The sequence below is a fragment of the Streptomyces sp. NPDC104367 genome (assembly GCF_055583825.1).
This window is the reverse complement of sequence record NZ_JBVJND010000002.1, coordinates 389,108-445,817: the sequence shown is the minus strand read 5'-3', so window position 1 is coordinate 445,817 and position 56,710 is coordinate 389,108. Positions and strand designations below refer to the sequence as shown.

Sequence of the window (56,710 nt, the reverse complement as noted above, 5' to 3'; positions counted from 1 at the left end):
GCCTCTAGGCGGAACCGGAAAATCCGCACATGCTGCGCACATGACAGTAAAACTGATGCAGCGTCAGCTGACGAGACGTCAAATCTTGGGCATGGTCGCCCTCCAGACCGCCGCCGCGGCCGGTCTCACCCGCATCGGGCTCCAGTCGGCGCAGGCCGCCGAGGAGGCCGCCGCCGTCGACAACGCCCCCGCCATCGTGGTCGGTTCGGGGTACGGCGGGGCCGTCGCCGCGCTGCGGCTCGGCCAGGCCGGGGTACGGACCCTGATGATCGAGATGGGCCAGCTGTGGAACACGGCCGGCTCCGACGGCAAGATCTTCTGTTCCACCGCCGCCCCGGACAAGAGATCCATGTGGTTCAAGTCCCGCACGGAGGCCCCGCTCGCCAGCTTCCTCTGGCTGGACGTCGTCAACAAGGACATCACCCCCTACGCGGGCGTGCTCGACCGGGTGCACTACGACAACATGTCCGTGTACGTCGGGCGCGGCGTCGGGGGCGGGTCGCTGGTCAACGGGGGGATGGCGGTCACGCCCCTCCAGTCCTACTTCGCCGAGCAGTTCCCGACCGTGGACGCGACCGCGATGTACGGCACCTACTTCCCGCGCGCCCGCACCATGCTGGGCGTCAACACCATCGACGCCACCTGGTTCGAGTCGACCGAGTGGTACCAGTTCACCCGGACCTCCAGGAAGGCCGCCGGCAACACCGGGCTCAAGACCACCTTCGTGCCCAACGTCTACGACTTCGGGTACATGCAGCAGGAGGCGGCCGGCACCGCCACCAGGTCCGCGCTCGCCCAGGAGGTCATCTACGGCAACAACTACGGCAAGAAGAGCCTCGACAAGACCTACCTCGCGGCCGCCCTCGGCACCGGCAACGTCACCATCCACACCCTGGAGAAGGTCAGGACGATCACCAGGGCGAGCGACGGGTCGTACGTGCTGAGCGTGGACCGGATCGACACCAGCGGGGCCGTCGTCGAGACCAAGACCTACAGCTGCACCTACCTGTTCCTCGGCGGCGGCAGCCTCGGGACCACCGAACTGCTGGTCCGGGCGCGGGACACCGGGGCGCTGCCCGCCCTCAACTCCAGTGTGGGCGCCGGGTGGAGCACCAACGGCAACACCATGCTCGGACGCGCCAACCACATCTGGGACACCACCGGCGCCAACCAGTCGACCATGCCGGTCATGGGCATCGACGACTGGGCCAACACCGACAACCCGGTCTTCGCGGAGATCGCCCCGCTGCCCATCGGGTTCGAGACCTGGGTGAGCCTGTACCTGGCGATCACCAAGAACCCCCAACGGGCGTCCTTCACCTACGACTCCGCGAGCGGCGGGGTGAAGCTGGGCTGGACCGCGGCCCAGAGCGCGGTCTCGGTCGCCATGGCCAAGAAGCTCTTCGACCGGATCAACGCGGCCAACGCGACGATCTACCGCTACGACCTGTTCGGGTCCGCCAGCAAGGTGTTCGCCGACGACTTCTGCTACCACCCGCTGGGCGGCTGCGTACTGGGCCAGGCCACCGACGACTACGGCCGGGTGAAGGGGTACCCGAACCTGTACGTCACCGACGGCTCACTGGTGCCCGGCAACATCGGCGTGAACCCGTTCGTGACCATCACCGCGCTCGCCGAGCGCACGATGGAACGGGTCCTCGCCGAGGACATATGAGCCAAGTGCCCCGCTACTTCGCGTAGATGGCCTCGATCTCGTCCGAGTAGTCCTTCGCCACCACGTTGCGCTTGAGCTTCAGGGACGGCGTCAGGTGGCCCGACTCCTCCGTGAACTGGGAGGACAGAATGCGGAACTTCCGCACCGATTCCGCCTTCGACACCGCGGCGTTGCCGTCGTCGACGGCGGCCTGGATCGCCGCGTGCAGATCCGGGTCGTCGCGCAGCGACGCCGCGGTGGCACCCGCCGGCTTGCCGTGGTCGGCCGCCCAGCGGCCCAGGAACTCCTCGTCGACGGTGACCAGCGCGCCCACGAACGGCCGCCCGTCGCCCACCACCATGCACTCCGCGACCAGCGCGTGCGAGCGGATGCGGTCCTCCATCACGGCCGGGGCGACGTTCTTGCCGCCGGCGGTGACGATGATCTCCTTCTTGCGGCCGGTGATCCTGAGGTAGCCGTCCTCGTCCAGGGTGCCGATGTCCCCGGTGTGGAACCAGCCGTCGGCCAGCGCCTCGGCGGTCGCGGGCTCGTTGTTCCAGTAGCCCTTGAACAGGTGCTCGCCGTGCAGCAGCACCTCGCCGTCGTCCGCGATCCGGATCACCGAACCGGGCAGCGGCTGCCCGACCGTGCCGATCTTCTGCCGGTCCCAGGGGTTGAACGCGGTCGCCGCGCAGGACTCGGTCAGGCCGTAGCCCTCCAGGACCGTGAAGCCGATGCCCCGGAAGAAGTGGCCGAGGCGCTCGCCGAGGGGGGCGCCGCCGGAGATCGCGTACTCGCCCTTGCCGCCGAGCACCGCGCGCAGCTTGCTGTAGACGAGCTTGTCGAAGGTCCGGTGTTTGATCCTCATGCCGAGCGACGGGCCCGACGGCGTGTCCAGCGCCTTGCTGTACGCGATCGCGGTGTCCGCGGCCCTGTCGAAGATCCTGCCCTTGCCGTCCGCCTGCGCCTTGGCGCGCGCCGAGTTGTAGACCTTCTCGAAGACGCGCGGCACGCCGAGCACCAGCGTCGGCCGGAACGCGGCCAGTTCGTCGGTGAGGTTCTTGATGTCCGGGACGCAGCCCAGCCTGATCGGCGCCATCATCGGGGCGATCTGGACCAGCCGGCCGAAGACGTGCGCGAGCGGCAGGAAGAGCAGGACGGAGCACTCGCCGGTGCGGAACAGCGGGCGCAGCCGCTCCACGATGTTGCCGCACTCGGCGAAGAAGCTGCGGTGGGTGAGCACACAGCCCTTGGGGCGCCCGGTGGTGCCGCTCGTGTAGACGATGGTCGCCGGGTCGTCCGCCTTCGCCTGCGCGCTGCGCTCGTCGACGGTCGCGTCGGTGACGCCCTGGCCGAGCCTGCCCAGCTCCTCCAGTGCGCCGGCCTCGATCTGCCAGACGTGCTTGAGGGCGGGCAGCGCCTCGCGCACCGATTCGACGGCCGCCGTGTGGCCGTCGAGTTCGACGATGCAGGCGGTCGCGCCGGAGTCGCCGAGGATCCACTGCACCTGCTCCGGCGAGCTGGTCTCGTACACCGGCACGGTGACCGCGCCGGCGCTCCAGATCGCGAAGTCGAGGAGCGTCCACTCGTAGCGGGTGCGGGACATCAGGCCGACCCGGTCGCCCGGCTGGATGCCGGAGGCGATGAGGCCCTTGGCGGCCGTGTGCACCTCGGTCAGGAAGGCGGTGGCGGTCACGTCCGTCCACACCCCGTCGACCTTGCGGGCCATGATGGCTACGTCGGGATGCTGCGCGGCGTTTCTGCGGACGATGTCGGTCAGATTGCCGTCCGCGGGGACCTCGTACAAAGCCGGAAGGCTGAACTCGCGCAAGACTGCTGCTCCTCATAGGGCGCCGGCGCCACGACGTTGTGCGATGCGACGGTGCGGTCCAAGGCTCGGGCAGGTACTCAGGGCCTCGCCACGGTCCGGTGGGATCCGTTGGTTGAAATCCTGAGCACGACTGGACTGCCCGGACGTTACCCGCCGGTATGGCTTCTTCGACAGGGGGTCCCGGCGAGATGTTCGCTGCGTCACACAGGTTGGTGTTCCTCGGCGTACGGTAGTCCACCCCTTTAGTGACTGACCAGTAACCGCGGGTGCTGCCACCGCCTGTTCACGTATGCCGCACACGCCTACCCTTGATCACCATGGCAGCGACATCCACCGGCAACCGAAGGACCCGCGTCCACGTCGTCAGCGACGTGCACGGCAACGCCCGTGACCTGGCCAGGGCCGGTGACGGCGCCGACGCCCTGATCTGCCTCGGCGACCTCGTCCTCTTCCTCGACTACGCCGACCACTCCCGCGGCATCTTCCCCGACCTCTTCGGCGTCGAGAACGCCGACCGCCTCGTGGAGCTGCGCACCGCCCGCCGCTTCGAGGAGGCGCGGGAGCTGGGCGCCCGGCTGTGGGGCGGCATCGGCATGGACCGGGCGACCGCCATAGAGAAGGCCGTGCGCAGGCAGTACGCCGAGATGTTCGCGGCGTTCCCGGCACCGACGTACGCGACCTACGGCAATGTCGACATGCCCACGCTGTGGCCGGAGTACGCCGGGCCGGGCACGACGGTCCTCGACGGCGAGCGCGTCGAGATCGGGGGCCGGGTCTTCGGCTTCGTCGGCGGCGGACTGCGGACCCCGATGCGCACCCCCTACGAGATCTCCGACGAGGAGTACGCCGCCAAGATCGAGGCGGTCGGCGAGGTCGACGTGCTGTGCACCCACATCCCGCCGGAGGTGCCGGAGCTGGTCTACGACACGGTCGCGCGCCGTTTCGAGCGCGGCAGCCGGGCGCTGCTCGACGCCATCCGGCGCACCAGGCCGCGATACTCGCTCTTCGGACATGTCCACCAGCCGCTGGTGAAGCGGATGCGGATCGGAGCCACCGAGTGCGTGAACGTCGGGCACTTCGCCGGCACCGGGCGGCCCTGGGCGCTGGAATGGTGACGGCCCCCGGACGGCGGTGAAGTCGGCTGGTCGGACGCGCGGTAGCCTTCACGCTGCACACGCGTGCGCACGCTCGCGCACGGCGGTCCCCTTTCATGGTCTCACCGGCCCGCATCTGGAGGAGCCACCGCGATGGCGGAATACACCAGCTCGAGCATCACGATCGAGGCGGCCCCGGCCGACGTCATGGCGGTCATCGCCGACTTCGCCAAGTACCCGGACTGGACCGGTGAGGTGAAGGAGGCGGAAGTGCTGAAGGCCGACGCCAAGGGGCGGGCCGAGCAGGTCCGTCTCGTCATGGACGCGGGCGCGATCAAGGACGACCAGACGCTGGGCTACACGTGGACCGGCGACAACGAGGTCTCCTGGACCCTGGTGAAGTCGCAGATGCTGCGCTCGCTGGACGGTTCCTACCTGCTGAAGCCGGCGGGGGCGGGCGCGACCGAGGTCACGTACTCGCTGACGGTGGACGTCAAGATCCCGATGCTCGGGATGATCAAGCGCAAGGCCGAGAAGGTCATCATCGACCGGGCCCTGGCGGGCCTGAAGAAGAGGGTCGAGTCGGGCGCGTAGCCATCGCGCCCCCCAAGGCGGCACGGGTGGGCGCGGGCGGCACCCGACAGGCGCCGGCGAGCGAACCCACCCCCGCGCCCGCTGCACCTCCGGTGCCTTTCGGGCGACGGCGCGTCCGTTACGGTTCACCCTCATGCGCACCATCCTGATCACCGGCCCCGGCGGCAGCGGCCGTACGACCGTCGCCGCGGCCACCGCCCTGCGCGCCGCGGGCGAGGGCACCCCCACCCTCGTGCTCAGCGCCGACCGCACGGACACCCTCGGCGCGGCCCTCGGCACGGCGACAGGACCGGAGCCGGCGCACCTCACCCCCACCCTCACCGCCTGGCGCCCCGATGCGGCCGCCCGGTTCCGCGAGGACCTCACCGCCTTCCAGGGCCGTGCCGCGAACGTCCTCGACCTCCTCGGCGCCTCCCGCCTGGACGCCGAGGAGCTGACCCCCCTGCCCGGCGCCGAGGAGCTCTCCTTCCTCCGCGCCCTGCGCGACGCCGCCCTCTCCGAGCGCTACGAACTGCTCGTCGTGGACCTCCCGCCCGCCTCCCGGGCCCTCGCCCTCCTCGCCCTCCCCGAGGAGCTCCGCCGCTACCTGCGCCGCCTGCTCCCGCCCGAGCGGCAGGCGGCCCGCGCCCTGCGCCCGGTCCTCGGCCGCCTCGCCGGCGTCCCCATGCCCGCCGACTGGCTCTACGAGACGGCCGCCCGCTGGGACGTCGAGCTGGCCGCCGTCGAGGCCGTCCTCGGCGACCGCCACACCGCCGTGCACCTGGTCGCCGAACCCGGCCCGGCCGGCGCCGACGCCGTCCGCACCGCCCGCCTCGGCCTCGCCCTGCGCGGCCTGCGCACCGGCACCCTGGTCGCCAACCGCGTCCTGCCCGAGACCACGCCCCTGCACGGCCTCGTCGCCCAGCAGCGCAAGGCCCTCGCGGAGTGGGAGGAGGCGTACGACGTCACGCCCGTGGCCCACCTCGGGCACGACCCGCGCGGCACCGACGACCTCGCCGCGCTCACCGTGCCCGGCGTCAACACCGCGACCGACCCGGTCGAGTGGCCCGTCGCCGACCGCATCGAGGAGGACGGCGTCCTGGTCTGGCACATCCCGCTGCCCGGCGCGATACGGGACGGCCTCGACCTCGTCCGGCGCGGCGACGAGGTCGTGATCACCGTCGGCGGCTTCCGCCGGATCGTCGCCCTGCCGTCGGCCCTGCGCCGCTGCACCGTCGCCGGGGCCGCCCTGCGCGACGGCGAGCTGCGGCTGCGGTTCGCCCCGGACCCGGATCTGTGGCCGCGCTGACCGTGAATCCGGTACGCCCGTTCGGGTAACGTCGTAGAGACGAACCGTAGTCAGGAGTCCGTCATGAGCGAAGAGCGCCCCCCGGCCGACGCCGCCGAGGAAACGGACGAGGTACGGGCGACCGACGACGACGCCTGGGCCACGGCCTGCGCCGAGGATCTCGCCAAGGAGAAGGACCGCCGCCGCACCCGGTACGGCCCGCCCCCGGGGTCGGCCGCCGAGGAACTGCGCAAACTCGTCGACGCCGTCGCCGACAAGCTCTCCGGCATCCAGAGCCCGCTCCTCGGGGCGGTCGCCGGGCCCGCCGCCCAGCAGGTGGTGCGCCAGGTCGTCCAGCAGGCGAAGAGCGCCGTCGAACCCGTCATGGAGCGCAATCCGGATGTCTTCGACCACCTCGCGGCCGCCGGCGGCGAGCTGCTGGCCGCCTACCGCTCCGCGGTCCGCGCCCAGGAGGCCCGCTGGACCTCCGGCGGCCACGACAAAGGCCGCGACAAGGGCGAGGACAGCGGCCCGGGAGAGCGCATCGACTTGGACTGACAGCCCCCTCGGGTACGGTTGGCCGTAGCGGGGCTCGACCGAAACTGAGGGATTCATGGGACTCACCATCGGCGTCGACATCGGCGGCACGAAGATCGCGGCCGGCGTGGTCGATGAGGAAGGCAACATCCTCTCGACCCACAAGGTGCCGACCCCGGGTACGCCCGAGGGCATCGTGGACGCCATTGCCTCCGCCGTGGAGGGTGCGCGCGCCGGGCACGAGATCGTCGGCGTGGGCATCGGTGCCGCCGGCTACGTGAACCGGCAGCGCTCCACGGTGTACTTCGCGCCGAACATCGACTGGCGCAACGAGCCGCTGAAGGAGAAGGTCGAGGCCCGCGTCGGCCTCCCCGTGGTCGTGGAGAACGACGCGAACGCGGCCGCCTGGGGCGAGTACAAGTTCGGCGCGGGCAAGGGCCACCGCAACGTCATCTGCATCACGCTCGGCACCGGCCTCGGCGGCGGCATCATCATCGGCAACAAGCTGCGCCGCGGGCACTTCGGCGTCGCGGCCGAGTTCGGCCACATCCGGGTGGTCCCGGACGGGCTGCTGTGCGGCTGCGGATCGCAGGGCTGCTGGGAGCAGTACGCCTCCGGCCGCGCCCTCGTCCGCTACGCCAAGCAGCGCGCCAACGCCACCCCGGAGAACGCCGAGATCCTGCTCGGCCTGGGCGACGGCTCCTCCGAGGGCATCGAGGGCAAGCACATCTCCATGGCCGCCCGGCAGGGCGACCCGGTCGCCGTCGACTCCTACCGCGAGCTCGCCCGCTGGGCCGGCGCGGGCCTCGCCGACCTCGCCTCGCTCTTCGACCCCTCCGCATTCATCGTCGGCGGCGGCCTCTCGGACGAGGGCGAACTGGTCCTCGACCCGATCCGCAAGTCCTACAAGCGCTGGCTGGTGGGCGGCAACTGGCGCCCGGTGGCCGAGGTCATCGCCGCCCGGCTGGGCAACGACGCGGGCCTGGTGGGCGCGGCCGACCTGGCGAGGGAGCCCGACCCGATCATGTGACGCCCGGGACCGGGTCCGCGGGGCGGTAGCCGATACGCGGCCACCGCCGCGCGGCCCCTCCTCCCGGCGCGTAGATTGATCACATGGCGTCGCTCCCCAACTCCCACACAGAGCCCGACGGTTCGGCCGTCGTCCGCGTCCTCGCCTACAACATCCGCTCCATGCGGGACGACACCGCGGCGCTCGCCCGCGTCATCCGGGCCTGCGCCCCCGACCTGGTCCTCGTCCAGGAGGCCCCGCGCTTCTTCCGCTGGCGCAAGAAGCTCGCCCGGCTGGCCTCCGCGGCCGACCTGGTGATCCTCACCGGGGGCGCCACCGCGGCCGGCCCGGCCATCCTCTGCGACCTGCGCGCCACCGTGGAACGCACCGAGGACGTCCTGCTCCCGCTCACCCCCGGTCTGCACCGCCGCGGCTTCGCGACCGCCGTCGTCCGCTTCGGCGCGGCCCGGCTCGGCGTCGTCAGCTTCCACCTCAGCCTCCAGCGGGACGAGCGCCTCGAACAGGGCGGCATGCTCCTCGACCGCCTCGCCGGACTGGGCGTGGACCACGCCGTCACCGGCGGCGACCTCAACGACCGCCCCGACGGCAGCACCTTCCGTCTGCTCGCCGACGGCCTCCAGGACTGCCGGGTCACCGCCCCCTGGGGCGGCGAGTTCACCTCCTGGTCCGGCGCCCCCTACCAGCGCATCGACGCGGTCTTCGCGACGAAGGGCATCGAGGTCCTCGGCTGCGGCGTGCCCGAGGACCTGCCGGGCGTCACGGACGAGGACCTGCGGACGGCCACGGACCACCTTCCGGTCCTGGCCGCCCTCAGGGTTCCGGCGTCCTGAACAGCTTCTCGAACGGCGTCCTGGACGGCCTTCTCAGACCACGGCGCCGCGGCCCGGGTCGCCGTCCTCGTCGTCGTCCGTCTTCATGCGGGTCACCAGGGTGACGAAGCCACCGAGGAACCCGCCTATCCCCAGCGTCGCCAGCCACCAGGTCATGTCCCAGCCGAGCAGCACCGCGAGCAGCAGCAGCACCGGCCCGCCCACCACGCCGAGCCAGGCGAACCTGGCGGTCGTGTCGGCGGCCGGCAGCGGCGGCGGCTCGGGCGGCACGAAGTGCCCCTCGTCGTCATCGTCGAAGTCGTCCTCGGACGCCTCCGGCGCGCTGTAGTCCCGCGGTCCCACCCCGGGCGCGAAGGCGACCGAGCTGCCCAGCGGCTTGGCGGGAGGCGTCTCCTGGGCCGGCTGCGGACCGCCCGCGGCCTCGGCCCCGGTCTCCTCGGTGTCCCCGGCCCCGTCCTCGGCTCCGTCCCCGTCCTCGTCCCCGTCTCCGTCCTCTTTCATCGCCGGCAGCGCGAGATCCTTCACCGGCTTGAAGGGCTTCGCCCCCGGCGGGTCCGGCGGCTCCTCGCCGTAACCCGCGACGATCGCCGCCCAGGCGGCCGCCTCGTCGAAGGGCACCCCCTCGTCCGGCTCGCGGTCCTCGCGGTCGGAGTCGTGCTCAGCCAACTGCGGCCGTCCCTTCCTTGCCGACACTGGGTGCGAGCCGGCCGATGAAGGCGAGGCTCTCCTCGAAGATCCGGTCCGCATCGTGATCCAACGTCGCGACGTGGTAGCTCTGTTCCAGCACGACCTCCGTTACGTCCGTGGAGGACACCCGGCTCAGGATCCGCGCGGAATCCACCGCCGGAACCACATGGTCCCGGGTACTGCGCAGCAGCAGCAACGGCTGGGTGACCTGCGGAAGCTCACCGTCCACCCGGCGGAAGAAGTTCCGCAGCGAGTGCGCGCTGTGCAGCGGCACCCGGTCGTACCCCACCTCCGCCGCGCCCGGCTTGGCGATGTCACTGGCGATGCCCGGCGTCGTCCGGACCAGGTGCCGGGCCACCGGAAGGGCGTACGCGGACAACCCGTGCACCTTGTTCGCGGGGTTGACGACCACCACGCCGTCCACCCCCGTCCCGTTCTTCGCGGCCAGCCGGAGCGCCAGCGTGCCGCCCATCGACAGGCCCGCGACGAAGACCCGCGAGCAGCGCTCGCGCAGCAGCCGCAGCTCGCGGTCCACCTCCGCGAACCAGTCCTGCCAGCCGGTGACCTGCATGTCCTCCCAGCGGGTGCCGTGCCCGGGCAGCAGCGGCAGGGACACGGACAGGCCGTGCGCCGCGTGGTGTTCCGCCCAGGGGCGCAGCGACTGGGGCGAACCGGTGAAACCGTGGCAGAGGAGGACGCCGACCTCCCCGCCGTCATGGCGGTACGGCTCGGCTCCGGGGAGAACCGGCACCTTCGGTCTCCAATCCATCAGTGGGGGCGGGAACTGGGAGGGGTACGAACGACGACTTCGGAAACGAGGACTTCGCAAACGAGGACCTCGGGAACGGTGACTTCGGAAACGACGACTTCGGATGTGCTTCACCGTACGCGACCGCACTGACACCGACCAGGGTCGTCGGGCCCATTCACCGCGGCGCGGGTTAAGGTCTGATCCACGGAAACAGGAGGCACTCGGTTGTTGTACGGCGCGATGAAGGTCGCCATCGGGGGACCGCTCAAGGTCACCTTCAGACCCTGGGTGGAGGGCCTGGAGAACGTCCCGGCCGAGGGCCCGGCGATCCTGGCGAGTAACCACCTGTCCTTCTCGGACTCGTTCTTCCTGCCCGCGGTGCTGGACCGCAAGGTCACGTTCATCGCCAAGGCCGAGTACTTCACCACCCCGGGGGTCAAGGGACGCCTGACGGCCGCCTTCTTCAAAGGCGTCGGCCAGCTCCCCGTGGACCGCTCCGGCGCGCGCGGCGCCGGCGAGGCGGCGGTGCGCAGCGGCATCGAGGTGCTGGAGCGCGGCGAGCTGTTCGGCATCTACCCGGAGGGCACCCGCTCGCCCGACGGCCGTCTCTACCGGGGCAAGCCCGGCGGCCTCGCGCGCGTGGCGCTCGCGACCGGCGCCCCGGTCCTCCCGGTCGCCATGATCGACACGGAGAAGATCCAGCCGCCGGGGCAGGTGATGCCCAAGCTGATGCGCCCGGGCATCCGGATCGGCAAGCCGCTGGACTTCAGCCGCTACCAGGGCATGGAGCACGACCGGTTCGTGCTGCGCGCGGTGACCGACGAGGTCATGTACGAGATCATGAAGCTCTCCGGCCAGGAGTACGTCGACGTCTACGCGACCGCGGCCAAGCGGCAGATCGCGGAGGCCACCAGGGCGGAGAAGGACGCGGTGAGGGCGGAGAAGGAAGCGGCCAGAGCCGAGAAGAAGGCCGCCGACTCCTGACCCGGCGGTGACGGGGGCGGGGGGACGGACGAGGGGGGACCGGGGGAGATGACCAAGAGGGAACGCGTCGTACGGATGTCGGTCGAGCAGCCCCTGTGGCGTGCGCTCACCGGCTACCGCGTGCTGACCCTGCTGTACGCGATCGGCCTGTTCGCCTCCGCCTACGACGACTACGACCGGCCCGGCGCCGCCATCGCCTACTACGCCGTCCTGACCGTCTGGACGCTGGCGACCCTGCCCCGGGTGCAGAACGCGGCGGTCTGCACCAAGCGCTTCCTCGCCGTCGACCTCGCCCTCGCGGTCACCGGCATCGTGCTGACCCCGCTGGTGGTCACCCAGCAGCACATCGACCGCGGCGGCCCGACCCTGCCGTCGATCTGGACCGCCGGCTCGGTCCTCGCCTTCGCCATCAAGGGCGGCTGGCGCTGGGCCGCGTTCGCCTCCACGCCGGTCGCCGCGGCCAACCTGATCGAGCGCGGCCAGCCGGCCCGCGACACCGTCCACAACGTGATCCTGGTCTGGGTCGCCTCCATCGCCATCGGGTACGTCGTCGAGGTCGCCCGCGCCTCCGAGCGCACCCTCGCCCGCGCCCTGGAGATCGAGGCCGCGACCCGGGAACGGGAGCGGCTGGCCCGGGACATCCACGACGGCGTGCTCCAGGTGCTGGCCATGGTGCAGCGGCGCGCGGCGGTCCTCGGCGGCGAGGCGGCCGAGCTGGGACAGCTGGCGGGCGAGCAGGAGGTGGCCCTGCGCACCCTCGTCTCCGGCGGCCTGGTGCCGCCCTCCCGGGCCTCCGAGGACGCGGCCGAGGGCGCGGTGGTACGCCTGGTCGAGGAGCCGGACGACTCCGGCCCGGTCGATCTGCGCGCACTGCTGGCGCCGTACGCGGCGGCCCGGGTCAGCCTGGCCGAGCCCGGCGCGCCCGTCCCGCTGCCGGCGGGCACCGCGCGCGAGCTGGCCGCCGCCGTCGGCGCCGCCCTGGACAACGTGCGCCGGCACGCGGGCGAGGAGGCACGGGCCTGGATCCTGGTCGAGGACGAACCCGGCGAGATCGTGGTGACCGTACGGGACGACGGTCCCGGCATCCCCCGGGGGCGGCTCGCCCAGGCCGAGGGGGAGGGGCGGCTCGGGGTCGCCCAGTCGATCCGGGGGCGGCTGCGCGACCTCGGCGGCAGCGCCGAACTGGTCTCGGTCCCCGGCCAGGGCACCGAGGTCGAGCTGAAGGTACCGAAGGTCTCCCCGGGGAAGGCGGAGCGGCGATGAGCATCAAGGTCATGGTGGTCGACGACCACCCCATGTGGCGCGACGCGGTCGCCCGGGACCTGGCCGAGTCCGGGTTCGAGGTGGTCGCCACCGCCGGGGACGGCGACCAGGCGGTGCGCCGCGCCAAGGCGGCCGCGCCCGACGTCCTGGTCCTGGACCTCAACCTGCCCGCCAGGCCCGGCGCCCAGGTCTGCAAGGAACTCGTCGGCCACAACCCGGCGTTGCGGGTCCTGGTCCTCTCGGCGAGCGGGGAGCACGCCGACGTCCTGGAGGCGGTGAAGTCGGGCGCCACCGGCTACCTGCTGAAGTCCGCCTCGACCGAGGAACTCCTCGACGCGGTCCGCCGTACCGCCGTCGGCGACCCGGTGTTCACGCCCGGCCTCGCCGGACTCGTCCTCGGCGAGTACCGCAGGCTCGCCTCCGAACCGGCGCCGGCCTCCGGCGCCGGGCGGCCCGACGCGCCCCGGCTCACCGACCGCGAGACCGAGGTGCTGCGCCTGGTCGCCAAGGGGCTGAGCTACAAGCAGATCGCCGAACGCCTGGTCATCTCCCACCGCACGGTCCAGAACCACGTCCAGAACACCCTCGGCAAGCTCCAGCTGCACAACCGGGTGGAGCTGGTCCGGTATGCGATAGAGGCCGGCCTCGACGACGACTGATCAGATTTGATCTGATCCGATCGTCTGTGCCGGGTAAACCAACTGCCCGGCAATTCACCGGAATTGCCGTTCCCGCCCATCCCTGTGTGACCTGGATCACCACTAGCGTGAGCCGCACCAGGCAACCGCGGCGAAGGGACATTTCCATGCGGGTCGGAGTACTGACCGGAGGCGGCGACTGCCCCGGGCTCAACGCCGTCATCCGGGGCGTCGTCCGCAAGGGCGTGCAGGAGTACGGCTACGACTTCGTCGGCTTCCGGGACGGCTGGCGCGGACCCCTCGAAGGCGACACCGTCCGCCTCGACATCCCCGCCGTGCGCGGCATCCTGCCCCGCGGCGGCACCGTCCTCGGCTCCTCGCGCACCAATCCGCTCAAGCAGGAGAACGGCATCCGGCGGATCAAGGACAACCTCGCCAAGCTGGAGGTCGAGGCGCTCATCGCGATCGGCGGCGAGGACACCCTCGGGGTCGCCGCGCGCCTCACCGACGAGTACGGCGTGCCCGTCGTCGGCGTGCCGAAGACCATCGACAACGACCTGTCCGCCACCGACTACACCTTCGGCTTCGACACCGCGGTGGGCATCGCGACCGAGGCGATCGACCGCCTGCACACCACCGCGGAGTCGCACATGCGGGTCCTGGTCTGCGAGGTGATGGGCCGGCACGCCGGCTGGATCGCCCTGCACTCCGGTCTCGCCGGCGGTGCCAACGTCATCCTCATCCCGGAACAGCGCTTCGACGTGGACCAGGTCTGCGCCTGGATCACCTCCCGCTTCAAGGCCTCCTACGCCCCGATCGTGGTCGTCGCCGAGGGCGCCATGCCGAAGGACGGCGAGGCGGTCCTCAAGGACGGGTCGCTGGACTCCTTCGGGCACGTGCGGCTCTCCGGCGTCGGCGAGTGGCTGGCCAAGGAGATCGAGAAGCGGACCGGCAAGGAGGCCCGGACCACCGTCCTCGGGCACATCCAGCGCGGCGGCACCCCGAGCGCCTTCGACCGCTGGCTGGCCACCCGCTTCGGCCTGCACGCCGTCGACGCCGTCCACGACGGCGACTTCGGCAAGATGGTCGCGCTGCGCGGCACCGACATCGTCCGGGTGCCGATCGCGGAGGCCACGGCCAGGCTGAAGACGGTCGACCTCAAGCTGTACGAGGAGGCCGGGGTGTTCTTCGGCTGACGGCACGGCCGCCGTTCCCCCGCTCCGGCCCGCGCCGCCACGCCCACCGCGACGGCGCGGACCGGAACCCCGGCGGACCGGAACCCCGGCGGACCGGAACCCCGGCCGACCGGAACCCCGGCCGACCCGAACCCCGGCCAACCGAACCGCGCCTAGCGGACCGGTCGTCGCTCCGGGGCCGCGCTCGTGCCGCGCAGCCGGCCGATCAGCTCGCGCACCACCGCCGCCCCGTTCAGGGTGAGCACCGACTCCGGGTGGAACTGCACCCCGGCGAATCCCGGTCCCCGCAGCGCGTGCACCTCCCCGTTCGCCGCCCGGCTCACCTCCACCCCGTGCGCCGCCAGCTCCCGCGCCGCCTCCTCGTCGCAGCGCGCCACGAAGCTGTTGTAGAACCCGACGGTCTCCTCCCGTCCGAACAGGTCCACGGTCGTCTGCGCCCCCTGGTACGGCACCTCCTTGCGGACGATCCCCAGCCCCAGCTCCGCCGCGATCAGCTCGTGCCCGAGGCAGACCCCCAGCACCCCGTGCCGGTGCTCCCGGATCACCGTCGCCGTCAGGTCCCGCAGGAACCGCATCTTCGGATCGTCCAGGTCGGACGGGTCACCGGGCCCCGGGCCCAGCACCACGGGCCCCTCGTGCGCGAGCACCGCCGCCCGCAGCCCCGGCGCGTCGTACCGGCGCACGGTCACGTCGAGCCCGCCGGCCCGCAGCACATGCGCGAGCATCGCCGTGAAGGTGTCCTCGCCGTCCACCACCAGCGCGTGCCCGGTCAGCTCGTCCGTCCGCTCCTGCATCCGCAGCCAGAACGGCGCCAGCGAGGCCCGGCGCCCGTCCAGCGCCGCCCGCACCCGCGGGTCGTCGGCCAGCCGGGGCCGCGCCGCGTCCGACCGCGGCCGGGACGGCCCCACGCCCAGGGCCGCCAGTACCCCCGCCGCCTTCGCGTGGGTCTCCGCGACCTCGCTCGCCGGGTCCGAGCCGCGCACCAGCGTGGCGCCGACCGGGACCCGCAGGCGGCCCCGCGCGTCGATGTCGGCGGTGCGGATGAGGATGGGGGAGTCGAGGGTCTGGGCGCCCCCGGAGTCCCGCCCGAGCAACGCCAGCGCACCGGCGTAGTAGCCGCGCCCGCCGACCTCGTGGCGCTCGATCACCCGGCAGGCGTTCTGCACCGGCGAGCCCGTGACGGTCGCCGCGAACATCGTCTCCCGCAGGACCTCGCGCGCGTCCAGCGAGGACTTCCCGCGCAGCTCGTACTCGGTGTGCGCGAGGTGGGCCATCTCCTTGAGCCGCGGTCCGACGACCACCCCGCCCATGTCGCCGACCGTGCACATCATCTTGAGCTCCTCGTCGACGACCATCGACAGCTCCTCGATCTCCTTGCCGTCGGCGAGGAAGCCGAGCAGGTGCTCGGGGGTGGGGCCCTCGGCGGGATAGCGGTACGTGCCGCTGATCGGGTTCATGACCACCGTGCCGCCGGACATCCGGACGTGCACCTCCGGGCTGGCCCCGACCAGCGTCCGGTCCCCGGTGTGCACGACGAACGTCCAGTACGCGCCCCGCTCGCCCTCCAGCAGCCGCCGGAACAGCCCGAGGGCCTCGGCCCGCCCGAACCCGGGGATCTCACCCTCGTACGTCCGCCGGATCACGAAGTTCGCGCCCTCGCCCCGCCCGATCTCCTCGTGCAGCACCCGGCCGACGATCTCGGAGTACGCCTCGTCCTCGACGTCGAAGCCGCCGTCGCGGACGTGGATGTCGTGGGCGGGGAGGGCGGCCAGGGCCTCGGCCAGCGGAATGTGACGTACTACCGTCGGGGTCAGCGCCAGCAGCGGCGTCCCGTCGTCCCGTACGTCGAACCCCCGCTCCCGGATCTGCCGGTACGGCACGAGGGCGAGCGCCTCGTCGGGCAGGTCGGCGAGCCGCTCGTGGGCGGTGACCGGGCCGACCAGGAGCTCGACCGTGCTCTCGTCGTGGCCGGGCGTGCGGCGGCGGAGCAGGGCGAAGGGGCGGTCGTCGTGGAGCAGCTGGGTCAGGTCCATGGTTCCTCTGCCTGGTGGGGCGGGTAAGGGAGGAACGACCCCGGAGAACACCGAAGGCCGCCCCTCGGGCGGCCTTCGCGAAGTCTTGCGTACGCGCAGTCAGTGGGCCGCCGGAGAAGCGGTCCACCACCAGTTCTGGTTCGAAAGCGCGAACATGCCGGGAACCCTACCGCACGCCGCCCTCCGTCCACGGGACAATCACGGCGTCTCACCAGTCGAGCCAGGGAAAAAAGGGTGGACACAACCCCGTAATGTTTACGAGGTGACCGTGAACGCTAAGACCGGCCCGAGCGCCGGCAACACCTGGCGAGACCTGCCCGCGGCGCAGCAGCCCGAGTACCCCGACCCCGAGGCTCTGCGCGCAGTCGTTGCGGAGCTGGAGTCGTATCCGCCGCTCGTCTTCGCGGGCGAGTGCGACCAGCTGCGCGCCCGGATGGCGGCCGTCGCCAAGGGAGAGGCGTTCCTCCTCCAGGGCGGCGACTGCGCCGAGGCCTTCGACGGGGTGTCGGCCGACCACATCCGCAACAAGCTGAAGACGCTCCTCCAGATGGGTGCCGTGCTGACGTACGCGGCGTCGGTGCCCGTGGTGAAGGTGGGGCGGATCGCCGGCCAGTACAGCAAGCCGCGCTCCAAGGGGACCGAGACCCGCGACGGCGTGACGCTGCCGACGTACCGCGGTGACTCGGTCAACGGCTTCGACTTCGACGAGAAGGCCCGGATCCCGGACCCCGAGCGGCTGAAGCGGATGTACAACGCGTCCGCCTCGACGCTGAACCTGGTGCGCGCCTTCACCACCGGCGGTTACGCGGACCTGCGCCAGGTGCACGCCTGGAACCAGGACTTCGTGAAGTCGTCCCCGTCGGGCCAGCGCTACGAGCAGCTCGCCCGCGAGATCGACAACGCGCTGAACTTCATGCGGGCCTGCGGCACCGACCCGGAGGAGTTCAAGACCGTCGAGTTCTTCTCCTCGCACGAGGCGCTGCTGCTGGACTACGAGTCCGCCCTGACCAGGGTCGACTCCCGCACCGGCAAGCTGTACGACGTCTCCGGGCACATGGTGTGGATCGGTGAGCGCACCCGGCAGCTGGACGGCGCGCACATCGAGTTCGCCTCGAAGATCAGCAACCCGATCGGCCTCAAGCTCGGCCCGACGACGACGGCCGAGGACGCGCTGCGCTACATCGACCGCCTCGACCCCGACCGGGAGCCGGGCCGGCTGACGTTCATCGTGCGGATGGGCGCCGACAAGGTCCGCGACAAGCTTCCCGAGCTGGTCGAGAAGGTCACCGCCTCGGGCGCCACCGTGGCCTGGGTGACCGACCCGATGCACGGCAACACCTTCGAGGCGGCCTCGGGCCACAAGACCCGCCGCTTCGACGACGTGCTCGACGAGGTCAAGGGCTTCTTCGAGGTCCACAAGACGCTCGGCACCCACCCGGGCGGCATCCACGTGGAGCTCACCGGTGACGACGTCACCGAGTGCGTGGGCGGCGGCGACGAGATCTTCGTCGACGACCTGCACCAGCGCTACGAGACGGCCTGCGACCCCCGCCTGAACCGCAGCCAGTCCCTCGACCTGGCGTTCCTCGTCGCGGAGATGTACCGCGACCAGTAGGCGGCCGGACATGCGGTGGGGCGCGGATCACATACGATCCGCGCCCCTTCGCACTTTTGCGGTCCGATCGCGCCGGGTAAGGTTAGGTTGGCCTTATCGATCCGGCGGGAGGTGAATCCGCGTGTACGTATGCAGCTGTTTCGGGGTGACCGAGGCGCAGGTCAAGCGGCACGCGGAGGACGGCGCCTGCACTCCCCGCCAGATAGCGTCCGCCTGCAAGGCGGGCACGGACTGCGGTTCGTGCGTCCGTCGTATCCAGGCGATCCTCGGCCGGGGCGCCTGCCCCCGCCGCGAGCTGGCCGACCAGGGCCGTCCGGTGCTCTCCGGCGTCGACGGGCGCGACGGACTCGACGGACTCGACGGACTCGAAGAAGCCGCCTAGGCCCCTGGGCCGGTTCGCCCGGGTCAGCTCTCCGGCTGCTCGATCAGCTGCGCGATGTAGAGCGCCTCGCCGAGCTTCTCCACCAGCTCCAGCTGGGTGTCGAGGTAGTCGATGTGCTGCTCCTCGTCGGCCAGGATGTCCTCGAAGATGTTCGCCGACGTGATGTCGCCCTTCTCGCGCATGACCTTGATGCCGCGCTTGAGGCGGTCGATCGCCTCCACCTCGACCTGGCGGTCCGCCTCGAACATCTCCTTGACGGTCTGCCCCACGCGCACGTGGAAGAGCCGCTGGTAGTTCGGCAGCCCCTCCAGGAACAGGATCCGGTCGGTGAGGACCTCGGCGTGCTTCATCTCGTCGAACGACTCGTGCCGCGTGTACTTGGCGAGCTTCGTCCAGCCGAAGTTCTCCTGCATCTTCGCGTGCAGGAAGTACTGGTTGATCGCGGTGAGCTCACCCGTGAGCTGCTCGTTGAGGAATTCGATGACCTCGGGGTCGCCCTGCATCGCAGAGGCTCCTTCCACCTGGGACGGATGACGTTTGCGGCGCATGATTGCACCGGCACAGAAGATCGTCCAGTAAGTGCGTGCTTAGTAAGTAAGTGCATACTTAGTGCTAGTTGACCGGTTTGGCATCCTGTGGGGGGTGTGCCTGGTCGGGGGCACCGTCCGTGGTCTGTCAGGATGGAAGGCATGGGTCATCCGGTGGAGCACGCGTCCAGAGAAGCTGAGGGGTCCGAGCTTCCGCCGGGACAGCGACTGCAGCGCGGCTGGCCGGTCACCCACTACGGTCCGGTGCCCAAGTTCCGCCCCGAGCGCTGGGAGTTCGGCGTCTTCGGCGCCACCGCCGACGGCGGCAAGCGCGCCTGGAACCACGAGGAGTTCACGGCCCTGCCGTACGCCACCGTGGTCGCCGATCTGCACTGCGTGACGAAGTTCAGCATGCTGGGCGCCGAGTGGGGCGGGATCCCGGCGTGGACCGTCCTGGAGCTCGCGCCGCCGGCCCCCGACGTCACCCATGTGATGGTCTGGGCGGAGTACGGCTTCAGCTCCAACCTGCGGCTGGCGGACTTCGCCGCCGAGCGCACCATCTTCGCCACCCACAAGGACGGCGAACTCCTCACCGCCGAGCACGGCTTCCCGGTCCGCCTGGTCGTGCCCCACCTCTACGCCTGGAAGGGCCCCAAGTGGGTCCGCGGCATCGAGTACATGACCGCCGACCGCCGCGGCTTCTGGGAGGAGCGCGGCTACCACAACGTCGGCGACCCCTGGCGGGAGCAGCGCTACTCCTACCAGGAGGGGCCGGGCGAGGGTCCCGAGTTCTGAGCCGCGCCGGGTTCAGTGGTGGTACCGGTGCACCGCCGTGTGCCTCCTGCCCCGGCCGATCGTCCACCTGTCGACCGGGGCCGTCACCACGAACGCGATCACCAGTGAGACGGTCGGCGAGACCCGGAACGGCGCGTCGTCCGGCTGGGCGTCCGGCGCGGCCGGCCGGACCGGGATCGTGCCGTTGCCGATCGGCTCCATCGCCGCGATCGAGAGGGTGTCCGCGGCCGGCGCCACCCGCAGGGCGGTGCGCGGGCCGACGCCCGCCCTCAGCGCCCCGCGCAGGGTGAGCGAGTAGCCGAAGGCGAACGCCAGTACGGTCGCCGGCAGGGTGGTGGGCAGGTTCCCCCGGCCCAGTCCAGCCCAGCCCAGTCCAGCCCGGCGCGGTGCCGACGACCATGCCCAGCACCTCGCCGGCGGCGCAGCCGGTGAGGCGGTGCAGGGTGGCCTGGACGGCCACGCCCCAGGAGGTGCCGGCCGCCCCCTGGCCGTGGTGCCGCGGGTGCGCGGTGTGTGCCGTGTGCGCGGCGTCGTTGCCGTGCGCGCCGTGCTCCGCATGCTCCGTGTGTGCCGTGTGTGCCGTGTGTGCCGTGTGTGCCGTGTGCCGTGTGCTCGTGCTCTGTGGCCGACCCCCGGTGTCAGGCTGCGGATCCTTCCCGGGGTTCGACATGTGTACCCCCTGGGGGTATACCCGGAACGGGCTGGGCGTCGTTCCGGTAACGGGCGGCACATTCCGTGCCCAGAGCGCTACGCTGAGATCATTGCCTGGCGGGAGACGCGCCGGGCGGAGACGGATCCAAGGGGCCCTTGGGGTTCCGCTTGCGGTCCGGTTCGGGGGCGAGCGGTCGGGGGCGACGGTGGGGCTGTTCGGAGAGCGGCATACCTTCCTGGGGGGACTCCGCCCGGGGGACCGGGAGGCACTCGCGGCACTCGGCACCCGGCACGAGTACCCGCCGTACGGCACGGTCCTCGCGGAGGGCGACCGCACCACGTTCGTGGTGGTGCTGCTCAGCGGCTGGTGCACGGTGTGGACGCCGACGGAGCGCGGCGGCCGGCTGATCCTGGCCCTGCGCCGGGCCGGCGAGGTCGTCGGCGACATGGCGGCGCTCGACGGCCGCCCGCGCAGCGCCTCGGTGAGCACGCTGGGCCAGGTGGCCGCGCTGGTCGTACCCGGTGAGCGGTTCCGGCGGTTCCTGGCCTCCCGGCCGCACGCCAACGCGCTCATGATGAGCCAGCTCGCCGAGCGGCTGCGCAGCGCGGACCACGAACGCCGGTCGCTGGCCTCCATGACCGTGCTGCAACGGCTCGCCGAGCGCCTGGTCGAGCTCGCCGACCGCACCGGCCGGCCGGAGAACGAGGCCGTGACCATACGGCTGCCCCTCGCGCAGCACGAACTGGCCGCGTCCGTGGGCTCCACCCGGGAGGCCGTCGCCAAGGCCCTGCGCCTGTTACGCGAACAAGGCCTCGTCCGCACCGGCCCCGGAACCCTCGCCGTCGCCGACCTGGACCCGCTCCGCCTGCTCGCCGCCGGACAACCGCACGAGACCTAGAGACACCGAGTCCCGCGCGCTGTGTAAACGGCTACAGCGGGGACCGGCCCGCTCCGCGAGCATCGCAGCCACGGAGCCGCTGGTCCGGCGGGACGGCAGGGAGGAGAGAGCGATGGAGGGGGAAGCCGCCTACGGCTTCATCGTCAACGTGGACGCACAGGGGTCGGGCCTGCTGTCCGACACCGAGAAACCCGGGATGCGGCGCAGTCTGTACGACGTCACCGGCCGGGCGTTCGAAGAGGCCGGCATCCGCCCGCCCCGGCTCTACCAGGAGGACCGCGGCGACGGCATCCTCAGCGTGCTGGCGCCCGACGTCCCGCCCAAGCGGGTGGTGGGGGAGTGGCTGGAGTACCTCCACCAGAACCTGAAGGAGATCAACCGCGGCCGGGAGAAACCGCTGCGGCTGCGCGCCGGCCTGCACATCGGCCCGGTCACCGCCGACGCCCACGGCCGCTCCGGACGCGCCGTCGACCTGGCCTGCCGGCTCGGCGACTGCGACACCGCGAAGGCGATCCTCAAGGCCGCGGCCGGCGCGCCCCTGGTGGTGGTCGCCTCCGACCGGCTGTACGAGGACTTCGTCCGGCCCGGCGGACGCTGGGTGGAACCCGCCCACTACCGCCGGCACGACGTGGAGCTCAAGGAGGGCCGCAGGACCGCCTGGTTCATGGTCCCGGGACTCCCCGAGCCGCCCGCCCCGCAGGCCCCGGGAGCGACCGCGCCGGAGCCGGGCCCGCCCGCTGCGAAGACACCCCCCGCGCCCGGCCGGGACCAGTTCGTCCAGAACAACCACCAGTACGGCAACGGCCAGTTCATCGCCACCGGCCACATCGACACCCTGAACATCAACGCCCCCGGCGGTGACCGGTGACCCCGCAGAACCCGCAGCAGCCGGGCGCCGGAGCCCCTCCCAAACCGCCGCCGCAGCAGCCCCAACAGCCGCCGCAGCCCCAGAAGCCCGACCCGGACAAGGGCGCCCAGCCGGCCGCCGAGCAGCCGCAGCCCCAGTCCGACGTCATCGGCGCGGCCGCCGACCCGCACGCCGACGAGACCCTGCCCGGCGAGACGGCCGCCGCCTCCCGGGTCTTCCGCTCCACGGTCAGCCAGCACGGCTCCGGGACCCTCTCCAACTACGGCTCCGTCGACACCGTCAACAACTTCTACGGACAGCGGGCCGAACGCCTGCTGGCCGGCCCGCTGCCCGCCGAGGAACTGCGCAGGCTGCACGACGTCTTCGAGAAACCGGAGGGCTACGCCCGCCACCTCGACCGGCTGCGCGAGGGCCGGCTCCTGGTCCTGTCCGGCCAGCCCGGCACCGGCCGCGCCTCGACCGCCCTGTGCCTGCTGGACGAGGTCGTCCGGGGCAAGGTCGCCCGCCTCGACCCGCGCACCGACCTCGACGCCCTGGAGGACGGCCAGATCAGCGAGGGCCACGGCTACGCCCTCGAACCCGGCGGCGAACTCCCCGACGAGACCGGCCTCGACCGGCTGTGCGAACTGCTCCGCAAGAAGCAGGCGTACGCCGTCCTGCTGGCCACCCCCGAACCCGGGGACGTCCGCCTGCGCGGCAGCCGCTACCACCGCACCCACACCCCGGCCGACCCCGACGCCGTACTCCACCGGCATCTCGCCGCCGAACTGGAGCAGGACAGCCCCGACCTGTACGAGCGGGCCCGCGCCACCGCCCTCGACCCCGACGTGGAGACCGCGCGCGGCCTGGACGACCTGCGGCCCGTCGAGGCCGCCGAGTTCGCGAAGCTGCTCGCCCGCCACACCCGGGGCGAGCTCGGCCACGAGCGGCTCATCGAGGAGTGCGGGCAGTTCGCGATCGTCCAGGCCTCCGAGTGGTTCTCCGGCGGCGCCCGCTCCGAGACCCCGGAGCGGCTCAGGGACGCCGCCTACCGCATCGCCCTCGCCGTGCTGGGCGGGGCCCCGCTCAGCGCCGTCGCCGAGGCCGCCGAGATGCTCGCCTGGGAGCTGACCGTCACCGTCGACCCGGAGGCCACCCCGGGCCGCCCGCTGTTCAGCGACGGCGTCGGCGCCCGGCTCGCCTCCGCCCGCGCCGTCGAGGGCCGGGGCACCGTGGAGGTCGCCACCGAGGTGGTGCCGGTACGCACCGTCCGCTTCGGCGGCGCCGCGCTCGCCGACGCCGTCCTCGGCCACCTCTGGGAGCACCGGCACAACGCGCGCGGGCCCGTGCTGCGCTGGCTCGCCGGACTGTGCGAGGACGGCAGGCCCGAGGTCTGGGTACGGGCCGCCCTCGCCGCCGCCTTCTTCTGCCGGCTCGACCTGGCGCACACCGTGCACGAGATGGTCCAGCCCATGGCCCAGGCCGAGCGCTACCGGCAGCGGCTGTTCGCCGCGACCGTGCTCGACGCGGCGCTGCGCCACCCGGAGGTCTCCACCGCCATCCGCGCCCTGGTCGCCGCCTGGGCCCGGCAGGGCGACGAGCAGCGGCGCTGGACGGCGGCCGTCGTACTGGGCCGGGGCCGCGCCACCGACGGCCCCCGACAGGCCCTGGACCTGCTCGACGGCATCGGCGTCTGGGAGGACGGCACACTGCGGTCGGGTACCGCCGTCCAGGTCGCCCACCTGGCCGGCGTCCACCCCGAGGCCCGCACCCTGCGCCGGATCCGCGCCTGGCTCTCGGACGAACGCCGCCTCCAGCAGGACCTCGGCCTGCAGAGCACGATCTACCTCGGCGCCGTCGACGTCGTCGACCTGTGGAACCAGCACCCCGACCTGACGGGCTACGAGGACTGGCCGCTGATGCTGGCCCTGGCCGCCGTCCGCCCCGCCCTCGCCCCGGAACTCGCCGGGCTGCTGTGGACCGCCCTGCAGACCCCGCGGTCGTACGAGGCCGCCGTCGAGACCCTGTCCGACTGGCTGCGCGGCTGCGCGGACCAGCCCTGGGCCGGCCGTCTCGAACAGTTCCTGCCGCTGCTCGTGCACAGCACCGACGACCGCAACCGGCTGCTGGCCCTCATCAGGGACGTCACCGAAGACCCCGACCAACCACTGAACGAACAGCAGGTCCGCCGCCTGTGGGGGGCGGTCCAGGGAGCGAGTACACCATGACGCACCACCAGTGGCAGCCGTGGCCCCCACAGGAGCAGGAGTTCGTCCTTCCGCACGACCTCGCGGGACCCTTCGTCCGCGAGTTCGCCCCCCAGACCGCCTACCGGCACCGCAACAGCCAGGTGGCCTCGGTGCTCTACTACAAGAACGGCGGACACAGCGTCATCACCGTCCGCGGCGCCGAGCACGTCAACAAGCCGCTGATGGGCAGGCCCACCTCGGTCTGCTGGATCGCCCGCGGCCGGCACCAGGTCTCCTTCCAGCTGGCCCTGCCCACCCTCGGCGACCGCGACCGCTTCCGGGCGGCCGCCGACGTCAACTGGGAGGTGTACGACTTCTACCAGGCCGCCGAGAAGCGCGTGGTCGACGTCGAGCGGATGCTCCGCCCCTCGCTGGAGGCCCGGCTGCGCGGGATCGGCCGCCGCCACAGCCTGGACTCGGCCCAGCAGGTCGACGAGGCCATCCAGGACGAACTCGCCAGCGGCCGCTGGAACGACTTCGGCGCCGATCTCGGCCTCGCCACCCAGGTGTTCGTCCGCATCGACCTCGGCCAGGCCGCCGCCGACCACCAGGCCAAGATGGTCGCGGTGGAGAAGGGCACCCTGGTCCAGGAGGCCGTCGACACCGCCAACAAGGCGCGGATCGCGGCCAACATCGACGACGCGCAGAAGCTGATCAGCGCGGGCGAGACCGTCCAGTACGCCCATCTGCTGGCCGCCGACCCGAGCCGGGCGCACGAGATCCTCGGCGTCCTCCAGCAGCAGGCCCGCGAGCAGCGCCAGGGCGCCCTGGACTACCTCACCAACCTGATCGGCCAGGGCGTGGTCCAGCGCCACCAGATCGACGACCAGGTCCAGGCCCTCATCGACTACAGCCGCACCGTCTCCACCGGCGTCTTCCCCAACGGCCTCCCGCAGGCGCCGACCTCGCTGCCGATACCGCCGATGCCCCCCGCGCCCCCGCTGATGCCGGCCGGCGCCCCGCCGGTGCCGGCCGACGCCGGGCCGCCGGTCCCGCCCGCGCCGCCGTTCGGCGCCATCGCCCCGGACACCATCGCCCCGGACGTCATCCTCTCGGACGCCGTCCCCGGAGAGGGGACGGGGGTGGAGGACGACTCCAGTCCCGAAGCGCGCCGATGAGCGCGGGCGACCCCGCCCCCGACCCCGACGCCGCCGCGCACTACGTCGCCGAACGGCTGCTGCTGACCGTGCGCGAGGATCTGGGCAGGGCGGACGTGAAGGCGTCCGTCCTGCTCTCGGGCGCGGTCGCGGTGCCGGCGCTGGCGTTCGGCCGGGGCACGCCGTCCGGTGTCTCCGGCGTCGCCCTGGCCTTCCTCGCGGCCGGCGGGGCGCTGTGGGCGGCGGGCACGCTGCTGCTGCTCGCGGTGATCGTGCCCCGCACCCGCACGGTCCGGGCCGCACCCGGCCCGACCTTCTACGCCGACGCGCTGGGCGGGATCGACCGGGAGGCGCTGCGCCGCGCCGCGGCCGAGGCCGGGACGGACCGGGTGGGCTGGCTGCTCACCCAGTTCCAGGACGTCAGCGTGATCCTCTCGGCGAAGTACCGCTGGCTGCGCCGGTCGATGGCGCTGCTCGGAGCGGGGCTGCTGCTGGCGGCGGTACCACTGGCACTGGCATGAGCCGCCTGCCGCCTGCCGCCTGCCGCCTGCCGCGTACGGCCTGCCGCCTGCTGCGTACGGCCTGCCGCCTGACGCCGGACGGGTGACACCCCGCCGGGCCGGGGTGTCACCCGTCCCGCAGCCGCTTGAGGCGCTCGACGTCCGCCGCGTGCCCCTCCCTGCCGCCGGGCGTCTCGATGATCAGCGGGACGCCCTCGGTCGCCGGGTGGGTCATCAGCGCGCGGAACGGGTCCTCGCCGATGTGCCCGGAGCCGATGTTCTCGTGCCGGTCCTTGTGCGCGCCGACGACGTCCTTGGAGTCGTTGGCGTGGATCAGCTTCAGCCGTCCCTCGCCGACCGTGTCCACCAGCAGGTCCAGCGTCTGGTGCATCCCGCTCGGCCCGGTCAGGTCGTGCCCGGCGGCGAAGATGTGACAGGTGTCCAGGCAGACGCCCAGCTTCGGATGGGCGTCCAGCGCCTCGAAGTACGGCCCGAAGTCCCAGGTCCGCGAGCACAGCGAGGACCCCTGCCCGGCGGTGGACTCCAGCAGCAGGAACGGGTCGTCGTCGTGGGTCAGCTCGTCCAGCAGCGGCAGCAGGTGCGCCCGTACCTGCTTCAGCGCCACCTCCCGGGCCCGCCCGCCGGTCGCGCTCCCGGTGTGCACCACGACCCCGAGCGCCCCGATCTCCCGGCCGCGCCGCAGCGAGTGCCGCAGCGACTCCACCGACTTCTCCACGGTCGCCTCGGTGTGCGAGCCGAAGTTGATCAGGTACGGGGCGTGCACGTACGCGGGGACCGCCCCCTGCGCGCACGCCGCGCGGAACGCCTCGTCCTGCTTCGGGTTGCCGGCCGGGGTGGCCCAGCCGCGCGGGTTGGCGACGAAGACCTGCACGGTCTCGGCCTTCAGCTCACGGGCGTACGACAGCCCCACCGAGTGCAGGCCGCCGGCCACGGGGACATGGCCGCCGACGGGGTTGCGGGCGGCGCCGGACCGGGCGCCGGCGGTGGGACCGGACTGCTGACTCTTCACCCGTCAAGGGTGTCACGGCGCGGACCGGCGCCGGTCACCGGATGGTGATGGTGATCGTCGACCCCTTGGGCGCCTGCTGCCCGGCGTCCACCGACTGCTTCTTCACGGTGTCGCCGAACAGCCCCAGCAGCCCGCGGTCCTCCTTGACCTGGAAGCCGGAGGCGGCCAGCAGCTTCTTCGCGTCGTCGACACTGGCCCCGACCACGCTCGGCACCTCGACCATCTCCGGGCCCTTGGACAGCGTCAGGGTCACCGTGTCGCCCTGGGCGGCCTGCGCGTCACCGGCCGGGGTCTGACGCGCCACCTGCCCCTGGTCGTACTCGGAGTTGACCTGGGTGGCCGAGACGGTCACCTTCAGCCCGGCCTCCTGGAGTTCCTGCCGGGCGTCGTCCAGGTCCTCGCCGGTGACGTCCGGGACGTCGACCGGGGCGCCCTTGCTGACGACGAGCGCGACGGCGGCACCCGCGTGCCGCTTCGACCCGGCGCCCGGGTCGGTGGAGACCACCGACCCCTTGGGCACGCTGTCGCTGAACTCCCGGGTCACCATGCCGGGCGCGAGCCCGTCGGCCTTCAGCAGCGCCCTGGCCCTGGCCAGCGTCTGCCCCCGCACGTCCGGCACGTTCACGGTCTCCGGGCCGTCCGACACGGTCAGCGTCACCGAGTCGTTGCTGCGGATGCGCTCGCCGGCCGCCGGGTCGGTGCTGATCACCGTGCCCCGCTTCACCGTGTCGCTGTAGGCGTGCTCGACCGACTTGACGTCGAGTCCGGCCTCCTTCAGCCGCTCGGTGGCCTGCGCCTGCGTCTTCGACAGCAGCGGCGGGACCTTGGTGAACTGCCCGGAGTTGATGTACCAGACGCCCGTGCCGACGCCGAGGACCAGCAGCAGGGCCGCGATCAGCGTCGCCGGCCAGCGCCGGGACCGGCCCCCGCGCCGCCGTTCCGGGGCCGGCGGCGCCGCGAACCGGCTGGTCCGCAGGGTGCCCCCGCCGTCCCCGCCGTCCCCGCCGGCCACGGCGTGCCTGGCGTCCTGGTCGTCCTCGTTGACCGGCAGGGGCCGCGGCACGGTCAGCGACCGCGGGATCACACTGGTCCGGTCCTCGGCGATGTCGTGCCCGTTCGCCAGCGCCTGCGGCGGTACGGCGTCCAGCTGCGCGTCGCCGAGCAGGCCGCGGGTCTCCCGCACCCGGGCGAGCAGCGCGACGGCGTCGTAGGGACGGAGCTCGGGGTTGCGGGCGGTACCGAGGGCGACCAGCTCGTCCAGCTCGTAGGCCAGCCCCGGCACGGTGGCCGACGGCGGCGGCACGTCCTCGTGCAGGTGCTTGTAGAGGATCACCGCAGGCGAGTCCCCGTCGTGCGGCTTCTCCCCGGTGAGCATCTCGTAGAGCACGACACCGCAGGCGTAGACGTCGACGCGCGGATCGGCGGCGCCGCTCTCGACCTGCTCCGGCGCGAGGTAGGCGACGGTGCCGAGCACGGCGCCGGTGGTGTTGGTGACGGAGCCCACGGACCGCACCAGCCCGAAGTCGGCGACCTTGACCCGGCCGTCGTCCCCTATCAGCACGTTCTCGGGCTTCATGTCCCGGTGCACGAACCCGGCGCGGTGCGCGGCGCCGAGCGCGGCCAGCACCGGCTCCAGGATGTCCAGCGCGGCCCGCGGCTGCAGCGCGCCGCGCTCGCGCAGCACGTCACGCAGGGTGCAGCCGGCGATGTACTCCATGGCGAGGTACACGTACGACCCGTCGGTCCCCTGGTCGAAGACCTGGACCACGTTCGGGTGGGCGAGGCGGGCGACCGACTTCGCCTCCCGGATGAACCTGTCGACGAAGGAGCCGTCCGCGGCGAGCGCGGGATGCATCACTTTCAGCGCGAGCACACGGTCCAGCCGGACGTCCAGGGCCCGGTAGACCGTGGCCATCCCGCCGACGGCGATTCGCGCGTCGACGCGATAACGGCCGTCGAGCACCTGCCCGACGAGAGGGTCCTGAAGGGTCCTGTCCACGCAGGCGAGTGTACGAGGACAAACCGGCAGTCCCACAGGTGAGACCGCTTTCCCCCGCCGACTGCAGCGCACCTGTGACGCTTCCCACGCCCACCGGCCGACCCCGGAACCCCACCCCGCACCCTTCCGTTTCCCCCACCCGCACCCCCCTCTCCCGCAACAACCGCCCACCCCCCAAACCTCCGCTTTCCCCCCGCCGGCAGCCACCGACAGCCGACGGCAGCCACCGACAGCCGACGGCGGCGGCCGGCACCGCCCGGCGCCGGCCGCGGGAGACCGCACCGATCCCGCCCGCGGCCGCGGGCGGGACGGGTGGGTCAGAAGGCCGGGTGTTCGGGGTGGAGGGTCGGCATGCCCTCCGTGGGGGACGACGCCTCGGCGAAGTGCCTGCGGGGGATGCGGCCGGCCAGCCTGGCCCACCGCCCCGCCTCCACCCCGGCCCGCATGGCGCAGGCCATCCGCTCGGGATCCCGCGCCCGCGTCACCGCCGACGCCAGCATCACCCCCGCACATCCCAGCTCCATCGCCAGCGCCACGTCGGACGCCGTACCGGCCCCCGCGTCCAGGATCACCGGCACCCGCGCCCGCTCGACGATCAGCTCGAAGTTGTGCGGGTTGCGGATCCCGAGCCCCGACCCGATCGGCGACCCCAGCGGCATCACCGCCGCGCACCCCACGTCCTCCAGCTTCCGGGCCAGCACCGGATCGTCGTTCGTGTACGGCAGCACCGTGAACCCGTCGTCGACCAGCGTCTCCGCCGCGTCCAGCAGCTCGACCGGGTCCGGCAGCAGCGTCCGCTCGTCGGCGATGACCTCCAGCTTCACCAGGGACGTCCCGAGCGCCTCCCGGGCCAGCCGGGCCGTCAGCACGGCCTCCCCGGCGGTGTAGCAGCCCGCCGTGTTCGGCAGCACCCGGATGCCCAGCCGCTCCAGCACCGACAGCACGGACCCCCGTACCCCCGGATCCACCCGCCGCATCGCGACCGTCGTCAGTTCGGTCCCGGACGCGACCAGGGCCCGCTCCAGCACCCCGAGACTCGGCGCGCCCCCGGTCCCCATGATCAGCCGCGAGGAGAACGTCGTACCCCCGAGGACGAAAGGATCGTCGGCCATGGCTCAGCCTCCCTGGACTGCGGTCAGTACTTCCACGCGGTCGCCCTCGCGGAGCCCCGTCGTCGGCCACTGCCCGCGCGGTACGACGGTCTCGTTGACCGCCGCCGCCACCCCGGAGGACGCGGCCGTCAGGGACCGCACGAGCGTGTCGAGGGCGGTGCCCGGCGCGATGTCCCGGCGCTCACCGTTGACGGAGATGGTGACGGTCATGCGCCCTGCTCCACGAGTTCGTCGCCGAACCGCCCCGGCGTGAACGGACGGGCCTCGCCCGGCAGCTCCCCGCCGGTCAGCAGCTCCGCCATCACGTCCCCGGTGACCGGCGTGAGCAGCACCCCGTTGCGGTAGTGCCCGGTGGCCAGCAGCAGCCCGTCGAGCCGGGTCGGCCCCAGCAGCGGCGCGTTGTCGGGGGAGCCGGGGCGCAGTCCGGCCCGGGTCTCGGTCAGCGGCAGCTCGGTGATCCCGGGGACCAGCTCGTGCGCGTCGCGCAGCAGCTCGTACACCCCGCCCGCGGTGACCGTCGTGTCCCAGCCGAGTTCCTCGCTCGTCGCGCCGACCACCAGCTCGCCGTTCTCCCGGGGCACCAGGTAGACGTTGCCGCCGCGCACCACGGCCCGGACCGTCCGGCTCAGGAACGGCCCGTACCGCTCGGGCACCGCCAGCCGCAGCACCTGCCCCTTCACCGGCCGCACCGGCGGCAGCACGTCGGCGGGCACGCCCGCGAGCCGTCCGCTCAGGCTGCCGGCGGCGAGCACCACCTGCCCGGCGTCCAGCCGCTCACCCGCGCGGGTGAGCACACCGGCCGCCCGCGCCCCGGACACCCGCAGCCGCTCCGCCCAGGTCCGGTGGAACACCACCCCGGCCCGCTCGCACGCAGCCACCAGCGCCCCCGCCAGCCGCCGCGGGTCGATCTGGTGGTCGCCGTCCACCCGCAGCCCGCCGCGCACCCCCGGCGCGAGCATCGGCTCCAGCCGCCGGCACTCCCGCCCGGACAGCCACTCGGAGTCCAGCCCGGACTCCCGCTGGAGGGCGTGCAGGTCCCGCAGATGGGCGCGGTCGTCGGCGTCGAGGGCGACCGCGAGGGTGCCGCACCGCCGGTAGCCGAGGTCGTGACCGGTCAGCTCGGTCAGCTCGGCGACGAAGCCGGGATAGCGGCGGGCGGAGGCGAGGTTCAGCCCGAGCAGGGTCTGCTCGCCGTAGTGGAGTTCGGTGACCGCGGCCAGCATGCCGGCCGCGACCCGCGCCGCCCCGCCGCCGGGCTCGGGGTCGACCACGGCGGTGGCGAGCCCGCGCTGCGCGGCCCGCCAGGCCGTGACCAGGCCGATGATCCCGCCCCCGATGACGAGGACGTCGGACGTACGTGAGGACATGGGCGTCCAGCCCCTCCCTTCGCCGGCATGACCCGGATCAGGTTCGTACGGTCGGAGGCCGCCAGCCTCCCTCTCAGCCCGGTGCGTCCGGGCTCCCGCGTGTGCTTGTCCGCCACCCTAGCCCGCACGCCCGCGCCCTCGTAAGACGGCCCGCGCCCGGGCTGTGCAAGAGGTCACTCGGCACGCCCCCTGACCGACTCCTCGTCAGGTGTCTATCGTTCTTGTCCATGGTGATCAGGTGAGCGGGCAGACGCAGCGACGGAGCACGTCACAGACGCGGCGCGTGGTCGTCGTGGGCGCGGGCATGGCCGGGGTGCAGACCGCCGTGGCCCTGCGCGAACGGGGCTTCACCGGTCCCCTGACCCTGATCGGCGCCGAGCCGCACCAGCCCTACGACCGGCCGCCGCTCTCCAAGGCCGTGCTGCTCGGCAAGGCCGAGGGCTCCGCCTTCGAGGTCGACTTCGAGGCGCTCGGCATCGAACTGGCCCTCGGCCGCGAGGCGCTGGGCGTGCGCCCCGCCGACCACGAGCTGGACACCGGCGCCGGACCGGTGCCCTACGACGTCCTGGTGCTCGCGACCGGCGCCGAGCCGGTCACCCTGCCCGGCACCGAGGGGGTGCCCGGCGTCCATCTGCTGCGCACCCTCGACGACGCGGAGCGGCTGCGGCCCGTGCTCGCCCGGCAGCACGACGTCGTGGTCGTCGGCGCGGGCTGGATCGGCGCCGAGTTCACCACCGCCGCCCGCGAGGCCGGCTGCGCGGTGACCGTCGTGGAGGCCGCCGACCGCCCGCTCGCCGGGGCGCTCCCGGCCGAGGTCGCCGCGCCGATGACCGCCTGGTACACGGACAGCGGCGCGCACCTGCGCACGCACGCGCGCGTGGCCCGGGTCGAGCCCGGCGCGGTGCTGCTCGACGACGGCTCGCGGGTGCCCGCGGGCGCCGTCGTGGTCGGCATCGGCGCCCGGCCCGCCACCGCCTGGCTGACCGGCTCGGGCATCGCGCTGGGCGCGCACGGCGACGTGCTCGCCGACGACCGCCTGCGCACCGGCGCGCCCGACGTGTACGCGGTCGGCGACTGCGCCTCCTTCCCGTCCGCCCGCTACGGCGAACGGCTCCTGGTCCACCACTGGGACAACGCCCTCCAGGGCCCGCGCGCGGTCGCCGCCGACATCCTCGGCGAGTCCGACGTGGTCTACGACCCGGTGCCCTACTTCTGGTCCGAGCAGTTCGGCCGCTTCGTGCAGTACGCCGGCCACCACGCCGGGGCCGACCGCATGATCTGGCGCGGTGACCCGACGGGACCTGCGTGGAGTGTCTGCTGGCTGCGTGAGGGGCATCTGGCGGCCCTGCTGGCGGTGGGCCGCCCACGCGACCTGGCCCAGGGGCGACGCCTGATCGAGGCCGGGCGCCACCTGGACGCCGAGGCACTGGCGGACCCGGCCCGCCCCCTGAAGGACGCCACCGAGGCACCCCGCTAGGGCCGCGGCGCACCGCGCGGCGGACCCACGGCGCCGCATCCGGACGACCACCCATCGCGCCCGGACCGACAAACCGCCTACCCTTGACCCCGTGACCGAGATTGACGCAAACATCGATGCTCTCGTCCCCGCATGGCTCAACCTCCCCGACATCGCAGAGATGCTCGACATCGAGGTGACGCGTGTGCGGCAGCTGGTCAAGGAGGGCCAGCTCATCGCCGTACGCCGTGGCGAGAACCGTGCCCTGCACGTGCCCGCCGAGTTCATCGACGGGGACAAGGTCGTCAAGGGCCTGTCCGGAACCCTGACGCTCCTGCGGGACGACGGCTTCAGCGACGAAGAGATGCTGGAGTGGCTCTTCACCCCCGACGAGACCCTGCCCGGCACCCCCGCGCAGGCGCTCCGCGAGAATCGCGGCACGGAGGTGAAGCGCCGCGCCCAGGCGCTCGCCGTCTGAGGCAGCCAGTACCGACACCACGGGGGACCCTTCGATGACCGACACCGCCCGCGCCCGACTCGCCGACGCGCGTCTCTACCTCTGCACGGACGCGCGCAGGCAGCGGGGCGACCTCGCCGAGTTCCTGGACGCGGTCCTGGCCGGCGGTGTCGACATCGTTCAGTTGCGCGACAAGGGCATGGAGGCCGGCGAGGAGCTGGAGCACCTCGCCGTCCTCGCCGACGCCTGCGCCCGGCACGGCAGGCTGCTCGCGGTCAACGACCGCGCGGACGTGGCCCACGCGGCCGGCGCCGACGTGCTCCACCTCGGCCAGGGCGACCTGCCGGTCCCGGCGGCCCGCGCGATCCTCGGCCCGGACGTGCTGATCGGCCGCTCCACGCACGCCGGGGCGGAGGCCGCCGCGGCCGCCGTCCAGGAGGGCGTCGACTACTTCTGCACCGGCCCCTGCTGGCCCACCCCCACCAAGCCCGGCCGCCACGCCCCCGGCCTCGACCTGGTGCGGTCCACCGCCGCCCTCGGCACCGACCGCCCCTGGTTCGCCATCGGCGGCATCGACCTCGGCAACCTCGACCAGGTGCTGGAGGCCGGTGCCCGCCGGGTGGTCGTCGTCCGCGCGCTCACCGAGGCCGACGACCCGGGCGCGGCGGCGGCGGAGTTCGCGAAGCGGCTGCGCTCGGCGTAGCCGGGGCTGCGCGGGCTGCGCGGGCTGCGGGGCGGTCCGGGCGCCGGGGCTGCGCGGGCTGCGGGGCGGTCCGGGCGGCGGGACTGTCCGCGAACCTGTCCAGCATCCGGACGGGATGTCGACAATTCCGGCAAATTTCCCGAGTCCGGTTGGGTGCGGACCCGGCCCTGACTAACCTGCCAGTATGGCCCTCGGAACCGCATCCACCAGGACTGATCGCGCACGCACCGTGCGTGACATGCTCGCGACCGGCAAGACCACGTACTCGTTCGAGTTCTCGGCGCCGAAGACCCCCAAGGGCGAGCGGAACCTGTGGAGCGCGCTGCGGCGCGTCGAGGCGGTCGCCCCGGACTTCGTCTCCGTGACCTACGGCGCCGGCGGTTCCACCCGCGCGGGCACGGTCAAGGAGACCGAGCAGATCGTCGCCGACACCACGCTCACCCCGGTCGCGCACCTCACCGCCGTCGACCACTCCGTGGCCGAACTGCGCAACATCATCGGCCAGTACGCGGACGCCGGGATCCGCAACATGCTCGCGGTGCGCGGCGACCCGCCCGGCGACCCGATGGGCGACTGGGTGGCGCACCCCCAGGGCCTGACCTACGCGGCCGAACTGGTCCGGCTCATCAAGGAGTCGGGCGACTTCTGCGTGGGCGTCGCCGCCTTCCCGGAGATGCATCCGCGCTCCGGCGACTGGGACAGTGACGTCCGGCACTTCGTGGACAAGTGCCGCGCGGGCGCCGACTACGCCGTCACGCAGATGTTCTTCCGGCCCGAGTCCTACCTCCACCTGCGCGACTCGGTCGCCGCGGCCGGCTGCGAGACCCCGGTCATCCCGGAAATTCTGCCCGTCACCAGTGTGAAGATGCTGGAACGGCTGCCCAAACTCAGCAACGCCGTCTTCCCGGACGCCCTGAAAGAGCGGATCCTCACAGCGAAAGACGATCCGGCGGCGGTACGCTCCATTGGCATCGAATTCGCCACGGAGTTCTGCGCGCGGCTGCTGGCCGAAGGAGTGCCAGGACTGCACTTCATCACGCTCAACAACTCCACGGCGACGCTGGAAATCTACGAGAACCTGGGCCTGCACCATCCCCCGCGGGCCTAGACCGGCCGCACCGGAGTACGACACACTGCGTAGCGGTCACTGGGAGAGGGGCGTACATGGGCTGGACGGTCCTCTACGCGGCGTTCGGCATCGTCGCGCTGTGGTTGCTCGGCGAGGTACTGCTGCAGTACAAGGCGCGGCTGCGCTGGCGGCTGCTCGCCTTCGCGGGCTTCCTCGGGGTCGTCTCCGGTGTGCTGATCTCGCAGGTGATCGTCATCGGCGTGGGCGCGATCGCCTTCGCCGTCGGCCAGACCTACGTCACGCTGTCGTTCCGCCGCGGCTTCGAGGCCGGCTGGGCGGTCAAGCGTCCGGGCACGGACGGTGACGAGGGCGGCCTGATCGGGCGCCGCCGCGGCGAGCCCGACGAGGACCTCGGCCAGGAGGCCGACGACACGTCCGACGCCGCCTACACCGGCCAGCGGGCGGCCTACATCACGGGCGGCACGCCCGGCTACGGCGACGAGGACTTCGACCGCGACGACGTCTTCAGCCCGGCCGGCGCCCGGCCCGGCGAGCCGTCCGCCGCCGAGTCCACGACGGTCTACGAACCGCAGCCGATGCCCGACGACACCGGCTCCTACGGCGTCTACCGCGACGGCAACGGCAACGGCTACGGCGCCACCGGCGACCCCGCCTACGCCAACGCCGCCCAGGACCAGTCGTACACCGGGCAGGGCGGCGACCAGAACTACGCCTACGACTACTCCGGCTACGGCCAGCAGCAGTACGGCTACGACGCCAACGGCCAGCAGCAGTACGCCAATTACTCCGACCCGTACATCGGCGCCCAGAACTACGACGGCAGCGGCTACGACCAGTCGGCCTACGGCACCCAGCAGTACGGCCAGCAGGGCTACACCCAGGACCAGTACGGCACCGGCGGCTACGGCGAGACCCCGGCCGGCGGTGTCTGGGTCCCGCAGCAGCGCGCCGACGAGACCTACGGCGGCGAGCAGCAGCAGTACCCCTACCAGGGCGACGGCCAGCAGCAGGGCCAGCAGGGCACCGGGTACGACGAGCAGCAGTACCGGTACTGAACCACCGGGCGCGGCGGCCCCCCTCCCGGCCGCCGGTCACTGGGAACCGCGGAACTCCGGTCCCTCCACGATCAGTCCGGCCACCAGCGCCCCCGACATCCCCGCGTGCGGAAGCCCGCCGCCGGGGTGCGACCAGCCTCCGGCGGCGAACAGGCCAGGCAGCGCCGTGCTGTTGGACGGGTGCAGCAGCCCCTCCGCGGCGGCCAGCGCGGGTGGCGGCACCGCACCGCCGGCCGCGCCCGTCTCCCGCTCGGTGTCCAGGGGAGTGCGCACCTCACGCCAGAGCAGCCGCTCGCGCAGCCCCGGCACGGCACGTTCGGCGGCGGCCGCCATCCGGTCCGCGAAGGCGGCGGCGGCCCCCGGCGCGGCCCAGTCGTACTCCGTCGCCGAGGGCACCGTCGCCGTCATCACCACCGCCTCGTGCTCCGTGTCCGGCCGCAGCGCCGGGTCGTCCGGCCGGTCCACGACGACCGTCGGCAGACCGGGCAGCACCCCGTGCCGGAACAGGTCCAGGTCGCCCTCGCCGTCGGCCGCGTGCACCACCGTGCGGTGCACGGCGCCCGGCTCCCGCGCCCCGCGCAGCGCCAGGCACACCACCACCCGGCCCGGGAAGCGGTCCTCGGGCCCGGGGCGCACCTCCCGCTCGCCGTACAGCTCCCGGCCCGCGACCAGCCCGGCCAGCCGCCGCGGTCCCGTGCCGACGACGAAGTCCGCCTCCGCCACCGTCCCGTCGGCCAGTTCGAGACCCGCCGCCCGGCCGTCCTTCTCCACCACCGCGGTGACCTCGGCGCCGAAGACGAACGCGACCCGCCGCTGCAGACACCGCTCGTACACCGCGCGCGCCAGCTCCCGCAGGCCGCCGCGCACGTACCAGGCGCCGAAGGCGTGCTCCATGTACGGCAGCACGGCCGCGCTCGCCGGGGCGGTCCCGGGATCGAGGCCGTGACCGAGCGCGTGGCCGTCCAGCAGCTGGGCCAGCCGCGGGTCCCGCAGCTCCCAGGCGCCGACCTCGGCCAGGGTGCTCGCCCGGCGGGTGCGCAGCAGCCTCCTGTGCGGCACCGACGGGTACGGCTCCCGCTCGGCCAGCACCTGCCAGTCCGGCCACAGCGGCTCCTCCAGGAGCGGACGCCGGGTGCGGTCCCAGGCCTCCCGGGCCCGCACCAGGAAGTCGCCCCAGCGCTGCCCGGCGCCCGCGCCGAGAGCCTCGTCCAGCGCGGCGACGACGCCCGCGCGGGACGCGTTCGGCAGCGACACCTCCGTGCCGTCCGCGAAGACGTGCCGGGACGACGGGTCCACCTGGACCAGTCCGACCCGGTCCTCCAGCGGCTCCTTGCCGGTCTTGACGAACAGGTCGCGGTAGACGGCGGGCAGCGGCAGCAGCCCCGGGCCGGTGTCGAAGGCGAACCCGTCGCGCTCGAAGCGGCGCACCGCGCCGCCGTACGTCTCCGTGCGCTCGTACACCGTCACCCGGTGGCCCGCGACGGCCAGCCGGGCGGCCGCCGCCATGGCGCCCATGCCGGCGCCGATCACCGCAATCCGTCCCATGCCCGCGACTTTATCGACCGCCACCGACAGTCCCGCCGGGCGGTCCGCTCAGCCGGGTGGCCCGCCCGTGCGCGCCGCCAGCCGGCGCTCCTCCCGGCGCTGGGCCCGGCGGCGCCGGAACCGCCGGATCCGGGAGACCAGGAACACCAGCACGATCAGGCCGCCGGCCAGCAGCACCGCCGCGATGACCGCCGCCGGCAGCGGGTGGAACACCGCGAACGTCACGATCCCGGCGACCCCGAGATCCTCCGCCAGGCTCAGCGCGATGTTGCTGAACGGCTCCGGGGAGGTGTTGACGGCCATCCGGGTCCCGGCCTTGACGGTGTGGCTGGCCAGCGCGGTGGAACCGCCGACCAGCCCGGCGACCACGTCCGACAGGGAGCCGCTGTGCCCGGCGAGCAGCGCCCCGACCCAGGCGCCCGCCACCGGCCGGACCACCGTGTGCACGGAGTCCCAGACCGAGTCGACGTACGGGATCTTGTCGGCGACCGCCTCGCACAGGAACAGCACGCCCGCGACGATCAGGACCTCGGGGCGCTGGAGCGTCGCGGGGACCTCGTCGCTCAGGCCCGTCGCGCCGAACAGGCCGAGCAGCAGCACCACCGCGTACGCGTTGATTCCGCTGGCCCAGCCGCTGGTGAAGACCAAGGGGAGTACCGACACGGACGCGATCGTAGCCAGTCGCCGACCGCGCGTCCTGGGGCCGCGTGCGCAGATCTGAGTACGGATACCCAGGGCCCGAGTTGAGTACCTGCGCGGATGGGGCGCCACCTGCGGGGACGAGAGAGTGGAGACACGGGAAGGGGCGCGGGGTCCGGTACCGCCGACACGGGGCGGCGGAAACGGGCCGGCGCCCTCGACCGCTCCTTCCGCCGATTCGCGTCGGCGGAAGCGAGACACGGGGGAGAGGAGACCCGGGGGAACCACGGGAAACCGGGGGGAGCACGGGGGCACGGGGGAGCACGGAAGGCGCCGGTCCGACGGCGGTCCGCGGGGGACGCGGCCACCGGGGACCGGCGCCTTCGTGCGCCCACGCGCGCGTGCCGTGCCCGGCGGTTCAGCCCTTCCCGCTCACCCGGCCCTGCAACAGCCGGGACAGGGCCGCGTGGACGTCGTCCAGGGAGCGCTCCGGCTGGAAGGACTTCCAGTCCAGCGCGGCCACCAGCACCATGCCGACCAGCGCGGCCGCCGTCAGCTGGACGTCGATCTCCTCGCTGAACTCGCCGTTCGCCACGCCCTCGCGCAGCACGCCCTCGACGACCGCCACGGCCTGCTGCCTGACCACCGTCAGGGTGGACTGCCAGGCCCGGTTGGTGCGCCACAGCTCGGCCACGTAGAGCTGGGTGAAGGCCGGGTAGCGGTCGATGAAGACGAGGCCCGCGCGGACCATCGCGTCCAGCGCGTCGACCCGGCTGCCGCCCTCCCGCGCGGTCCGCTCGGCAGCCTCCTTCAGGGAGGCGCTGAGGAGGCCGACGCCGTGCCGCAGCAACTCCTCGAAGAGGACCGACTTGCTCGCGAAGTTGTAGTAGACGGTGCCCTTCGCGACCCCGGCCCGTTCGGCGATCTCGTCCACCGTGGTGGCGGAGAAGCCCTGCTCGGCGATGAGCGTGACGGCGGCCTCGTAGAGCTTCTGCCGGGTGGCCTCACGCCGAGTGCTGCCGCCCGTGGTGCTGCTGCTTTCCATGGTCCCGATTCTCACAGGAACGGCGGGCCCGGCGGGCACCGCAGGGGAGGTCATGGCCGTCCTCACAGGCTCAGCTCAGGATGCGGCCGGTCCAGCGTCCACACCTGGCGGCGCCGGGCCGACGCACGCGGTGTCCTTGGTGACCTTCATCCGGCCGGTGAGCGCGAGCAGCAGACAGGAGCGGCCGGAGCCGGAGGGCCCCTCGACCGCGAGCAGCGGGCCGGGCCCGGCGTCCAGGGAGATCCCCCGCAACGCCCAGCCGCGCGGGCCTCTCAGCCCGAGGCGCTCGGCAGTGACCGGTACGCCGTGCACCTTCCCCCCTCTTCCAGATCCGCCCCGTCTTTGAACCGACCGGGCAGCGTGAAAACCGGCCCGAACCTTCGAGCGAAGCGAAAGCCCAGGTCAGAACGGATTGTCAGTGGCATACCGCACGATGGGCACATACGGCACCCCGGGTAAGGGAGCCGTCACCCAGACGACAGGAGGTTCGTCATGGCCAACTCCTCAGCGGCCGCCGCCCACGGGCGCCGCGCCACCGGCCCTGCCCCCTCACTGACCGGCCCGGCGAGCGACGTGCACCCCGTGCTCCGCCGGGCCACGGCTCCGCCCGCCGCCCTCGACCTGCTCACCCAGGCCCGTGCCGCCCTCGACGAGGCCGAGCGGCTCGCCACCCCGAACGAGCGCTACGCGACCGCCCACCTGGCCGCCCTGCGGACCGCCGCCGCCGTGCTCGCGGCCCGGGCCCGCCCCGAGACCTCGCCCCGGCGCCGGGCCCGCATCCGCAGCGCCTGGGAGGTGCTCCCCGAGGTCACCCCCGAGCTGACGGAGTGGAGCGCCCTGTTCGCCTCCGGCGCCGCCCGCCGGGCCCGCGCCGAGGCGGGCATCCAGGGCGCCGCCACCCGCCGCGACGCCGACGACCTCATACGCGACGTCGCGATGTTCCTGCGCATCGTCGAGCGGATGCTCGTCCTCCAGCCGGTGCTGCCGCAGCCCCGCCGCCAGGAAGGGGAACAGCCGGACGCCACCCCGGGAAGAGGGCTGCCCGACGCGGGACGGCCGGGACGGCGGACACCGCCCGGCGGGACGGCCGGCCGAGCGGGATGACCAGGCGAGGCACCGGAGGCAATAGGGTGGAGAGCGCCTGAAGCCTCCCCTTCTCCCGCAGCGGGCCGGGGAGGCACCGAGTTCGCGCCGCCGGGCAACAGGCGGTGCCGCGCCGAGGAGTCAACTGCCGTGCCGGACCCCACTCGACCCCGCGCCTCTCTCCGCACCGCCGTGGTCTGGGAGGTCCTCCAGGACGCCCTCGACCGCCGGGTCAAGGCCACCGGCCGGAACGCGCTGGACGTCCTCGACACCGGCGGCGGCAGCGGCAACTTCGCCGTCCCCCTCGCCCGCCTCGGCCACCGCGTCACCGTCGTCGACCCCAGCCCGAACGCGCTGTTCGCACTGGAGCGCCGCGCCGCCGAGGCCGGCGTCGCCGACCGGGTCAAGGGCGTCCAGGGCGACGTCCACGGCCTGTTCGACGTGGTCGAGCGCGGCGGCCACGACGCGGTGCTGTGCCACGGCGTCCTGGAGTACGTCGACGACCCGGCCGAGGGCGTGGCCAACGCGGTGGCCGCGCTGCGCTCCGAGGGCGTCCTCAGCCTGCTCGCCGCCGGGCTCGGCGGGGCCGTGGTCGCCCGGGCCCTCGCCGGCCACTTCAAGGAGGCCAAGCAGGCCCTGGAGGACCCCGACGGCCGCTGGGGCAGCGGCGACCCCGTGCCGCGCCGCTTCACCACCGAGCAGCTCACCGGCCTGGTCGAGGGTGCCGGCCTCACCGTGGCCGCCGTGCACGGCGTGCGGGTCTTCGCCGACCTGGTCCCCGGCGTCCTGGTGGACACCGAGCCCGGCGCCCTCGACGCCCTGCTCAGGCTGGAGGCCGCCGCGGCCGAGCTGCCGGCCTTCCACTCCGTCGCCACCCAGCTGCACGTGCTCGGTGAGACACCGGGTGCCGCGGAGGTCTGAGGGCCTCCTGTGTCGAGCCCCTGATCAGGGGCTCGACAGCGGATGGAGTACGCCACAGGCCCCCCGATCGAGGGGTTTGCGCCGTATGATCGAGGGAGACCACCCGGCATGACGGGTCGGCCACTGGGGAATGGAAGCCTCAGCGAGCCGGGATCGCCGTGGCGGGTTCCGGTTGGCCAATTGGCCTAGAGGGGCGGGTTTCACGGGGGCGATTCCCTGCCTATCCTGAAGGGACCCCCCGGGTCGCCCCGGCGACTGCACGATGAGGAGGACGCCGTGCCGCTCTCGGAGCACGAGCAGCGAATGCTTGAGCAGATGGAGCGAGCGCTGTACGCCGAAGACCCCAAGTTCGCGACAGCGCTTGAGGGAAACGGGCTGCGGACGTTCACCCGGCGACGGGTCTACCAGGCGGTCGCCGGATTCCTCGTGGGTATCGCGCTCCTCATGGCCGGAATGGTCGCACAGCAGATCTGGGTCAGTGTCGTGGGCTTCCTCGTCATGCTCGGCTGCGCGGTGCTCGCGGTCACCGGCTGGCGCAAGGCCCCCAAGCCCGGCGAGCAGCCCGCGGGAGGGCCGCAGGCCCGTCGCCAGGGCCGGCCGAAGCGCTCGATGATGGACCGCATCGAGGAGCGCTGGCAGCGCCGCCGCGACGAACAGGGCCACTGACGCCCGTACCTCCAGCAGGACCGAGGGGTGACCACCACCAGGTGGTCACCCCTCGGCCGTCGGTCCGGCCGTCGATCCGGTCGTCGGCCCGTTGGCCGGTCCGTTGGCCGGGCCGGCCGTCAGCTCCGCTGCTCCGACGGTTTGCGCGGGGCCGGCCGGGCCATCGTCAGCCGGGCCCGCAGCCGTGCCCACCCGGCCGAGGCCGCCCACACCACCCGCACCAGCGAACGCGGCACGAGCACCGCCCTGAGACGGGCCGGGACGCCGGCCCTGGCGCCCAGTGCGGTCACCACCCGGCGGACGTCCTCGGCGAGCCCCGCCGTCGGCCGTGGCCGCGGCGCGTACAGCACCTGTTCGACCGCGTCCGCCACCCGGTGCACCGAGGCCTCCGTGACCGGGTCGAGGGACCCGAGCCGGACGATCCGGGCGGCCGAGTTGCGCGGGGTCAGGGAATCGTCCGGCAGGATGCCGAAGTCCCAGGCGGTGTCGGTCAGCTCCTGCCAGACCGCGAGCGTGTGCGCGGTCAGCCCCTCCGGAGTACGGGCGTAGCCCCCGAGCCGTCTCCTGCGCAGCAGCCGCCGCCACAGCATCGGCGCCAGGGGCAGTACCGGCACGACGAGTCCCACGGGCACCCACCGCAGCCACCACGGCAAGCCGCTGTCGCCGCCCGCCACCGCGGTGGTCGCCGACGGGCTCGCGCAGGCGTCCAGCTTGCGCAGCTGGGCCGTGCAGCTCTCGCTCGCCGAGGCCGAGACCGACGGCTCCGCCGACGTGCCCTTGGACGGCAGGGCCTCGTCCGGCACGGAGGAGCCGGGCGTGTTCGACACCGTGTAGGACGGCGTCGTACCCCGGGTCGGGGTCGGCTCGAAGCGGGTCCAGCCCACGCCCTCGAAGTACAGCTCGGGCCAGGCGTGCGCGTCCTTCAGCCCCACCGAGACCGTGCCGTCCGCCTGCGGGGTGCCGGGCGCGAAGCCCACCGCCACCCGGGCCGGGATGCCCAGCGTGCGGGCCATCGCCGCCATCGCGAAGGAGAAGTGCACACAGAAGCCGCGCTTCTGCTTCAGGAAGTTCGCGATCGCGCCCTCGCCCCGGCCGACCTGCACCTCGGTGTCGTACTGGAAGCCGCCGGTCACGGCGAAGTAGTCCTGGAGCCTGACCGCCTGCTCGTAGTGGCTGGTCGAGCCCGCGGTGATCTCCTTGGCCGTCTTCGCCACCACCGACGGCAGCGAGGAGGGCACCTTGGTGTACTCCTTCACCAAGGCCGCCGACGGCTCCGGGGCGTCGGCCAGCTGGTCCGCCGTCGGCTGCACGTCCAGGCTGGTGACCTGGTAGGTCTCACCGCGCGTGTTCTGCCCGTGGTCGCCGACGAGGGTCATCCCGACCGGCTCGTAGCGCCAGGTCCCGGCGATCTTCACCCCGCTCGGCGGGTACGGCATCGGAAGCCAGTCCTGGGCGTACCAGTCGGCGGCCGAGACGGTGGTCCTGACCGTCGTCCGCTTGACGTCGGAGCCCAGGCCGGCCGGGGTCGGGAGCTTGTCCGGCACGCTGGTGATGTGCCGCTGGGCCGGCTTCCAGGTGGTGCCGTCGAAGTCGTCCAGGGAGACGATCCGCAGATACAGGTCGGAGACGTCGTCGGTGCTGGTCCGCAGGGACAGCACCTGGCGGTCCTCGTCCACGTTGAGGCTGTCCCGCAGCGACACCAGCGGGTTGACCGCGGAGATCGTGCCGCCGCTTCCGTCGCCCACGCCGACACCGGTGCCGGCGGGGCCCAGCAGACCGCCCTGGATCGAGGGCATGACGTTCGGGACCAGCACGGCGATGCCGAGCACGGCGACGCCGATCCGGCCCCCGTGGCGCGCCGGGGCCGCTCCACCCTCCTGCCCGCCCGGACGGGACACCCCGCCGAACACCCGCCCCCACTGCGAGAGCCGGTCCCGGCCCTCGGCGAGGAGCAGCATCAGATAGCCGGTCGCCCCGATCAGGAACAGCAGCCACTCGATCGGATCGTCGTTCGTCAGACCCGCCGCCACCGAGTACAGCGCGAGCAGCGGCAGTCCGGCCGGGGCCGCGTTGCGGAAGGTCACCGCGAGGGTGTCCACGATCAGCCCGACCACCAGCACCCCGCCGATCACCATCAGCCGGATGCCGTCGGTCAGCGGAGCGGGTATCGCGTACCGGCTGACGTCCTCGGAGCCCTGCTGGAGCAGCTCGGCGAAGTGCCGGAAGACGTCCGGGCCGGGGAGCAGGCCGAGGACCGCGTACTGCCGGGCGAAGACCAGGGTCAGCATCAGCAGCGTGGCCAGCGCCTGCGCGGCCACGGTCAGCGTCCGGGCCAGCGGCACCCGGCGGGCCGCCGCGCCCACACCGGTCTGCACCGCCACCAGGAACGCCGCCTGGAACAGCCAGGTCATCGGGGTGACCAGGGGCAGCAGCGCGCAGGACGCCATCAGCGTCGCCGCCGCCGCGCACAGGGTGAGACGGGCCCGGCCGCTCATGCCCGTGCCTCCCCGCTCACCGCGGCCACCCCGGCGCGCTCCCGGTCGGCCTGCCGCCACAGCTCGGGGAGCGAGGCGCCGCGCTCCACCCCCATCACCGTCCAGCCGGCCTCGCGCAGCATCCGCAGCCGTTCCCCGTGCGCGTTGCCCGGGGCGGGTACGTCGCTCGGCTCCCTGGTCCAGGTGTCCGGGTCCAGCACGAACGCCACGGCACCGCCGCTGCGCTGGCGCATCTTGGCGGCCACCGCCGCCTGCTCCTCGTCCAGGTCGCCCAGGAAGGCCACCAGCAGCCCCTCGTTCCCGCCGCGCAGCACGTCGTACGCCCGGGACAGGCCCGTGCCGTCCGAGTGGTCGATCACGGCCAGGGTGTCCATCATCAGCCCGGCCGCGTCCGCCGACTCCTGGCCGGACCCCGCGAAGCCGTCGGAGCCCTCGCCGGGCACCGAGCTGCCGGTGTCCGTCAACAGCCGCACCGAGAAGCCGCGTTCGAGCATGTGGACCAGGACCGAGGCGGTGCCGGAGACCGCCCACTCGAACGCCGAGTCGGGGCCCGCGCCCTCGTAGGCGAGGCCCCGGGTGTCCAGCAGGACCGTGCAGCGGGCGCGCTGCGGCTGCTCCTCGCGGCGCACCATCAGCTCGCCGTAGCGGGCGGTGGAGCGCCAGTGCACCCGGCGCAGGTCGTCGCCGTAGCGGTAGCCGCGCGGGATCACGTCGTCCTCGCCGGCCAGGGCCAGCGAGCGCTGCCGCCCGTCGCCGTACCCCTTGGCCTCGCCGCCGAGCCGGATCGGCGGCAGCGGCTCCGTCTTCGGGATGACGGTCAGGGTGTCGAACGTCGAGAAGGAACGGGTCAGTTCGCACATGCCGAACGGATCGGTCAGGCGCAGCTGGAGCGGGCCCAGCGGATAGCGGCCGCGCAGGTCGGAGCGGACCCGGTAGGACACCTCGCGGCGGCCGCCCGGCTCCACCCGGTCCAGGACGAACCGCGGGCGCGGGCCGAGGACGTAGGGCACCCGGTCCTGGAGCATCAGCAGGCCGGTGGGCAGCCGCGAGACGTTGTCCATCCGCAGATGGACCCGGGCCTCCCCGGCGGCCGGCACCCGCGAGGGGGAGAGCCGGCGGCTGCCGGCCACCCGGTAGCGGGTGCGGTAGAGCACGGCCGCGCAGATCAGCGGCAGCACGGCGAGCAGCAGTCCGACCGGACGCAGATCGGCCTGGCCGAGTACGTACGCGCAGACCACCGCGGCGATGCCGGCCGCCAGGAAGGAACGGCCGCGGGTGGTCAGCCCGGCCAGGGCCGTGCGGACACCGCCCGACTCCTCGCGGTCGGCCTCCGCCGGGGCGCCCATCACAGACTCCGCGGGGGCTGCTGGGGATACGCCGGCACACCCCGGCCCAGACCGCCGAAACCGGACTGCTGCTGGGGGGCCGCGGGCACCGGGACGCGCTGGAGGATCTCCTGCACGACCTGCTCGGCGGTGCGCCGGTTGAGCTGGGCCTGGGCGGTGGGCAGCAGGCGGTGGGCCAGTACCGCCACGGCGAGCGCCTGCACGTCGTCCGGCAGCGCGTACTCCCTGCCGCTCAGGGCGGCGGACGCCTTCGCCGCGCGCAGCAGGTGCAGTGTCGCGCGCGGGGAGGCGCCGAGTCTGAGGTCGGGGTGGTTGCGGGTGGCGGAGACCAGGTCCACCGCGTACCGCCGTACGGTCTCGGCGACATGGACGCCCCGCACGGCCTCGACCAGCTTCACGATGTCGTGCGCGTGGGCCACCGGCTGGAGGTCGTCCAGGGGGTTGACCGCGCCGTGGATGTCGAGCATCTGCAACTCGGCCTCCACGCTGGGGTAGCCGACCGAGACACGGGCCATGAAGCGGTCGCGCTGGGCCTCGGGGAGCGGGTAGGTGCCCTCCATCTCGACCGGGTTCTGGGTGGCCACCACCATGAACGGGCTGGGCAGTTCGTAGGTCTGCCCGTCGATGGTGACCTGCCGCTCCTCCATCGACTCCAGCAGCGCGGACTGGGTCTTGGGCGAGGCGCGGTTGATCTCGTCGCCGATCACGATCTGGGCGAAGATCGCGCCCGGTTTGAACTCGAAGTCCCTGCGCTGCTGGTCCCAGATGGACACGCCGGTGATGTCCGACGGCAGCAGGTCGGGTGTGAACTGGATGCGCCGCACCGTGCAGTCGATGGACCGCGCCAGAGCCTTCGCCAGCATCGTCTTGCCCACGCCCGGGACATCCTCGATCAGAAGATGCCCCTCGGCGAGCAGCACGGTCAGCGAAAGCCGTACGACTTCGGGCTTGCCCTCGATCACACCCTCCACCGAACTGCGGACCCGCTCCACAGTCGCGGTCAGATCAGTGAGGCTCGCTCGATCGTCATAGGTCGTCACCCGGCCCTCCTCGGCCCGTTATTGCCCGGGCCGGCGCTCCGTCTCGCGTAACCGGCCCACCCCGAACACGGACGCCACGCGTGGATGGTTCCGCGCGACGCCTCACACCGCATTCTTGCTGCCGTTACCGATTCGTGTCACTCGCCTGTGGACAACTGCCCGCACTATGTCGGCCTTACGGGCATTCGGCCGCCTATTCGACAGCCCACAGACAGCTTCCACCACCCCCGTTCCGGGTCGCCCGGTCTGCTTGCCGGTCCGAGGGGACCGGCCGGAGGGGGTGGCCGGAGGGGGTGAGCGGAGGGGGAGTGGGGCGGCCGGGGCGACGGGAAAGGGGACCGGCGAGCGCGCCGAGGGGAGCTGGGCGCGTCGGGGAGGGCCGAGCGCGTCGGGGCGAGCCGGTCGCGTCGGCCGTGGCGGGTGCGGCCGTGCCGACCGGGCAGGGGGGCCGCCTCGGCCGTGACGGCCCGGTCCCTCGGCGCGGGCGGGAGGGGCGGGGCTGTCGGAGCCGGGGCTGTCTGGGCCTGGGCGGTCCGCCGGGCCGGGTGCCGGCTCGGGGCCGGACGGCTTCCTCGGCCGGGGGCGGTGCCGGATCACCGGATCCCGGTCGGGGACCGCGTCCGCCCCGCCCCCGTCGGCCCGGGCCTTCGGAACTCCCGGCGCCGGACCCCTGACCTCGGGAGTGTCCGCCGGGCCGGGCGGGGTCAGGCCGGGTCGACCTCGCGCAGGAGGCCGGTGCGGACGTCGAAGACGAAGCCGCGGACGTCGTCGGCGTGGAGGAGGAACGGGGACGTGCGCACCCGCTGCATGGACTGGCGTACGTCCTGGTCCACGTCGCGGAAGGACTCCACCGCCCAGGCCGGGCGCTGGCCCACCTCCATCTCCAGCTCGGTGCGGAAGTCCTCGGTGAGGGCCTCCAGGCCGCAGCCCGTGTGGTGGATGAGGACGATGCTGCGCGTGCCGAGCTTGCGCTGGCTGATCGTGAGCGAGCGGATCACGTCGTCGGTCACCACGCCGCCGGCGTTGCGGATCGTGTGGCAGTCGCCGAGCTGCAGGCCCAGCGCCTTGTGCAGGTCGAGACGCGCGTCCATGCAGGCCACCACGGCCACGTGCAGGACGGGCCGGGCGTCCATGCCGGGGTCGGTGAAGGCGCCGGCGTAGGTCCGGTTGGCGTCGACCAGGCGATCCGTCACGGTGCCGCCGGTGGTTATGGCGCCTTCGGATCCAGTGGGAGCTGCTGCGGAAGTCGTCATGGTGACGACGTTACTGGTCACTGCTGGTCACGGCCTCCTGTGAGAGGGGACAAAGAACGTCATCGTGGCTTGTTGTGAGCTAACCCACACGGAGGGCAAACCGGGTCCGTACGGGTGATTCCTTTCCTATTGCCGCCCCGGCGGCGAAGCCGTACGCGACGCGCAGGCCGGTTGATTGACCGCGCGACACGGTGGACTAAAGTGGCGCGAAGCGGGAGGCGAGGCTCTCCCCGCTGGTGAAATCCCCTGGAGACCCGGCACGGCGCCCGGACCGTCTCCCCACGTGCGCGGCGCGCGTACCGAGCGGGCGGGGACCCGGCGGTGCGTATCCCCCGCGCGGACCTGAGAGGCCCCCTTGAGCGAGAGTCGACACGTCCCGGTGATGCTCCAGCGGTGCCTGGATCTGCTGGCACCCGCACTGGAGGCGCCCGGAAGCGTGGTCGTCGACTGCACCCTCGGCCTCGGCGGCCACAGCGAGGCACTGCTGACCCGCTTCCCCGAGGCCCGTCTGGTCGCCCTGGACCGCGACAAGGAGGCGCTGCGCCTGTCCGGCGAGCGGCTCGCCCCCTTCGGCGAGCGCGCCACCCTGGTGCACGCCGTCTACGACGAACTCCCCGACGTCCTCGAACGTCTCGGCATCGCGCGCGTGCAGGGCGTGCTGTTCGACCTCGGCGTCTCCTCCATGCAGCTGGACGAGGCCGGCCGAGGCTTCGCCTACGCCCAGGACGCCCCCCTGGACATGCGCATGGACCAGACGACCGGCATCAGCGCCGCCGAGGTCCTGAACACCTACCCGGCCGGCGAACTCGTCCGCATCCTCTACGCGTACGGCGAGGAGAAGCAGGCCAAGCGGATCGTCTCGGCGGTCGTCCGGGAGCGCGAGAAGGAGCCGTTCAGCAACAGTGCCCGGCTCGTGGAGCTGATCCGGGACGCGCTGCCGCAGGCCGCCAAGCGCACCGGCGGCAACCCCGCCAAGCGCACCTTCCAGGCCCTGCGCATCGAGGTCAACGGCGAACTGTCCGTGCTGGAAAGGGCGATCCCGGCCGCCGTGCAGGCCCTCGCGGTCGGCGGACGGATCGCCGTACTGTCGTACCACTCGCTCGAAGACCGTCTGGTGAAGCAGGTGTTCGCGGCCGGTGCCGCCACCACCGCTCCGCCCGGACTGCCGGTCGTGCCCGAGCAGTACCAGCCGCGGCTCAAGCTGCTCACGCGTGGTGCCGAACTTCCCACCGAGGAAGAGGTCGCCGAGAACCGCCGGGCCGCGCCCGCGCGTCTTCGGGGAGCCCAGCGCATCAGGGAGTCCATTGAATGAGCGGCGTGAGCACGCGGGGTCCCCGGTCCCACCGGAGGACACGTGAGTAGGAAACCCGAGCTGAAGGGGCGGGCCGCCCGGCTCGCCCGGCTCTTTCCGCCCGGCCGCGCCAACCAGGCCGCCCGTACCCCGTTCGTCCTGCTCGTCGTCCTGCTCCTCGGCGGCGGTCTGATCGGCCTGCTGGTGCTGAACTCCGCTCTCAGCGAAGGCTCGTTCAAACTCGACGACCTGCAGAAGCGGACGAAGAACCTCACCGACGAGGAACAGGCGCTGCAACGGGACATCGACGCCTACTCCGCCCCCGACGCCCTCCAGCGCCGGGCCCGTGAACTCGGCATGGTCCCCGGCGGCGACCCGGCCTTCCTCGGTCAGGACGGCACGGTCAAGGGCGTACCGAGCCCGGCCGCCCTGCTCCAGCCCGCCGCGCGCACCGCCCAGCCGCTCGCCCCGGAGGCCGTCGGCACGCAGTCCGGCGCGGTGCCGCCGTCCGGCATGGTGCCGCCGTCCGCCGAGGCGCCGGCTCCGACGGCCGCCGCCCCGGCGCCGGTGACGACGGCCACGGCCTCCGCCCCGGCCCTGGCCCCGGCACCGGTGACCACCCCGCCCCCGATCCCGACGCCCCCGACCGCGACGACCCCCGGCAGGTGACGGAAGTGTCCGACAGGGAACCGCCGCGCCGCCGCGTGCCCGGCCCCGCCAAGCCGCCCCGCCCCCGGGACCCCCGGGGCGCCGTCCGGCGGCAGCCAGGTCCCGGCTCCCGCCCGGTCCGCCGTCCTGGCGCGCCACGGCCGCCTGCCCAGCGCCCGCTGCGGCTCGGCAGCCCCCGCCCCCGGCTGCGCATGGTCGGCCTCGCCCTGACCCTGGTGATGCTGGTCTTCGTGGGGCGCCTGCTCCAGGTCCAGGCCGTCGACGCCAGCGCCTACGCGGCGAAGGCCGAGCTGAACCGGTACGTCGTGCACACCCTGGCCGCCGAGCGCGGCGGGATCACCGACCGCAACGGCGTGGCGCTGGCGATCAGCGAGGACGCGTACGACATCACCGCCGACCCCACGATGTTCACCGCCAAGCAGCTCAAGGTGGACGACGGCCCCGAGCAGGCCGCCGCGCTGCTCGCCCCGATCCTCGGCAAGGACCAGGCCGACCTCCTCGAGCTGCTGCGGCCGAAGAACAAGGAACTGCGCTACGTGCGGCTCGCCGCCCGGCAGACCCCGCAGGTCTGGAAGCAGATCAAGGACCTGAAGGCCGCCCTCGTCAACAAGGCCGCGACCGACCGCAACACCGTCAACGTGCTGGCCGGCGTCTTCGCCGACCCCAGCAGCCAGCGCGTGTACCCGAACGGCGACCTGGCCGCCGGGATACTGGGCTGGGTCAACGCCGAGGGCAAGGGCGGCGGCGGCGTCGAGCAGCAGCTCGACAAGGAGCTGACCGGCAAGGACGGCAAGATCCGCTACGCCCAGTCCGGCGGCCGCGAGGTGCCCACCGCGGGCTCCACCGAGACCCCGGCGGTGCCCGGCTCCGACGTCGAGCTGACCATCGACCGCGACATCCAGTGGGCCGCGCAGAACGCCATCACCGAGCAGGTCAAGAAGTCCAAGGCCGACCGCGGCTACGTGATCGTCCAGGACACCAAGACCGGTCAGATCCTGGCCATGGCCAACTCGCCCGGCTTCGACCCGAACGACCTGTCGACGGCCCGCTCCGCCGACATGGGCAACGCGGCCCTCCAGGACGCCTACGAGCCCGGTTCCACCGCCAAGGTCATGTCGATGGCCGCCGTCCTCCAGGAGAACGTCGCCTCCCCGCTGACCCGCGTGGTGGTGCCCAACCGGCTGCACCGCGGCGACCGCTCCTTCAAGGACGACGTCGACCACGCCACCTGGTACCTCACGCTCAACGGCGTGCTCGCCAAGTCCAGCAACATCGGCACCATCCTCGCCACCGGCCAGCTCGGCAAGACCCAGGAGCAGGCCAACCAGGTCCTCTACTCGTACCTGCGCAAGTTCGGCATCGGCAGCTCCACGGGACTCGGCTTCCCCGGTGAGACCCAGGGCATCCTGGCCTCGCCGTCCAAGTGGTCGACGTCGCAGCAGTACACGATTCCTTTCGGCCAGGGCTTCTCCATCAACGCGATGCAGGCGGCCTCCGTCTACTCGACGATCGCCAACGGCGGGGTCCGCGTCGAACCCACCCTGGTCCGCGGCACCAAGGGCGCCGACGGCCGATTCACCCCGGCCGCACAGCCCAAGAAGACCCGTGTGGTCAGCGAGAAGACCGCCAAGACCCTCGCCGAGATGCTGGAGTCCGTGGTCGACGACGAACAGGGCACCGGCGCCAAGGCGGCCATCCCCGGCTACAACGTGGCCGGCAAGACCGGCACCGCCAACCGGGTGGATCCGGCCACCGGCAGGTACCGCGGCTACACCTCGTCGTTCGCCGGGTTCGCACCTGCGGACAATCCGCGCGTCACCGTCTACTGCGCCATCCAGAACGCCACCACCGGCAGCTACTTCGGTGGCCAGATCTGCGGCCCGATCTACAAGCAGGTGATGGAGTTCGCCCTCAAGACCCTCCAGATCCCGCCGACCGGAGCCAAGGCGGCGAAGCTGCCCGTCGACTACAAGCCCTGACAGCCGGCCCCTGGACCCGGCCCGCCACCAGTCCCCGAACCAGCCCTGAACCAGCCCCGACACCAGTCCTGATCAGCGCCGCAGCGCTTCGTACAGACCACCAGGAACGAGCTCGTGACAACGATCACCCCCGATCCCGGGAACCAAAGGGCCCCACAGCCCTCACTTCGCTCCGGAGCGGGTGCGCCCGGTACGCTCACCGCCGTGCCACACGCTGATCAGTCCCAAACCACCCAGAAGGGCGCTTCCGTGACGTACCCGGGGCCGCCCAGGCCGGCTCAGGTCTCCGCCACACCCCTCGCGGAACTCGCCGGTCAGCTGGGTGCCGCCGAACCGGACACCGTGAACCGCGCGGTCGAGGTCACCGGCATCACCCACGACTCGCGCGCGGTCCGCCCCGGCGACGTGTACGCGGCCCTGCCGGGCGCCCGGCTGCACGGCGCCGACTTCGTCGCCCAGGCCGCCGGCCTCGGCGCGGTCGCCGTGCTGACCGACCCGACGGGCGCCGGGCGCGCCGCCGCGACCGGCCTGCCGGTCCTGGTCGTCGACGACCCGCGCGCGCGGATGGGTGAACTCGCGGCCACCATCTACGGCCGTCCGGGCGGCGACCTGCTCCAGATCGGCATCACCGGCACCTCCGGCAAGACCACCACGGCCTACCTGGTCGAGGGCGGGCTCAAGGGCTCGCGCACCACCGGGCTGATCGGCACCGTCGAGATGCGCGTCGGCGAGGAGCGCATCAAGTCCGAGCGCACCACCCCCGAGGCCACCGACCTCCAGGCGCTGTTCGCCGTCATGCGCGAGCGCGGCGTCGAGGCGGTCGCCATGGAGGTCTCCAGCCACGCCCTGGTCCTCGGCCGGGTCGACGGCTGCGTCTTCGACATCGCCGTCTTCACCAACCTCAGCCCGGAACACATGGAGTTCCACTCCGACATGGAGGACTACTACCGGGCCAAGGCACAGTTGTTCACCCCGGAACGCAGCAGACGCGGGGTGGTCAACATCGACGACGAGTACGGCCGCAGGCTCGCCCGGGAGGCCTCCGTCCCGGTCGTCACCTACTCCGCCGAGGGCCACCCGGACGCCGACTGGCGTGCCGCCCACGTCCACATCGGCCCGATGGACTCGACGTTCACCGTCGTCGGGCCCGAGGGCGTCGAGGTCGCCGCCAAGTCGCCGCTGCCGGGCCCCTTCAACGTGGCGAACACCCTCGCCGCGATCGTCGCCCTCGCCGCCGCCGGGCTCGACCCGCAGACCGCCGCCGACGGCATCGCCGCCGTCCCGGGCGTCCCGGGCCGCCTGGAGCGCGTGGACGCCGGCCAGCCCTACCTGGCGGTCGTCGACTACGCGCACAAGACGGACGCCGTCGAGTCGGTCCTCAGGGCCCTGCGCAAGGTCACCAAGGGCCGGCTGCTGATCGTCCTCGGCTGCGGCGGCGACCGCGACAGGACCAAACGCGCCCCGATGGGAGCCGCCGCGGCCCGGCTCGCCGACACGGCCGTACTGACCTCAGACAACCCCCGCTCCGAAGACCCCCTCGCCATCCTCGCCGCCATGCTCGAGGGCGCGGCCTCGGTGCCCGCCCACGAGCGCGGCGAGGTGCTCCTCTTCGAGGACCGGGCCGCCGCGATCGCCGCCGCTGTCGCCCGCGCGCACCCCGGCGACACCGTGCTGGTGGCCGGCAAGGGCCACGAGCAGGGCCAGGACATCGCCGGTGTGGTCCGTCCCTTCGACGACCGCCAGGTGCTTCGCGAAGCTATCCAGAAGACCCAGGGATGAACTTGTGATCGCCCTCTCCCTCGCCGAGATCGCAGAAGTCGTCGGCGGGCAGACGCACGACATACCGGATCCGTCCGTCCAGGTCACCGGGGAGGTCGTCCGGGACTCCCGTGAGGCGGGCCCGGGCAGCCTGTTCGCCGCCTTCGTGGGCGAACACGTGGACGGCCACGACTTCGCCGCCCAGGTGGTCGCACAGGGCGCGGCCGCCGTGCTGGCGTCGCGCCCCGTCGGCGTGCCCGCGATCGTCGTGGACGACGTCCAGACCGCCCTCGGCGCCCTCGCCCGCCATGTCGTACGACGGCTCGGCGCGACCCTCGTGGCCCTCACCGGCTCGGCCGGCAAGACCAGTACCAAGGACCTCATCGCCCAGGTGCTGCGCACCAAGGCGCCGACCGTGTTCACGCCCGGCTCGCTCAACAACGAGATCGGGCTGCCGCTGACAGCCCTGTCCGCCACCCGGGAAACCCGTTTCCTGGTACTGGAGATGGGCGCGCGCGGCATCGGACACATCCGCTACCTGGCCGATCTGACGCCCCCGAGGATCGGCCTGGTCCTCAACGTCGGCACCGCCCACATCGGCGAGTTCGGCGGCCGGGAGCAGATCGCCCAGGCCAAGGGCGAGTTGGTGGAGGCGCTGCCCGCCGCGGAGGACGGCGGCACCGCGATCCTCAACGCCGACGACCCGTTGGTCCGGGCCATGGCCTCGCGCACCAAGGCGAAGGTGATCCTCTTCGGGGAGTCCGCAGAAGCGGACGTACGCGCCGAGAACGTACGACTCACGGACACGGGACAGCCCGCGTTCAGTCTTCACACACCCTCCGGTGCAAGCGATGTGACCATGCGCCTGTACGGTGAGCACCACGTGTCGAACGCGCTCGCCGCGGCCGCCGTCGCCCATGAGCTGGGCATGTCCGCGAAAGAGATCGCCACCGCGCTCTCCGGGGCGGGCACCCTCTCCCGCTGGCGGATGGAGGTCACCGAGCGCCCGGACGGCGTGACCATCGTCAACGACGCCTACAACGCCAACCCCGAGTCCATGCGGGCCGCACTGCGCGCGCTCGCTGCCATGGGCACAGCCTCACAGGCGAAGGGGGGACGCACGTGGGCGGTGCTCGGCAAGATGGCCGAGCTCGGGGACGAGGCGCTCGCCGAGCACGACGCGGTCGGACGGCTCGCCGTCCGGCTCAATGTCGGCAAGCTCGTCGCCGTCGGGGGAGTGGAAGCCTCCTGGCTGCAACTGGGCGCATATAACGAGGGTTCGTGGGGTGAGGAGTCGGTGCACGTGTCCGACGCACAGGCGGCGGTCCACCTGTTGCGCAGCGAGTTGCGCCCGGGGGACGTCGTACTCGTGAAGGCGTCACGTTCGGTGGGCCTGGAGAGCGTTGCGCAGGCGCTCCTGGAGTCCGGTGCCCAGGGTGTTGATGCCCGATGATGAAGCAGATCCTCTTCTCGGGCGTCATCGGTCTCTTCCTGACGCTGATCGGCACCCCGCTGCTGATCAAGCTCCTCGCCCGCAAGGGCTACGGCCAGTACATCCGTGACGACGGCCCGCGCGAGCACGCCAGCAAGCGCGGTACGCCGACGATGGGCGGTATCGCCTTCATCCTGTCGACGGTGGCGGCCTACTTCCTGTCCAAGGTGATCACCGGCTACACCCCGACCTACTCGGGTCTGCTGGTCCTCGGCCTGATGTGCGGGATGGGCCTGGTCGGCTTCCTGGACGACTACATCAAGATCGTCAAGCGGCGTTCGCTCGGTCTGCGGGCCAAGGCGAAGATGGCCGGCCAGCTGATCGTCGGTATCGCCTTCGCGGTGCTCTCGCTCCAGTTCGCCGACGCCCGCGGCAACACCCCGGCCTCCACCAAGCTGTCGTTCATCACGGACTTCGGCTGGTCCATCGGCCCGGTGCTGTTCGTGGTCTGGGCGCTGTTCATGATCCTGGCGATGTCCAACGGCGTGAACCTGACCGACGGTCTGGACGGTCTGGCCACCGGTGCCTCCGTGCTCGTCTTCGGCGCCTACACGTTCATCGGCGTCTGGCAGTTCCAGGAGTCCTGCGCCAACGCGACGACCCTGACCAACCCCAACGCCTGCTACGAGGTGCGCGATCCGCTGGACCTCGCGGTCATCGCCTCCGCGCTGATGGGTTCCTGCCTCGGCTTCCTGTGGTGGAACACCTCGCCGGCCAAGATCTTCATGGGCGACACCGGTTCGCTCGCGCTCGGCGGTGTCCTCACGGGCCTGGCGATCCTGTCCCGCACGGAGCTCCTCGTCGCCATCATGGGCGGCCTGTTCGTCCTCATCACCATGTCGGTCGTCATCCAGGTCGGCTCCTTCCGGCTCACCGGCAAGCGCGTCTTCCGGATGGCACCGCTCCAGCACCACTTCGAACTCAAGGGCTGGTCCGAGGTACTTGTGGTGGTCCGCTTCTGGATCATCCAGGGCATCTGCGTGATCGTCGGACTCGGCCTCTTCTACGCGGGATGGGCAGCGGACAAGTGACCTCCTCGGTGTCCCCGGAATTCAAGGGCATGCGCATCACCGTCGCCGGGCTCGGTGTCTCCGGCGTCCCGGCGGCGAAGGTGCTGCACGCGCGCGGGGCGCTCGTCACGGTCGTCAACGACGGCGACGACGCACGCGCGCGTGAACAGGCCGCGGAGCTGGAGGCGCTCGGCATCACCGTGCGCCTCGGCGACGGGGCGACCCTGCCCGAGGGCACCGAGCTGATCGTCACCGCGC

52 protein-coding genes, 2 pseudogenes and 1 riboswitch (1 of these 55 only partly in view) are annotated in these 56,710 nt (G+C 72.7%); of the genes and pseudogenes, 34 read left to right on the top strand and 20 right to left on the bottom strand.

All coding sequences use genetic code 11. The annotated features are described in order from the left end of the window. Positions 1-55: 55 nt before the first annotated feature. A complete protein-coding gene (locus ACZ619_RS04860) occupies positions 56-1,675 on the top strand; it encodes a GMC oxidoreductase (protein ID WP_469594148.1) in 1,620 nt (539 codons plus the stop codon). 13 nt (positions 1,676-1,688) lie between these two features. Here ACZ619_RS04860 and ACZ619_RS04855 read toward each other — a convergent pair whose 3' ends face one another. Continuing rightward, positions 1,689-3,485, bottom strand: a complete 1,797-nt coding sequence (locus ACZ619_RS04855) for an AMP-dependent synthetase/ligase (protein WP_469594146.1) — start codon at positions 3,483-3,485, stop codon at positions 1,689-1,691. Positions 3,486-3,802: 317 nt separating this feature from the next. On the opposite strand from ACZ619_RS04855, the gene ACZ619_RS04850 reads away from it, so the two are divergent. The 6 genes from ACZ619_RS04850 to ACZ619_RS04825 all read left to right on the top strand — a co-directional run bounded on the left by ACZ619_RS04850 (position 3,803) and on the right by ACZ619_RS04825 (position 8,837). Beyond that, positions 3,803-4,600, top strand: coding sequence for a metallophosphoesterase family protein (locus ACZ619_RS04850; RefSeq protein ID WP_469594144.1), 798 nt, complete (start codon positions 3,803-3,805; stop codon positions 4,598-4,600). A gap of 132 nt (positions 4,601-4,732) precedes the next feature. After that, the gene (locus tag ACZ619_RS04845) at positions 4,733-5,173 is read left to right on the top strand and encodes an SRPBCC family protein (protein WP_469594142.1); all 441 of its coding nucleotides are present in this window, start codon (positions 4,733-4,735) and stop codon (positions 5,171-5,173) included. Between the two features lie 133 nt (positions 5,174-5,306). Then, on the top strand, positions 5,307-6,461 hold the full coding sequence (locus ACZ619_RS04840; RefSeq protein ID WP_469594140.1) for an ArsA family ATPase: 1,155 nt from the start codon (positions 5,307-5,309) through the stop codon (positions 6,459-6,461). Between the two features lie 63 nt (positions 6,462-6,524). Next, complete coding sequence (locus ACZ619_RS04835; RefSeq protein WP_469594138.1) at positions 6,525-6,998, top strand: DUF5304 domain-containing protein; 474 nt, start codon at positions 6,525-6,527, stop codon at positions 6,996-6,998. A gap of 55 nt (positions 6,999-7,053) precedes the next feature. Next, complete coding sequence (locus ACZ619_RS04830) at positions 7,054-8,007, top strand: ROK family glucokinase (RefSeq protein WP_469594136.1); 954 nt, start codon at positions 7,054-7,056, stop codon at positions 8,005-8,007. 83 nt (positions 8,008-8,090) lie between these two features. Continuing rightward, positions 8,091-8,837: an endonuclease/exonuclease/phosphatase family protein gene (locus ACZ619_RS04825; RefSeq protein WP_469594134.1), complete on the top strand. Its 747-nt coding sequence runs from the start codon at positions 8,091-8,093 to the stop codon at positions 8,835-8,837. Positions 8,838-8,870: 33 nt separating this feature from the next. Here the strand turns inward: ACZ619_RS04825 and ACZ619_RS04820 are convergent, their stop codons facing one another. Together ACZ619_RS04820 and ACZ619_RS04815 are read right to left on the bottom strand one after the other, a co-directional pair. Continuing rightward, positions 8,871-9,503 carry a hypothetical protein gene (locus ACZ619_RS04820; protein ID WP_469594132.1) on the bottom strand — a complete coding sequence of 211 codons (633 nt, stop codon included), beginning with the start codon at positions 9,501-9,503 and terminating at the stop codon, positions 8,871-8,873. Continuing rightward, positions 9,496-10,275 carry an alpha/beta hydrolase gene (locus ACZ619_RS04815; RefSeq protein WP_469594130.1) on the bottom strand — a complete coding sequence of 260 codons (780 nt, stop codon included), beginning with the start codon at positions 10,273-10,275 and terminating at the stop codon, positions 9,496-9,498. Before ACZ619_RS04815 ends, ACZ619_RS04820 begins: the two co-directional genes overlap by 8 nt. A 228-nt stretch (positions 10,276-10,503) precedes the next feature. On the opposite strand from ACZ619_RS04815, the gene ACZ619_RS04810 reads away from it, so the two are divergent. The 4 genes from ACZ619_RS04810 (at position 10,504) to ACZ619_RS04795 (ending at position 14,356) form a co-directional block, all read left to right on the top strand. Next, positions 10,504-11,259: a lysophospholipid acyltransferase family protein gene (locus tag ACZ619_RS04810; protein WP_469594127.1), complete on the top strand. Its 756-nt coding sequence runs from the start codon at positions 10,504-10,506 to the stop codon at positions 11,257-11,259. Positions 11,260-11,307: 48 nt separating this feature from the next. Continuing rightward, complete coding sequence (gene macS / locus ACZ619_RS04805) at positions 11,308-12,522, top strand: MacS family sensor histidine kinase (RefSeq protein ID WP_469594124.1); 1,215 nt, start codon at positions 11,308-11,310, stop codon at positions 12,520-12,522. A gap of 11 nt (positions 12,523-12,533) precedes the next feature. Continuing rightward, positions 12,534-13,181, top strand: a complete 648-nt coding sequence (locus tag ACZ619_RS04800) for a response regulator (protein WP_469594511.1) — start codon at positions 12,534-12,536, stop codon at positions 13,179-13,181. A gap of 146 nt (positions 13,182-13,327) precedes the next feature. Next, the gene (locus ACZ619_RS04795) at positions 13,328-14,356 is read left to right on the top strand and encodes a 6-phosphofructokinase (protein ID WP_469594121.1); all 1,029 of its coding nucleotides are present in this window, start codon (positions 13,328-13,330) and stop codon (positions 14,354-14,356) included. A 152-nt stretch (positions 14,357-14,508) separates the two neighbouring features. Here the strand turns inward: ACZ619_RS04795 and ACZ619_RS04790 are convergent, their stop codons facing one another. Next, positions 14,509-16,389 (bottom strand): anthranilate synthase family protein, encoded by a 1,881-nt coding sequence (locus ACZ619_RS04790; RefSeq protein WP_469594119.1) that lies wholly within the window; start codon positions 16,387-16,389, stop codon positions 14,509-14,511. A gap of 99 nt (positions 16,390-16,488) precedes the next feature. Continuing rightward, positions 16,489-16,545 carry a trp operon leader peptide gene (locus ACZ619_RS04785; RefSeq protein ID WP_111582571.1) on the bottom strand — a complete coding sequence of 19 codons (57 nt, stop codon included), beginning with the start codon at positions 16,543-16,545 and terminating at the stop codon, positions 16,489-16,491. Positions 16,546-16,651: 106 nt separating this feature from the next. On the opposite strand from ACZ619_RS04785, the gene ACZ619_RS04780 reads away from it, so the two are divergent. Continuing rightward, positions 16,652-18,004: a class II 3-deoxy-7-phosphoheptulonate synthase gene (locus ACZ619_RS04780; RefSeq protein WP_469594116.1), complete on the top strand. Its 1,353-nt coding sequence runs from the start codon at positions 16,652-16,654 to the stop codon at positions 18,002-18,004. 121 nt (positions 18,005-18,125) lie between these two features. Next, the gene (locus ACZ619_RS04775) at positions 18,126-18,386 is read left to right on the top strand and encodes a (2Fe-2S)-binding protein (protein ID WP_469594113.1); all 261 of its coding nucleotides are present in this window, start codon (positions 18,126-18,128) and stop codon (positions 18,384-18,386) included. 23 nt (positions 18,387-18,409) lie between these two features. Here the strand turns inward: ACZ619_RS04775 and bfr are convergent, their stop codons facing one another. After that, positions 18,410-18,889: a bacterioferritin gene (gene bfr, locus ACZ619_RS04770; RefSeq protein WP_469594110.1), complete on the bottom strand. Its 480-nt coding sequence runs from the start codon at positions 18,887-18,889 to the stop codon at positions 18,410-18,412. Between the two features lie 186 nt (positions 18,890-19,075). On the opposite strand from bfr, the gene ACZ619_RS04765 reads away from it, so the two are divergent. Further along, positions 19,076-19,708, top strand: coding sequence for a sulfite oxidase-like oxidoreductase (locus ACZ619_RS04765; RefSeq protein WP_469594108.1), 633 nt, complete (start codon positions 19,076-19,078; stop codon positions 19,706-19,708). A gap of 12 nt (positions 19,709-19,720) precedes the next feature. Here ACZ619_RS04765 and ACZ619_RS04760 read toward each other — a convergent pair. Further along, positions 19,721-20,378: pseudogene (locus tag ACZ619_RS04760) on the bottom strand (DUF4396 domain-containing protein). A gap of 187 nt (positions 20,379-20,565) precedes the next feature. Here ACZ619_RS04760 and ACZ619_RS04755 point away from each other — a divergent pair. The 5 genes from ACZ619_RS04755 (at position 20,566) to ACZ619_RS04735 (ending at position 25,972) form a co-directional block, all read left to right on the top strand. Beyond that, the gene (locus ACZ619_RS04755) at positions 20,566-21,258 is read left to right on the top strand and encodes a Crp/Fnr family transcriptional regulator (protein WP_469594105.1); all 693 of its coding nucleotides are present in this window, start codon (positions 20,566-20,568) and stop codon (positions 21,256-21,258) included. A 112-nt stretch (positions 21,259-21,370) separates the two neighbouring features. Then, positions 21,371-22,126 (top strand): nucleotidyl cyclase domain-containing protein, encoded by a 756-nt coding sequence (locus ACZ619_RS04750; RefSeq protein WP_469594102.1) that lies wholly within the window; start codon positions 21,371-21,373, stop codon positions 22,124-22,126. After that, on the top strand, positions 22,123-24,333 hold the full coding sequence (locus ACZ619_RS04745; RefSeq protein WP_469594100.1) for a hypothetical protein: 2,211 nt from the start codon (positions 22,123-22,125) through the stop codon (positions 24,331-24,333). Before ACZ619_RS04750 ends, ACZ619_RS04745 begins: the two co-directional genes overlap by 4 nt. After that, a complete protein-coding gene (locus ACZ619_RS04740) occupies positions 24,330-25,472 on the top strand; it encodes a hypothetical protein (protein ID WP_469594098.1) in 1,143 nt (380 codons plus the stop codon). The genes ACZ619_RS04745 and ACZ619_RS04740 overlap by 4 nt, the downstream gene beginning before the upstream one ends. Further along, a complete protein-coding gene (locus ACZ619_RS04735; protein ID WP_469594095.1) occupies positions 25,469-25,972 on the top strand; it encodes a Pycsar system effector family protein in 504 nt (167 codons plus the stop codon). Before ACZ619_RS04740 ends, ACZ619_RS04735 begins: the two co-directional genes overlap by 4 nt. Positions 25,973-26,078: 106 nt before the next feature. Here the strand turns inward: ACZ619_RS04735 and ACZ619_RS04730 are convergent, their stop codons facing one another. From ACZ619_RS04730 to thiO, 5 genes are all read right to left on the bottom strand, one after another. Continuing rightward, positions 26,079-26,981, bottom strand: a complete 903-nt coding sequence (locus ACZ619_RS04730) for a deoxyribonuclease IV (RefSeq protein ID WP_469594093.1) — start codon at positions 26,979-26,981, stop codon at positions 26,079-26,081. 34 nt (positions 26,982-27,015) lie between these two features. Continuing rightward, positions 27,016-28,980 (bottom strand): Stk1 family PASTA domain-containing Ser/Thr kinase, encoded by a 1,965-nt coding sequence (gene pknB, locus ACZ619_RS04725; RefSeq protein WP_469594090.1) that lies wholly within the window; start codon positions 28,978-28,980, stop codon positions 27,016-27,018. A gap of 317 nt (positions 28,981-29,297) precedes the next feature. Then, positions 29,298-30,092 carry a thiazole synthase gene (locus tag ACZ619_RS04720; RefSeq protein ID WP_469594088.1) on the bottom strand — a complete coding sequence of 265 codons (795 nt, stop codon included), beginning with the start codon at positions 30,090-30,092 and terminating at the stop codon, positions 29,298-29,300. A 3-nt stretch (positions 30,093-30,095) separates the two neighbouring features. Then, positions 30,096-30,302, bottom strand: coding sequence for a sulfur carrier protein ThiS (gene thiS, locus ACZ619_RS04715; RefSeq protein ID WP_469594086.1), 207 nt, complete (start codon positions 30,300-30,302; stop codon positions 30,096-30,098). Continuing rightward, the gene (gene thiO / locus ACZ619_RS04710; protein WP_469594084.1) at positions 30,299-31,459 is read right to left on the bottom strand and encodes a glycine oxidase ThiO; all 1,161 of its coding nucleotides are present in this window, start codon (positions 31,457-31,459) and stop codon (positions 30,299-30,301) included. The genes thiS and thiO overlap by 4 nt, the downstream gene beginning before the upstream one ends. Continuing rightward, a riboswitch (TPP riboswitch) is annotated at positions 31,457-31,568 on the bottom strand. Its footprint overlaps the gene before it by 3 nt. 129 nt (positions 31,569-31,697) lie before the next feature. Here thiO and ACZ619_RS04705 point away from each other — a divergent pair. From ACZ619_RS04705 to ACZ619_RS04685, 5 genes are all read left to right on the top strand, one after another. Further along, complete coding sequence (locus ACZ619_RS04705) at positions 31,698-32,936, top strand: NAD(P)/FAD-dependent oxidoreductase (protein ID WP_469594082.1); 1,239 nt, start codon at positions 31,698-31,700, stop codon at positions 32,934-32,936. Positions 32,937-33,027: 91 nt separating this feature from the next. After that, the gene (locus ACZ619_RS04700) at positions 33,028-33,393 is read left to right on the top strand and encodes an Rv2175c family DNA-binding protein (RefSeq protein WP_469594080.1); all 366 of its coding nucleotides are present in this window, start codon (positions 33,028-33,030) and stop codon (positions 33,391-33,393) included. Positions 33,394-33,427: 34 nt separating this feature from the next. Continuing rightward, complete coding sequence (gene thiE / locus ACZ619_RS04695) at positions 33,428-34,075, top strand: thiamine phosphate synthase (protein ID WP_469594078.1); 648 nt, start codon at positions 33,428-33,430, stop codon at positions 34,073-34,075. A 184-nt stretch (positions 34,076-34,259) separates the two neighbouring features. Further along, a complete protein-coding gene (metF, locus tag ACZ619_RS04690; RefSeq protein WP_469594076.1) occupies positions 34,260-35,183 on the top strand; it encodes a methylenetetrahydrofolate reductase [NAD(P)H] in 924 nt (307 codons plus the stop codon). A 56-nt stretch (positions 35,184-35,239) separates the two neighbouring features. Beyond that, positions 35,240-36,220 (top strand): SCO2102 family sporulation regulator, encoded by a 981-nt coding sequence (locus ACZ619_RS04685; RefSeq protein WP_469594073.1) that lies wholly within the window; start codon positions 35,240-35,242, stop codon positions 36,218-36,220. A 36-nt stretch (positions 36,221-36,256) separates the two neighbouring features. Here the strand turns inward: ACZ619_RS04685 and ACZ619_RS04680 are convergent, their stop codons facing one another. The 4 genes and pseudogenes from ACZ619_RS04680 to ACZ619_RS04665 form a co-directional block, all read right to left on the bottom strand. After that, a complete protein-coding gene (locus ACZ619_RS04680; protein WP_469594071.1) occupies positions 36,257-37,765 on the bottom strand; it encodes a phytoene desaturase family protein in 1,509 nt (502 codons plus the stop codon). A 48-nt stretch (positions 37,766-37,813) separates the two neighbouring features. Further along, entirely contained in the window at positions 37,814-38,428 is a 615-nt protein-coding gene (locus ACZ619_RS04675; RefSeq protein ID WP_469594069.1) for a DUF4126 domain-containing protein, read from the bottom strand. A 394-nt stretch (positions 38,429-38,822) separates the two neighbouring features. Next, positions 38,823-39,449 carry a TetR/AcrR family transcriptional regulator gene (locus ACZ619_RS04670; RefSeq protein WP_469594067.1) on the bottom strand — a complete coding sequence of 209 codons (627 nt, stop codon included), beginning with the start codon at positions 39,447-39,449 and terminating at the stop codon, positions 38,823-38,825. A 117-nt stretch (positions 39,450-39,566) separates the two neighbouring features. Beyond that, positions 39,567-39,761 (bottom strand): annotated as a pseudogene (locus tag ACZ619_RS04665) (ATP-binding cassette domain-containing protein); the annotation flags it as partial. 180 nt (positions 39,762-39,941) lie between these two features. Between ACZ619_RS04665 and ACZ619_RS04660 the strand changes: the two are divergent. The 3 genes from ACZ619_RS04660 to ACZ619_RS04650 all read left to right on the top strand — a co-directional run bounded on the left by ACZ619_RS04660 (position 39,942) and on the right by ACZ619_RS04650 (position 42,119). Beyond that, positions 39,942-40,553, top strand: coding sequence for an SAV_6107 family HEPN domain-containing protein (locus ACZ619_RS04660; RefSeq protein ID WP_469594064.1), 612 nt, complete (start codon positions 39,942-39,944; stop codon positions 40,551-40,553). 129 nt (positions 40,554-40,682) lie between these two features. Next, positions 40,683-41,453 (top strand): methyltransferase, encoded by a 771-nt coding sequence (locus ACZ619_RS04655; RefSeq protein WP_469594062.1) that lies wholly within the window; start codon positions 40,683-40,685, stop codon positions 41,451-41,453. A gap of 276 nt (positions 41,454-41,729) precedes the next feature. Beyond that, positions 41,730-42,119, top strand: a complete 390-nt coding sequence (locus ACZ619_RS04650; protein ID WP_469594059.1) for a DUF3040 domain-containing protein — start codon at positions 41,730-41,732, stop codon at positions 42,117-42,119. A 119-nt stretch (positions 42,120-42,238) separates the two neighbouring features. Here ACZ619_RS04650 and ACZ619_RS04645 read toward each other — a convergent pair whose 3' ends face one another. From ACZ619_RS04645 to ACZ619_RS04630, 4 genes are all read right to left on the bottom strand, one after another. Continuing rightward, positions 42,239-44,614 carry a transglutaminase TgpA family protein gene (locus ACZ619_RS04645; RefSeq protein ID WP_469594056.1) on the bottom strand — a complete coding sequence of 792 codons (2,376 nt, stop codon included), beginning with the start codon at positions 44,612-44,614 and terminating at the stop codon, positions 42,239-42,241. After that, on the bottom strand, positions 44,611-45,960 hold the full coding sequence (locus tag ACZ619_RS04640) for a DUF58 domain-containing protein (protein WP_469594054.1): 1,350 nt from the start codon (positions 45,958-45,960) through the stop codon (positions 44,611-44,613). The genes ACZ619_RS04645 and ACZ619_RS04640 overlap by 4 nt, the downstream gene beginning before the upstream one ends. Beyond that, positions 45,960-47,000, bottom strand: coding sequence for an AAA family ATPase (locus ACZ619_RS04635; protein WP_469594052.1), 1,041 nt, complete (start codon positions 46,998-47,000; stop codon positions 45,960-45,962). The genes ACZ619_RS04640 and ACZ619_RS04635 overlap by 1 nt, the downstream gene beginning before the upstream one ends. A gap of 704 nt (positions 47,001-47,704) precedes the next feature. Continuing rightward, positions 47,705-48,253, bottom strand: coding sequence for a beta-class carbonic anhydrase (locus ACZ619_RS04630; protein ID WP_469594049.1), 549 nt, complete (start codon positions 48,251-48,253; stop codon positions 47,705-47,707). Between the two features lie 355 nt (positions 48,254-48,608). Between ACZ619_RS04630 and rsmH the strand changes: the two genes are divergently transcribed. The 7 genes from rsmH to murD all read left to right on the top strand — a co-directional run. Beyond that, complete coding sequence (rsmH, locus tag ACZ619_RS04625) at positions 48,609-49,565, top strand: 16S rRNA (cytosine(1402)-N(4))-methyltransferase RsmH (protein ID WP_469594047.1); 957 nt, start codon at positions 48,609-48,611, stop codon at positions 49,563-49,565. Positions 49,566-49,607: 42 nt separating this feature from the next. Continuing rightward, positions 49,608-50,213: a cell division protein FtsL gene (ftsL, locus tag ACZ619_RS04620; RefSeq protein ID WP_469594044.1), complete on the top strand. Its 606-nt coding sequence runs from the start codon at positions 49,608-49,610 to the stop codon at positions 50,211-50,213. A 5-nt stretch (positions 50,214-50,218) separates the two neighbouring features. After that, positions 50,219-52,192, top strand: a complete 1,974-nt coding sequence (locus tag ACZ619_RS04615) for a peptidoglycan D,D-transpeptidase FtsI family protein (protein WP_469594041.1) — start codon at positions 50,219-50,221, stop codon at positions 52,190-52,192. Positions 52,193-52,306: 114 nt separating this feature from the next. After that, positions 52,307-53,971, top strand: coding sequence for a UDP-N-acetylmuramoyl-L-alanyl-D-glutamate--2,6-diaminopimelate ligase (locus ACZ619_RS04610; protein ID WP_469594038.1), 1,665 nt, complete (start codon positions 52,307-52,309; stop codon positions 53,969-53,971). Between the two features lie 4 nt (positions 53,972-53,975). Beyond that, positions 53,976-55,403, top strand: coding sequence for a UDP-N-acetylmuramoyl-tripeptide--D-alanyl-D-alanine ligase (locus ACZ619_RS04605; RefSeq protein WP_469594036.1), 1,428 nt, complete (start codon positions 53,976-53,978; stop codon positions 55,401-55,403). Then, positions 55,403-56,473 carry a phospho-N-acetylmuramoyl-pentapeptide-transferase gene (gene mraY / locus ACZ619_RS04600; RefSeq protein ID WP_046729529.1) on the top strand — a complete coding sequence of 357 codons (1,071 nt, stop codon included), beginning with the start codon at positions 55,403-55,405 and terminating at the stop codon, positions 56,471-56,473. Before ACZ619_RS04605 ends, mraY begins: the two co-directional genes overlap by 1 nt. A gap of 8 nt (positions 56,474-56,481) precedes the next feature. Continuing rightward, positions 56,482-56,710 carry the 5' portion of a UDP-N-acetylmuramoyl-L-alanine--D-glutamate ligase gene (gene murD, locus ACZ619_RS04595; RefSeq protein WP_469594508.1) on the top strand. 1,187 nt of this gene lie beyond the right edge of the window, so the window shows 229 of its 1,416 coding nt (coding positions 1-229); it begins with the start codon at positions 56,482-56,484; its stop codon lies off the right edge, out of view.

Coding starts and splice junctions, on each gene's coding strand:
- ACZ619_RS04860 (WP_469594148.1), top strand. CDS start 56: ATGCAGCGTCAGCTGACGAGACGTCAAATCTTGGGCATGGTCGCCCTC.
- ACZ619_RS04850 (WP_469594144.1), top strand. CDS start 3,803: ATGGCAGCGACATCCACCGGCAACCGAAGGACCCGCGTCCACGTCGTC.
- ACZ619_RS04845 (WP_469594142.1), top strand. CDS start 4,733: ATGGCGGAATACACCAGCTCGAGCATCACGATCGAGGCGGCCCCGGCC.
- ACZ619_RS04840 (WP_469594140.1), top strand. CDS start 5,307: ATGCGCACCATCCTGATCACCGGCCCCGGCGGCAGCGGCCGTACGACC.
- ACZ619_RS04835 (WP_469594138.1), top strand. CDS start 6,525: ATGAGCGAAGAGCGCCCCCCGGCCGACGCCGCCGAGGAAACGGACGAG.
- ACZ619_RS04830 (WP_469594136.1), top strand. CDS start 7,054: ATGGGACTCACCATCGGCGTCGACATCGGCGGCACGAAGATCGCGGCC.
- ACZ619_RS04825 (WP_469594134.1), top strand. CDS start 8,091: ATGGCGTCGCTCCCCAACTCCCACACAGAGCCCGACGGTTCGGCCGTC.
- macS (WP_469594124.1), top strand. CDS start 11,308: ATGACCAAGAGGGAACGCGTCGTACGGATGTCGGTCGAGCAGCCCCTG.
- ACZ619_RS04800 (WP_469594511.1), top strand. CDS start 12,534: ATGGTGGTCGACGACCACCCCATGTGGCGCGACGCGGTCGCCCGGGAC.
- ACZ619_RS04795 (WP_469594121.1), top strand. CDS start 13,328: ATGCGGGTCGGAGTACTGACCGGAGGCGGCGACTGCCCCGGGCTCAAC.
- ACZ619_RS04790 (WP_469594119.1), bottom strand. CDS start 16,389: ATGGACCTGACCCAGCTGCTCCACGACGACCGCCCCTTCGCCCTGCTC.
- bfr (WP_469594110.1), bottom strand. CDS start 18,889: ATGCAGGGCGACCCCGAGGTCATCGAATTCCTCAACGAGCAGCTCACG.
- ACZ619_RS04765 (WP_469594108.1), top strand. CDS start 19,076: ATGGGTCATCCGGTGGAGCACGCGTCCAGAGAAGCTGAGGGGTCCGAG.
- ACZ619_RS04750 (WP_469594102.1), top strand. CDS start 21,371: ATGGAGGGGGAAGCCGCCTACGGCTTCATCGTCAACGTGGACGCACAG.
- ACZ619_RS04740 (WP_469594098.1), top strand. CDS start 24,330: ATGACGCACCACCAGTGGCAGCCGTGGCCCCCACAGGAGCAGGAGTTC.
- ACZ619_RS04735 (WP_469594095.1), top strand. CDS start 25,469: ATGAGCGCGGGCGACCCCGCCCCCGACCCCGACGCCGCCGCGCACTAC.
- ACZ619_RS04720 (WP_469594088.1), bottom strand. CDS start 30,092: ATGGCCGACGATCCTTTCGTCCTCGGGGGTACGACGTTCTCCTCGCGG.
- thiS (WP_469594086.1), bottom strand. CDS start 30,302: ATGACCGTCACCATCTCCGTCAACGGTGAGCGCCGGGACATCGCGCCG.
- thiO (WP_469594084.1), bottom strand. CDS start 31,459: ATGTCCTCACGTACGTCCGACGTCCTCGTCATCGGGGGCGGGATCATC.
- thiE (WP_469594078.1), top strand. CDS start 33,428: ATGACCGACACCGCCCGCGCCCGACTCGCCGACGCGCGTCTCTACCTC.
- metF (WP_469594076.1), top strand. CDS start 34,260: ATGGCCCTCGGAACCGCATCCACCAGGACTGATCGCGCACGCACCGTG.
- ACZ619_RS04685 (WP_469594073.1), top strand. CDS start 35,240: ATGGGCTGGACGGTCCTCTACGCGGCGTTCGGCATCGTCGCGCTGTGG.
- ACZ619_RS04680 (WP_469594071.1), bottom strand. CDS start 37,765: ATGGGACGGATTGCGGTGATCGGCGCCGGCATGGGCGCCATGGCGGCG.
- ACZ619_RS04670 (WP_469594067.1), bottom strand. CDS start 39,449: ATGGAAAGCAGCAGCACCACGGGCGGCAGCACTCGGCGTGAGGCCACC.
- ACZ619_RS04660 (WP_469594064.1), top strand. CDS start 39,942: ATGGCCAACTCCTCAGCGGCCGCCGCCCACGGGCGCCGCGCCACCGGC.
- ACZ619_RS04645 (WP_469594056.1), bottom strand. CDS start 44,614: ATGAGCGGCCGGGCCCGTCTCACCCTGTGCGCGGCGGCGGCGACGCTG.
- ACZ619_RS04640 (WP_469594054.1), bottom strand. CDS start 45,960: ATGGGCGCCCCGGCGGAGGCCGACCGCGAGGAGTCGGGCGGTGTCCGC.
- ACZ619_RS04630 (WP_469594049.1), bottom strand. CDS start 48,253: ATGACGACTTCCGCAGCAGCTCCCACTGGATCCGAAGGCGCCATAACC.
- mraY (WP_046729529.1), top strand. CDS start 55,403: ATGAAGCAGATCCTCTTCTCGGGCGTCATCGGTCTCTTCCTGACGCTG.